This window comes from Actinoplanes sp. NPDC019969 (assembly GCF_055562375.1).
Genome location: NZ_JBVHFK010000025.1, coordinates 1 through 50,448, shown reverse-complemented (window position 1 = coordinate 50,448; position 50,448 = coordinate 1). Strand labels below are relative to the sequence as shown.

Genomic DNA, 50,448 nt, shown 5'->3' with positions numbered 1-50,448 from the left:
GTGGTGGCTGTCTCAGCGTCGTTGAGACAGCCACCACGACCAGCCGGGTCCGGCCCGCAAAACGGAGAACGCCGGTCCCCTCGCGGGGACCGGCGTATCCGGGTTTGCGTCAGACCGCTGAATCAGCGGGTCAGGTGACGACGACGGCCGGTGCCGGCGATCAGGGCCACACCGATCGCGGCGAAGGCGACCTGGAAGATGAACTCCCAGACGTCGAAGCCACGGGTGTCAGCGACACCAAGGGCCCGGGCGAGCACCGTGCCCAGCAGGGCGGCGACCACGCCGACCACCAGCGTCAGCCACAGCGGCATGTTCTGCTTGCCCGGAACGACCAGGCGGCCAAGAGCACCGATGATCAGGCCGACGACCAGGGCGGTCAGAATGCCGACAAGCGTGAACTCCATGGGATCCTCCTCGGGGGTGGAGCTTGTTGGTTGCGTCCGTCGAGACACTGGTTTCCCGACCCCCCGAGAAATCAAACCGCCCTATTTTTTAGTCGTCCCCTTGGTGTCAGTGCTATCGGATGTCGAGAGCGCGGCGATGAAGGCCTCCTGCGGAACCTCCACACGGCCGACCATCTTCATCCGCTTCTTGCCTTCCTTCTGCTTCTCCAGCAGCTTGCGCTTACGGCTGATGTCACCGCCGTAGCACTTCGCGAGCACGTCCTTGCGGATCGCGCGGATGGTCTCGCGGGCGATGATCCGGCTGCCGATGGCCGCCTGGATGGGCACCTCGAACTGCTGCCGCGGGATGAGTTTCTGCAGCTTGGCAGCGATCGTCGTGCCGTACGAGTAGGCGTTGTCCTTGTGCACGATGGCACTGAACGCGTCGACCGGCTCGCCGTGCAGCAGGATGTCCACCTTCACCAGGTCGGCGGCCTGCTCGCCGGAGGGCTCGTAGTCGAGGGACGCGTAACCCTTGGTCTTGCTCTTCAGCTGGTCGAAGAAGTCGAAGATGATCTCGGCGAGCGGGAGGGTGTAGCGCAGCTCCACCCGTTCGGAGGACAGGTACTCCATGCCGAGCAGGCTGCCCCGGCGGCTCTGGCACAGCTCCATGACGGCGCCGACGTACTCGTTCGGCACCAGGACTGTGGCCCTCACCACAGGCTCGTGGATCTCGGCGATCTTGCCGGCCGGGAACTCGCTCGGGTTGGTGACCGTCTGCTCCTTCCCGTCCTCGGTGACCACCTGGTAGACCACGTTCGGCGCGGTGGAGATCAGGTCGAGGTTGAACTCACGCTCCAGCCGCTCGCCGATGATCTCCAGGTGCAACAGGCCCAGGTAGCCGACGCGGAACCCGAAGCCGAGCGCCGCCGACGTCTCCGGCTCGTAGGTGAGCGCCGCGTCGTTCAGCTTCAGCTTGTCGAGCGCGTCACGCAGCGCCGGATAGTCCGAGCCGTCGATTGGGTAGAGGCCCGAGTAGACCATCGGCTTCGGGTCCTTGTAGCCGCCGAGCGCCTCCTTGGCCGGGCGGTTGTGACCGGTGACGGTGTCGCCGACCTTCGACTGGCGGACGTCCTTCACGCCGGTGATCAGGTAACCGACCTCGCCGACGCCGAGCGCTGTCGCCTTCTCCATCTCGGGCGAGACGACGCCGATCTCCAGCAGCTCGTGCACCGCGCCGGTGGACATCATCTTGATCTTGTCGCGGGCCTGGATCCGGCCGTCGATCACCCGGACGTAGGTCACCACGCCGCGATACACGTCGTACACCGAGTCGAAGATCATGGCGCGGGCCGGAGCGGCCGCGTCACCCACCGGCGCGACGAACTGCCGGACGATCTCGTCGAGCAGGTGATCCACGCCGACACCGGTCTTGCCCGACACCCGCAGCACGTCCGACGGCTCGCAGCCGATCAGCTTGGCGAGCTCCTCGGCGTACTTCTCCGGCTGCGCGGCCGGCAGGTCGATCTTGTTGAGCACCGGGATGATGTGGAGATCGTTCTCCATCGCCAGGTACAGGTTGGCGAGGGTCTGCGCCTCGATGCCCTGCGCGGCGTCGACCAGCAGCACCGCGCCCTCACACGCGGCCAGGCTGCGGGACACCTCGTACGTGAAGTCGACGTGGCCCGGGGTGTCGATCATGTTGAGGACGGCGGTCTCGCCCTGCTTGTCGCCCTCCCGGACGGTCCAGGGCATGCGCACGGCCTGCGACTTGATGGTGATGCCGCGCTCGCGTTCGATGTCCATCCGGTCGAGGTACTGAGCGCGCATCTGACGCGGGTCGACCACCCCGGTGATCTGCAGCATCCGGTCGGCCAGCGTCGACTTGCCGTGGTCGATGTGCGCGATGATGCAGAAGTTGCGGATGCGGCTGGGATCGGTCGATCCGATCACGTTCACGCCGGGGTCGAGCGGTCCGGGCACGGTCTTCCGTTCTTCTCGGGCTGATCTTCACGGGCTGGTGGTGAGCCGGCGGTCCCCACCGGCGACCCCTATCGTCCCACGCCCGGCCGGGCAGGTCCGATCACACCCGTTCGAGCGGTCCCCGGCCGCCCGCCCCGGAACCGGATCCCCGGCTCAGTCCGGCGGCTCCAGGAACAGGGCGGACAGTTTCGGCAGGCGGCGGCGCATCTCGTCCTCGTTGTCGAAATCCCACAGATCACCCGCGTCCGGCCGGGTGCGTGGCCGCTCACCGGACGGCAGCGGCTCGCCGGTGGCCTGCTCATAGGCCCGGGCCGCGATGTCCAGCACCTCACCCGCCTCGAACACCGCGCCGGTGTCGGCGGCCGATTTGATCGCCACCACGTTGGCCAGCACGTCCGGCGACTGCACGGCCGCGGCCACCGCCTTGCGGCCGTGGGCGACGAGCCAGCCCCGGAACGCGTCGAAGCCCTCGCCGTCGACCCCGCTGTTGATCAGATAGGCGGCGGCCCAGAGATCCTCCGTGCCCGAGGCGGCCATCACCTTGTCCAGGTGGCGGCCCCAGGCGACGATCTCCTCCGGATCGCGCGTGGCCAGCTCGGCGACGGCACGCTCGGCCACCTCGGCGGGCGAGGCCGGCCGGTCGGCGGTGGCGCGGTCGATGACCGCCCAGAAATCGTCGGTTCGCATGCCGTGATCCTGCCAGGGGGGTACGACACTTTCCGCGGCAGCACACGTCCCCGGCGCTTTCCGCGGCCGGTCACGTCCCCGGCAAGATGAGGGGATGCGGCCGATCATCCTGCCCGATGTCCCGTACGACGCCACCGCCGTACGCCCCGCCTGGGCCGATCTGCCGGAGACCGTGCGCGAAGCGATCACCGCACGCCTCGGCGCACCGGTGTCCGTCGCGCGCAGCGCCGGCGGCGGCTTCACCCGGGCCTTCGCCGCTGTGCTCAAGACCGAGAGCGGGACCAGCGGGTTCGTCAAAGCGGCGCCGCTGCACGATCCGGTCGCGCAGTGGTACGCCCGGGAGGCCGCCGTCACCGCCGCCCTCCCGCCCGAGGTGACCGCCGCCCGCCCGCTCTGGACCATGACCGCGGCCGGCTGGTTCGTGCTCTGCCTGGAGGCGGTCGACGGCCGTATCCCGGCGCTGCCCTGGACGCAGGCCGACCTGGACACCACCCTCCGCACGTGGTCGGCCGCCGCCACCGCGCTCGCCTACCCGTCGCCGGCGCTGCTGGAGATCGGGCTGCCCACCCTCCCGGACATCCTGCGCAACGAGATGTCCTGGTGGTCGCTGATCGCCAGACGCCGGGAGCCGATGCCCGAACCGGCCCGCACGACGATCGCACCGCAGCGCCTGGCCGACCTCGCCAAGCTGGAACGCGCCCTGCCCGAACTCGCCGCCGGCGACGGCATGGCGCACGGCGACCTCCGGGTCGACAACGTGCTGATCGACACCGGCGGCCGCTCCTGGCTCTGCGACTGGACCTGGCCGTGCCTGGGAGCGCCCTGGTTCGACACGGTCACCCTGCTGGTGAGCGCCTACGCCAGCGGATTGGACACGGACGCGGTGCTGCGGGCCTGGGGCGCTCCGGACGAAGGGGTGGACGGGGCGCTGGCGGCGCTCTCCGGCTATTGGCTGGTCCGGGCCGGGGACGGGCCGAGCAGCGCGTCCCCGCACAGCCGTCAGCACCAGCGGTTCAGCGGCGAGCAGGCCCTCGCGTGGCTGACCGAACGCCGCGGCTGGGACACCGCCCCGGCGAAACGCGGCTGGCTGCGCCGCTGACCGCCGTATCTCCGCCGGCCTCCGCCTCTGCGCAGCCCTCCGCCTCTCCGCACCGGAGCCATTTTGGCGGCTCGGAGGCATGCTGGTAACCTGGTTCCTCGCGTGTGGTGACACGCTGTCGACTCCTGTACCGGCCTCGCCGGGTGAGCCGATCGCGGTGACCATTCGTTGAGACCATTTTTCCGAACTAGTCAGGACAAGGCTGTCGCGTGGCGAACATCAAGTCCCAGATCAAGCGCAACCGGCAGAACGAGAAGGCCCGTCTGCGCAACAAGTCGGTCAAGTCTTCGCTGAAGACCGTGATCCGCAAGCTGCACGAGGCGAGCGACTCGGGCAACGTCGAGTCGGCCACCGCGCTGCTGCGTGACGCCTCGCGTCAGCTGGACAAGGCTGTCAGCAAGGGCGTCATCCACAAGAACCAGGCGGCCAACCGTAAGTCGGCCATCGCCAAGAAGATCGCCGCGCTGTCCGCCTGATCCAGACGGATCGATCAGATCGGCGGCCGCACGGACGCGGCCGGCGATCTGAGCCCACCTTTCAGGTGGGAAGGCCTGGACGACCCCGGGCACCGTTGGACCTCACGGTCCGCAGCGGTGCCCGGTCGCATTTCCCTTTCGGGTACGGGTGACGCGCTCTCCCCGCCCCCACAAGCCATTCCCCGCGGCCGGCCTGGGCCATTCCCGCACGGGCGCCGGCGCATTCGGTCCTGCCATCGTGGCTTCCCCAGCGCGGCCGTCCGGATCCGCGCCCGTGGTCACCTCACGCCGGTTGCGTCCCCTCACCGCGGCACGCCTGTCATCAGCCGCGCACGGCCCCGCCGGTCATCTGCCAGGCATCCACCTAGTCGTGGCGGCCAACCGTAAGTGATCACAGAAGCCGGTTCGGCTCTCGTGTGGTGATCCGCGGCGGGACGGCCGACCCCGGATCATCACGCACTGCCCGCCGGTCGCGACGTGTTGACTCGCGGTGGGACGGTCGGCCAGAAGTCACCACGCGCCGCTGTTGTGTGAACTTACGGCACGACGATCGACCACAAATCACCACGCAACACGCGCTGGTTGTTGCATGTCGACTTGCGGCAAGACGGTCAACCACAAACCACTACGCGGGGCGCCGCGCCGCCGGGCGGTGGACATCCGCAAGACCGGTGACACGTGGCCGATGACCGACCACGGTTTACTCGTAGCGCCGAGAGGCCGCCTGACGGGCCATCTGCTGACGCACGTCCAACTGATCGGCCCACGGCCGCCGGCTCGGGGCGCTGTTGTCGGCGGGACGTGACTCGTCCCCCGCTGCCGACGGGTTCCCGGACGAGGGGAGTCGCGTCACGTCGACATTCCTCGCCTGGTCCGTATAGAGGCCCGCCCCGAGCCGACCGTCAGCCGCCAGAGGACCCTCGGCCGGGCCGCGACCGGTCACATCGGTGTCGGCGTAGGTGTAGCGGTCCGCGTACGGATGACCGCCGTCCTCGGCGCCGGTGTAGGCGTGCTCGCTCGCCATGTTGCTCTCGGCGTAGAGCTGCGGGCTCGCCGCCGAGGAGCTGGAATACACCGTCGGATGTCCCGGCCCGAATCCGCCGGCCTCATAGCCGTTCGCGAGGTCGGGCTGGTAACCGTCCGGAAGGGCGCCTGGGGCGGCCATGTGCCCATAACCCAGGGCGGACGGCTCATGGGCCACGACCGGCGCGAACCCCTCGGACCCGGCGTCGCCCCGAAACGGGCCGCCGGGCTGACCGCTGAGCGGCGCGACATCCGGACCGAACCGCTGGTCTCGCGCAAAGGGCGCCATACCGGCCGGGGCGGGGGAGACGGCAACCCGGAATCCCGCGGCCAGGCCCGGGGAGACACCGGGCTGGAAGCCCTCAGCCGTGGAGACACCGGCCTGAGAGGTCGAGGACGGCACCGCATCCACCTCCAGCCCTGAGGTGTCGCTGGTGTGGGCACGATACGTGGACCCCGACATGGCGGCCGGGCGCAACACGGACGCCCGCTCGGCAGTGGTCTCCCGGGCCACCGGCCGCGGGCTGAGAGCACCGGCGACCAGATCGTTGAACTTGACCATCAGAGCGACCGTGACCGGCAGAACCAGCACCCCCCACCAGCTGACCAGCTCGGCGAGGGCGAGCAGCAGCCCGAGGACGACAGCGCCCTCCAGGAAGACGAAACAGAGCAGGCCGCTCGGTGCGAGGTGACGCAGGCGCAGCGCCCGGGAGTAGAGCGGCCGGTCGGACGGCTCGGCCCGGCGGGAACGGATCTCGCGGCTCATCGGGCGGCCCCGTCCCGGCGGGCGGTCGCGATGGCGAAGACGGTCTTCTCCAGGGCGTAGCCACGGTCCTCGGCGCCGCCCTTGACCGCGGCGTTGCAGTCGGCGGCGGCGCGCATCGCGTCGGCCAGGCCCTCCGGGGTCCAGCCGCGGCTGCGGCCCTGCGCCTTCTCGATCTTCCACGCGGGCATGCCGAGCGTGGAGGCCAGCTGATAGGGGTTGCCACGGCCGGCGGACGCGACCCGCGCCACCGTGCGGACACCGTCGGCGAGCGCGTCGGCGATCGGCACCGGGTCGACGCCGACGTGCAGGGCCCAGCGCAGCGCCTCGAGCGCGCCGGACACGTCGCCGACCATCGCGGCGTCGGCCACGGCGAAGCCGGTGACCTCGGCACGGCCCTTGTAGTAGCGGGCGACCACGGCCTCGGTGATCTTGCCGTCGGTGTCGGCGAGCAGCTGGGAGCAGGCCGCGGCGATCTCCCGCAGGTCGTTGCCGACCGCCTGGAGCAGCGCGGACGCGGCGGAGTCGTCACACCGGGCGCCGTTGCGGCGGAACTCGTTGCGGACGAACGCGATCCGCTCGGCGTCCTTCTTGAACTTCATCACCGGCACGACGGTGGCGCCTGCCGCCCGGAGCCCGTCGGCGAACGCCTTGCCCTTGGCCCCACCGACGTGGGTGACGATGAGCGTGACGTCGGGGTCGGGACTCTTCGCATAGACCAGCAGGGCGGTGGTGAGATCTTTCCGCGCGTCCTGACCGCTCCGGATCACCAGGACGCGGCGGCCGCCGAACAGCGACGGGCTCAGCATCTCGGCGACCTCGCCGGCGACCAGGGCGGCCGCCTCGTACTCCCGGACGTCCGCGCCGGGGTCGGCAGCCCGCGCCGCCGCGACCGCCTCGGCGACGGCACGGGCGGCGAGAAGCTCCTCGTCGCCTTGGACGAGCAGCAACGAGGGCGGTGGCACGGCATTCACGTGCAACATCGTCGCACGGGGGACCGACAGTTCCGTGAGCCTCACTCGTTAGCGCAGAACGCTGATCACCGAATGCGAAACCAGACATATCGGCCGCCAGTTATCCCGTCCCCGCCGTACAGTCGCTTGCTCAGGCCCGATGCACCGCACGGGTGATTAGACCGATTCACCTGACATAGAGCCCTATAGTCGGTAAAATCCGGTCGCCGCTCCGGCGTGTCGATTGCTCTATCGCGGTGGGTCGCCGCTCACGGCGACGGCGAGGCCACCCTTCACCGCCACCGCGGCGACATCACCCGATTCATCGGTACGCAGAATCCGCGCCCCACCCTGAGCGATCCATCCGAGCAGCACCGCGTTCGGATGCCCGTAATCGTTGTCCCGGCCGACCGACACCAGCGCCACCGCCGGATCCACCGCCTCCACCAGCGCCGGCGACTGCAGGGCGCTGCCGTGGTGCGCCACCTTCAGCACGTCCGCCCGCAGACCCGCCGCACCGATCCCGGCCACGAGATCCTCCTGCTCCTCGGTCTCCGCGTCACCGAGCAGCAGCACCGACCGCCCACCGACGACGGCCCGCAGGATCAGCGAGTTGTTGTTCGGATCCGAGTTGGTCCCGCGCATCGGCGCGAGCGGGCCGAGCACATCGAGACGCAAACCCCCTTCGGCGTACGCCCACCCCGCCCCGACCGTCTCCACCGCGATCCCGGCGCCGGCCGCCGCCTCCGCCACCGCGGCCCGGCCGCCCGCCGGTTCGGGCCAGTCCGGCCCGATCACCGCACCCACCTCCCGGCCCCGGAACACCCCGGCCACCCCGCCGATGTGGTCGGCGTGGAAGTGACTGACCACGAACACCGTCACGTGCCGGATCCCGAGCCGGCGCAGGCACTGGTCGACCGCGTTCGGCTCCGGCCCGGCGTCGACCACCACGGCCCGCCCCGACCCGGCGGGCAACACCACCGCGTCACCCTGTCCCACCGCGCACGCCACCACGAGCCAGCCCGGCGGCGGCCATCCGGAGGCGAGCAGCCGCACCGGCAGGGCACCGAGGACGGCGCCGAGGGCGACCACTGTCGCCAGCCGCCGTACCAGCTCCCGCCGGGCCGCCACCAGGAACGCCACGGTCAGCACGGCGAGCAGCACCCCGCCGAGCGCGCCGCCCGGCCACGGCAGCGCCCCGGTCGGCAGCCGCGCGCCCGCCCGGGCCACCAGCACCAGCCACTCCGTGGGCCAGTGCCCGATCCAGGCCGCGAACTCGGCGCCCGCCGGCCACACCGGGGACAGCACCGCCGCCGCGACACCGAACAGGGTGGCCGGGGCGATCGCGGGCACCGCCACCAGGTTGGCCGGCACCGCGACCAGGCTGACGGTCGCCGAGATGGCGGCGACCACCGGCCCGCAGGCGACCTGGGCGGCCGCCGGAACGGCGAGGGCCTCCGCCGCCCAACCCGGCCAGCCGCGCCGCCGCAGCCCGTCCCGCCAGACCGGCGCGAGCAGCAGCAGACCGGCCGTGGCCAGGACCGACAGCGCGAACCCGGCATCCGCGGCGAGTTCCGGATCGGTGATCAGCAGGACCGCCGCACCCGCCGCGAGGGCCGGAACTGCCGCCCGGGGCCGGCCGGCGGCGAGCCCGAGCAGGCCGATCGCGCCCATCGCGGCCGCCCGGATCACGCTGGGCGACGGCCGGGCCAGGACGACGAACCCGGCCAGCGCGATCGCGCACAGCACCGCGCAGAGCAGCGGTCCGGCCCGGGTCCGCCGTACCACGAACAGCACGACGCCGAGGACGATCGCGACATTGGTGCCGGACACCGCGGTCAGGTGCGTCATTCCGGTCGTACGGAAATCCGCCTCCAGCCCCGGGTCCAGCCGGCTCGTGTCGCCGACGACCAGGCCCGGCAGCAGCCCTCCGGAGTCGTCCGGCAGCGGCTCGCAGGCCCGCTGCAGTCCCGTCCGCAGCACTCCGGCCCAGCGCTGCACCCACGACGGCCGGCCTTCCAGCCGGGGTGGGGTACGGGCCGAGACCACGGCGGCCCGCAGGTCACCGGGCCGGGGCGGCATCAGGCGGCCGGTCGCGGTGACCCGCTGGCCCGGCAGCAGTTCCCGCCAGCCGGGGCCGGAGCCGAGCACCAGCGTCCGTGCGGTGAGCCGGATCGGCGCGGCGTCCTCCGCGGTCACCGCGTCCAGGTCGGCGGCGACCAGGTACGTCGGCGGGCCGGCGGAACGGGCCAGCAGTCGCGGGTCGTCCCGGATCACCAGCTCCACCCGTACCGTCGCACCGCTCTCCACCAGCGCGACCAGCGCCGGCGTCTCCCGCACCGACAACCTCGCCCCGGTGGCGATCGCCCCACACCCCACCCCGAGCCCGACCGCCACCACGATCCACCGGACCGCCCGGCCCCACCCGTCCGCACCGGTCCCGCCGCTCGATCCCCTCCCCGCCGGCCTGACGCCCCTGGCCGACGCTGCCCCCGCTGCCACGGCGAGCCCCGCGACACCGACCCCGACGCCCCAGGCCGCCGGCAGGTGGAGCGCGCCCAGAGCCGCCAGCCAGAGGCCGATGGCGAAGCCCGCGAGCCGCAGGTCCGGGATCCGGCGGTCCGCGCTCATCCGACCGTCACCAGGTCCTTGAGCTGCTCGTAGCGGGCATCCCCGATCCCGTCCACCTTGCGCAGGTCGCTGACCGCCCGGAAGCCGCCCTGAGCCTCCCGCGCGTCCAGGATCCGCTGGGCGAGCACCGGTCCCACCCCGGGCAGCCCGTCCAACTGGCCGAGGGTCGCCGTGTTGAGATCGACCAGCCCGGACCCACCGGTGGGAGCGGCGCCGCTGCCCGTGACGGCGCCGGGCGGCGGAGTCACCCCCACCATGATCAACTCACCGTCGGTGACCTTCCGCGCGAGGTTGAGCATCGCCACGTCCACCCCCGCCTCGGGCCCACCGGCCGCGACCAGCGCGTCGGCGACCCGTGCGCCGGGGCTGAGGCGTACCAGCCCAGGCCGCAACACCTTCCCGCCGACCGCGACCACCACCTCACCGGTCGCCGCCGCCCGGACCGGCCCGGATGTCTGCGCGGTGACCGTGCCGGCCGGCGTCAGCGTGACCTCGTCGAGCCGCGGCCGCGACTGCCAGGCGAAGTACGCCGCCCCGAGCACCACGACCACGGCCACCGCCGCCAGCGCCCGCACCCCGGGCCGCCCCGGATCGAACGCGGGCAGCCACTGCCGCCGTCCCCCGCCGAAGGCCCCTTCCCCACTGAGCCCCTGTTCCGTCTGCAGCGCGGACCGAGAACCCGATGGCGTGGACACAGAACCCGGCGGCACGGACCGCCGCAAGGACTCCGCCCCGTCCCACGGATAGGCCGGCACATCGTCGACAGGCCCACCCGCGCCCGGCTCATCCGGAGCCGAAGATCCGCCGGAACCGCCGCCCAGCGCCCCGCCCCCAGGCTCCCCCGACCGGGAAGCGCCCTCGAAAGGGGAGACATCATCCTCCTCCGACGACCACGCCGGAATGATGTCCGCCCAGCTGAGCGGCCCCTGCTCGGGAACCGCACGGGAGCCCGCCCCCGCATCGAGCACCGCCCGCAGCCGCGCTCCGACGGCATCACCGCTATCCTTCGCCTCTCGCACGGCCCGACCGTAGGAACTTCCGGGTTCCCCCGCCCGCGTCCCTGTGGACAACCCCGCGCTGTGGACAACCGATTCGTGCTAAGGACTGCGTGTGACTTCCACCGATACGCTCGCCCGGGCCACCGCCCGGCTGCGTGCCGCGGGATGCGTCTTCGCCGAGGAGGAGGCGGAGATTCTGGCCACTGCCGCCGCCTCCGGCGCCGAGCTGGACGCGATGGTCACCCGGCGTGCTTCCGGTGAGCCTCTGGAACAGGTGGTCGGCTTCGCCGATTTCTGCGGGGTACGCGTCCGCCTGCGCCGCCACGTCTTCGTCCCCCGGCTCCGCAGCGCGCTGCTGGTACGCCTCGCCGCCTCCGCGATCCCCCCGGACGCCCTCGTGGTCGACCTGTGCTGCGGCTCCGGCGCCCTGGGCCTGGCCGTCCGCCACCGCGTCCCCGGCATCACCCTGCACGCCGCCGACCTGGACCCGGCCGCCGTGGCCTGCGCCGCCGAGAACCTGGCCGCCGGGGCCCACGTCCACCAGGGTGACCTCTTCCACGCCCTGCCCACCGAGCTCCGCGGCCGCATCGACCTGCTCCTGGCCAACGTCCCCTACGTCGCCACCCGGCACATCCCGTTCCTGCCCGCCGAGGCCCGCGATCACGAGCCGCGGACCGCCCTGGACGGCGGCGACGACGGATTGGCGGTGTTCCGCGCGGTCGTCGCGGGTGCCGCCGCCTGGCTCGCCCCCGATGGCCTGCTGATCTCCGAGATCACCGAGGCGCAGACCGGGGCGGCCGTGGACGCCGTCCGCGGGAACGGATTGACGGCCACTGTCACCACCGACGATGATCTCGACGCCCGCGCGATCCTGGCGCGCCGTACCCCTATAAGCCCTGCCTGATGACCCTCTGACGAGAAGGACGCCGTGGGCCTGCTGCGTAGGATCGCCCGCGCCCGGCTGGCCGCCCGGGTGCTCCGCCGTCTGCGCCACGCCGGCATCTCCGGAGCGCGGTACCACTCCCGCGCCTTCGAGATCAGGTTCACGGTGCCCGGCGACGCCGAGCCCACCGTCGTGCCGCTGACCCCGCTGATCGGCCGCAAGGATCTCGCCGGGTTCGTCGCGGGCCTGCTGCGCGTGCCGCCGTCCTGGGCGGATGCGGCCCCGCTGCTCCGGCCGGTGCTGCGCGGCGCCGCGCCGGGCGCGCTGCTGCGGCGCCCGGCTCTGCCTTTCCTGTCCGAGTTCGCCGTGGTCGATCAACCCGACACCATGACGTACGTGACCCCGGCCCAGTCCGCCGCTTGGAAGACCGATTCCGATCAGATCTTCGCCAGGGCTCGCGCCAATCTCAGCGGGGCGGTCCTGCACGGCACGGCGACGGGCCCGGTGACCGTGCGGTTCGTCGACGACGGCAACGCGTACTGGACCTCCCACCTGCTCCTGCCCGGCTGGCTGACCCGGCTGACCGGGCAGGTCGGCGGCACACCGGTGGCGTTCGCCCCGGAACGGGGCACGCTGCTGGTGACCGCCGACGACAGCCCGCACCTGGTGGCCCTGTTCGCCGAGGCGGAGGCGATCTTCGTGACGTCACCGCACCCGCTGTCCCCGATGGCTTACGTCAGCGACCCGGACGGCTGCACCGTCCCCTACACCGCCCCACCGGGTCATCGCCTGCACCAGACGGTCCGGCGGGCCGAGCGCCTGCTGGCCATGCACGAGTACGACGTCCAGCCCGCCGACCCCGAGCACCCGTCGGCGCCACTGCAGCTGATCGGGTCCCGTGCCGAGGGCTGGCACACCCGCGCCCTGTGGCCGAAGGACTCCCCCACCCTGCTGCCCGAGGCCGACGAGGTTCAGTGCGGCGACCGCGTCATCCCGTGGCCCGACCTGCTCCCCCACCTGAAGCCGACCGACCACACCCCGCCCCGCTGGTTCGCCACTTCCTGGCCCGCGTAGGGCGAAACCCCGGCTGGTTCTCAGGCTGTCTCACGTGCCGTGAGACAGCCTGAGAACCAGCCGCACAAGATCCGACGCTCATCCCGTACGGGAGTGAACGACGATCCCGGCCAGCCCCGGCCCCGTGTGTGCCGCGACCACCGCGCCCACCTCGGTGAGATAGCAGTCCCGCAAGCGATCCCCGAGCCGCTCGCTCAACGCCTCCACCAGCAACTCCGCCCGTTCCGGCGTGCCGAGGTGATGGACCGCGACGTCCGCCTCCCCGGCCCCGGCCGCCTCGACGGCGAGATCGACGAGCCGGGCGAGGGCGCGCCCCGTCGTCCGGACCTTGTCACGGACCGTGACCGCCCCGTTGTCGACGTGCAGGATCGGCTTGACCGACAGGGCGGTGCCGAGCAGCGCCGACGCGGCCCCGATCCGGCCGCCGCGGCGCAGGAACTCGAGGGTGTCGACGTAGAACAGCGTGGTGACCCGGGCCGCGTGGTCGGCGGCGGCGGCGGTGACGGTGTCCAGGTCGTGGCCGGCCCGGGCAGCGGCGGCGGCGGCGAGCGCCGGGAAGCCGAGGCCCATCGCCGCGGTCCCGCTGTCGACCACCCGGACCCGGGGGCCGACCTCGGCGGCCGCGAGTTGCGCGGCCTCGTGGGTGCCGGACAGCTTGGCGGACAGGTGCACCGAGACGACACCGTCGGCGCCCGCGTCGAGGAGGCGCCGGTATTCCGTGACGAACTGGGCGGGCGCCGGCCGTGAGGTGCTGACGGCGGCCCGGCGCGCGGTGAGCGCCCGGGCCACCTCGGCCGGCGAGACCTCGGTGCCCTCCAGGCCGTCCCAGCCGTTGATCACGACGGTGAGCGGCACGATGGTCAGGTCATACGTGCCGTTCAGCTCGGCCGGCAGGTACGCGGTGGAGTCGGTGACGACCGCGATGGTCATGCAGGCAAGGTACTTGATTCAGATGTGCGCCACCTGCCGGCTACCGAACCGAGGAGACCTCGAACGGCACGCCCTGCATGCAGGTGGTCATGGTGCCCGGCGCGGACTTGCCGGTCACGGTGACCTCGGCGCCGACCTGGACCGAGGCGCGGGCCTGCTCGTCCTTGATGATCAGCAGATGGTCGCCGGTGCCGTCCTTGAGGAGCAGGCAGTTCGGCTCGACCCCGGCGGTGACGGTGCCGGTGAGGACGGTCTCGCCCGGAGCCACGGAGGGCGCCGCAGCCGAGGTGACGGCGGACTCGGGCGAGCCGGGCTGGACGGGATCGTTGTTCGCGCAACCGGTGGCGAGCGCCAGGAGGAGCGCGGCGGGGATGAGGATACGCATGGTGTTCAGACGCTACCGACTCCGGACGGGTTCCCTCACACCGGCGGCGGGACCGGGCGCTCGGCCATGACACCGACGTTGTACGCCGCCATCTGCCAGCCCCGGGCCTCGTCGCGGGTGAGCTCCACCCAGTGGCAGTTCTGCAGGGCGCGCAGCGTGCGCAGCTGCTCACGCGGCCAGCCGAGCAGGTGACCGACGCCCTGCCGGGCGGCCGCGCCGTGGGTGGCGACCACGACGGTGCCGTCCGCCGGGACCAGGCGGGCCGCGTCCTGCAGTGCCTCGGAGACCCGCTTGCCGAGGTCGTCGAGGGTCTCCACCTCGCCTCCGATGACGTCCTCGCCGGCGGTCCAGCGGGCGTGCTCCTCGGGGCGCTCGGCGGCGACCTCGGCCATGGTCATGCCCTGCCACTCGCCGAAGTAGCGCTCGCGCAGCCGCTCGTCGGGGCGGATGGCGAGGCCGGTCAGGGCGGCGAGGGCGGCGGCGGTGTCGGCGGCCCGGCTCAGGTCGCTGGCGACGATCGCGGCCGGGCGCAGACGGACGAGCAGCTCGGCCGCGTCGACGGCCTGCCGGCGGCCCAGCTCGTTGAGCGGGACGTCGGTCTGCCCCTGCACGCGGGAGCCGGCGTTCCAGTCGGTGTTGCCGTGCCGCCAGACGATGAGGCGGGTCACGGGGCCTCAGCGCCGGCGTCGGCCAGGTCACGGTCGACGAACGGAATCAGCGGGCAGTCCTTCCAGAGCTGGTCGAGGGCGTAGAACTCGCGCTCCTCGACGTGCTGCACGTGCACCACGATGTCGATGTAGTCGAGCAGCACCCAGCGGCCCTGCTGCAGGCCCTCACGCCGCTCGGGCTTCGCCTTCTCCGGCAGGTTGAGCAGCGCTTCCTCGATGGCGTCGACGACCGCCTGCACCTGACGCTCGTTGGCCGCCGAGGCGATGACGAACGCGTCGGTGATGTAGATCTGCTCGGCGACGTTGATGACGGAGATGTCCTGCGCCTTCTTGTCCGCGGCGGCCTGGGCGGCCGTCAGGGCGAGTTCAAGAGCGCGTTCGGTGACGGGCAAAAGGGGTCTCCTCGGTCGGGTATCAGGACGTCAAGCGTCTCACACCGGCCCGGTAATCCCCGCGTCCCGATACAGGCCCCGCTTGTTGATGTATTGCACGACACCGTCCGGCACCAGGTACCACACCGGGAGGCCGGTGGCGACCCGGTGGCGGCAGTCGCTGGAGGAGATGGCCATCGCCGGGACCTCGACCAGGGTGACGCTGTCGGCGGGCAGGTGCGCGCCGGACAGCTCGAACCCGGGCCGGGTGACGCCGATGAAGTGCGCCAGCTCCAGCATGGTGAGCGCGTCCTTCCACGACATGATCCGGCCGAGCGCGTCGGCGCCGGTGATGAAGTACAGCTCGGCGGACTGCCCGTACACGGCCCGCATGTCCCGCAGCGTGTCGACGGTGTAGGTGGGGCCGTCCCGGTCGATGTCGGCGCGGCTGACGTGGAAGCGCGGGTTGGAGGCGGTCGCGACGACGGTCATCAGGTAACGGTCCTCGGCGGGCGAGACCTTGCCCTTCTCGTACGGCTGACCGGTCGGCACGAACATCACCTCGTCCAGGTCGAACCGCGCCTGGACCTCGCTGGCGGCGACCAGGTGCCCGTGGTGGATGGGATCGAAGGTCCCACCCATGATGCCGATCCGCCGCCTGGACATCAGAGAAGGATACGGGGCGGGCGGCCGGAGACTTCCGGGCCGCCCGCCCACGGGAGTCCGTCAGCCTCGCGCGATCAGGGCCCGGCGCAGGTCGTCGTCGGAGTCCTCCACCACACGGCGCAGGATCTGGTGCAGGCCCGGGTCGGCCAGCAGGTTCGCGGCGAGGTCCCGGGTGCGTGCGGAGACCACCACCGAGGGGTACGCCACCGAGGCGATGTGCTCGGCGCTCATCCCGCCCCGGTTGCGCATCATCTCCGGCATGTCGGTGAAGTACCGCTCGGCGTACGGCTCCAGCAGTTCCAGCTGTTCCGGCTGCCAGAAGCCGCTCGCGGTCAGCTCGGCGAGCCGGTTGGACAGCGCGGTGTCCCGGATGATCGCGGTCCAGGCCGTCTCCTTGGCCTCCGGGTCCGGCCGGGCGGCCCGGCAGCGGGCGGCCCACTGCTCGCCGGAGGCGCTGCGGTCGCGGGCCAGCTCGTCGTCGATCACGTCGGCGCCGGCCACGCCGAGCACCGCGAGCCGGTAGATGATCAGCCAGCGTAGGTCGGCGTCGACGGCCAGGCCGTCCGGCACGTCCTCCCCGGCCAGCCAGCCGCGCAGCCGGGCGGTGTCGACGGTGGCGCCGATCAGGCCGCGGGCGGCGGCCAGTTGCCGGGAGTCACCGGCCGGCGCGGCGGCGAGCAGCCGGTCGGCGGCCTGGGCGAGCATCTCCAGGGCGGCCGGGCGGGTCTCCGGTGAGGCGTACCGGTCGACCAGGCCGCGGGTGGCCCGCAGCACGTCCTCGACGACGGCCACCTCGCTCTCCACCGGCAGGGCGGCCAGCACCAGGGCGACCAGTTCGGCGACCGGGCGTTCCCCGTCGACCACCGCGTCCAGGGTGGCGGCCCAGATCACGGCGCGGGCCAGCGAGTCGTCCAGCCGGGGCAGCAGCAGCGGCACGGCGGCCGCCGAATCGTCGTCCAGGCGGATCTTCGCGTACGTCAGGTCACCGTCGTTGAGCAGCAGCAGGTCCGCCGCGGGCTGTCCGGCGAGGTCGGCCAGCACGGTCCGCCCGGACGCGTCCAGCTCCACCTCGAGGCGCCGCCGCAGCGCCACGCTGCCGTCGGCCCGCCTGTCGTAGAGGCCCACGCCGATCCGGTGCGGCCGCAGCGTCGGGTGGTCCGCCGGCGCGGTCTGCACCACGGCGACCTCGGCGTAGTCCGTCCCGTCCCGGGTGACCTCGGCGCGCAGCGTGTTGACCTGGGCCCGGCGCAGCCACACCTCGGCCCAGCCGGACAGGTCCCGGCCGCTGGCCCCGGACAGGGCGCGGAGCAGGTCGGCCAGGGTGGCGTTGCCGTAGGCGTGGGCCTGGAAGTGCTCGTTGAGCCCGGCCAGGAACGCCTTGTCGCCGAGCCAGGCGACCAGCTGCTTGAGGACGGCGGCGCCCTTGGCGTACGAGATCCCGTCGAAGTTGAGCAGCGCCTGCTCGGTGTCGCCGACCTCGGACGGGGCGACCGGATGGGTGGACGGCCGCTGGTCGGCGCGCAGACCCCAGGCCTTGCGGTGCATCGCGAAGGTGGTCCACGCGTCGCTGAACCGGGTCGCCTCAGCGGTGACCCGGGAGCCCAGGTACTCCGCGAACGACTCGTTCAGCCACAGGTCGTCCCACCAGGCCATGGTGACCAGGTCACCGAACCACATGTGGGCCATCTCGTGGGCGATCACGTTGGCCCGGCGTTCCCGGTCGCTGTCGGTGACGGCCGAGCGGGGGATCATCTCGTCCCGGAAGACGACGAGGCCGGGGTACTCCATGGCGCCGAAGTTGAACTCGGGCGCGAACGCCTGCTGGTAGTGCCCGAACGGGTAGCGGATGTCGAACATCTCGTGGAACCGGTCCAGCGACGCCTTCGTCAGCTCGAAGATCTCCGGCGCCTGCGCGTCCAGGTGCTCGGCCAGGGCGGACCGCACGTACAGCGCGAGGGGGATGCCGTCGTGCTCGCTGGTGACCTGGTGGTACGGCCCGGCGATGAGGGTGGCCAGGTAGGTGGAGATGCGCTTGGTCGGCGCGAACCGCCAGCGGCCGCCGTCCCGGGACACGAGGGCGCCGTTGGTGGCGACCAGCCACTGCTCCGGCGCGGTGACGCCGACCGTGAAGACGGCCTTGAGGTCCGGCTGGTCGAACGCGGGCAGCACCCGCCCGGCGTTGTTGATGAACAGATGCTGGTAGAGGTACGTGTTCCCGTCGGCGGGATCGGTGTACCGGTGCAGCCCCTCCCCGTCGTTGGAGTACCGCATCAGAGCGTCGACGACCAGCTCGTTCTCCTCGGCGAGGCCGGTCAGCTCGAGGCGGGCCCCGGTCGAGGCCTCCGGCGGCACGGCGGCGCCGTTGAGCGTCATCGAGAGGACCTCGGCGGGCTCGAACTCCAGGAACGTCGCGGCGCCGGCCCGGGCACGGAATCGCACCGTCACACGGGACCGGAAGGTGTCGCCGGGGCCGGTCAGGTCCAGGTCGATGTGGTATTCCTCGACGTCGACGAGGGATGCTCGCTCGACGGCCTCGGCACGGGTCAGGGTGGGCATGCCGACAATCATGCCCGTTTGGGGCCGCCGTCCCTACGGTGGGCGCGCTACGCTTGATCCATGCGCGTCTGCCGTCCCGACTTCTGCGGCAATGACTGGTGGCTGCCCTGACGGGGCGGCTCACCCACACGCGCGATTCCACTTCCGCGGCCGCCCGATCCGGGCGGCCGTTTCTCGTCGAGCACGCGATCTCCCGGAGCAGGCGGTCACCCGTACCCCGCAAGGAGATCCGACATGTCGCCCACCCGCCGCCTGACCGGCTTCAAGCCCACCGGCCACCTGCATCTCGGCAATCTGCTGGGCGCTCTGCGCCCACTGATCGCGGCGCAGGACGGCACCGACTCGATCGCGCTGATCGCGGACCTGCACGCGCTCACCCTGGAGCACGATCCCGAGCGGGTCCGGGCGCTCACCCTCGAACAGGCCACGGTCATGCTGGCCGCCGGCGTCGACCCGGAGCGCACGCCGATCGTGGTCCAGTCGCACGTTCCGGAGATCACCGAGCTGCACTATCTGCTGGAGTGCGTGACCGGGTTCGGCGAGGCGGCCCGCATGATCCAGTTCAAGGAGAAGTCGTCCGGCGGCGGTCACGTGCGGCTCAGCCTGCTGACCTACCCGGTGCTGATGGCCGCCGACATCCTGGCGCACGACATCGTGCAGGTGCCGGTCGGCGAGGACCAGAACCAGCATCTGGAGCTCGCCCGCACACTCGCGACCAGGTTCAACGCCCGCTACGGCCCGACTCTCACGGTGCCCGAGGGGGTGCGCCCGGAGGCGGCCGCGCGGGTCATGGACCTCGCCGATCCCACCACCAAGATGGGCAAGAGCACCGGAACCGGGCGGATCGCGTTGCTCGACCCGCCGGAGGTGGTGCGGCGGACCGTGGCGCGGGCGGTCACCGACGAGGTGGGGGTGGTGCGCCGCGATCCGGAACGGCAGCCGGGTGTCACCAACCTGATCGACATCCTGGCGGCCTGCACGGGCCGGGCGCCGGCCGATCCGCACTCCTACGGAGAGCTGAAGCGGGAGGTCACGGACGCGGTGGAGGCGGTGCTCGCGCCGATCCGGGCGCGGCACGCCGAGCTGACCGCCGACCCCGGGCACGTCCGGGAGATCCTGGCGGAGGGCGCGCGGTCGGTCCGGCCCAGGGCTTTCGCGACGGTACGCCGGACGCGTACCGCCCTCGGCCTACTGGACCAGTGCGGGTAGCCGCTTCTCGAACCGGACCAGTCCGGGACGGTCCGGCAGTGCCGGCAGGTAGCCGGACGACTGGTAGAGGGCGATCACCGCGGACAGCCGGGACTCCAGCTCCAGCCGGATCACCGGGCGGCCCACGGCGAGCGCCTCCTCCTCGATCGCCACGATCATCTGGCGGGCCAGGCCGCGGCCGCGGAAGGCGGGGCGCACGTACAGCCGCCGCATCCCGGCCGTGCCCGGGGCCAGCGCCTGCCAGCCCCCGCAGGCCACCGCCCGGCCGTTGACGACACCTACCAGATACTCGATGTCATCGTCGGGCTCGAATGCCCGGCCCCCGCCGAACCCGCCGGAACCGGCCAGTTCTCGCTGCTCAGCGGTGAGAAGGATGGCCAGTTCCGGGTCCAGGGAGGGTCGGATCTCGATCAGCACCCAGGTGACTCTAGGTGACGACCGTTTCCGGCGGGTTGCGGTGATCTGGACGACTGCCTATTCGTCGGTGTCGCCCTCGATGTCATCCTCGTCACTCACCAGCACCGGGAGCTGGGAGTTGGCGACGGTGCTGACCGTGCCGTCGGCCGACATGTGGGTCAGCTCGTCGTCGTTGCGGATGCGGCGGGCCTTGCGGGCGGCGAGACGCTGCGCCGCGGACGGCCGGGTGTCCAGCTCCTCCAGGCGGGAGTCGGTGCCGCGCGGGCCGGAGATGTACTCGCCGGCGTTCGGCGCCCAGTCGAACTCGCGCTGGCCGATCCGCACCGGCGACCCGGCCACCGCGCCCTTCTTCGCCAGCTCGGCCTCGACGCCGAGCCGTTCCAGGCGGTCACCCAGGTAACCGATGGCCTCGTCGTTGTCGAAGTTGGTCTGCCGCACCCAGCGCTCCACCTGGGCGCCGCGGATCACGAAGACGCCGTCCTCGTCCTGCTCGATGGTGAAGCCGGTGTCGTCGACCGCCCGCGGCCGGATCACGATCCGGGTCGCCTCCTCGACCGGCTTGGCCGCGCGGTACTCCGCGACCAGCTTGGCCAGGGCGAACCCGAACTCCCGGAGGCCTTCCCGGGTCATCGCGCTGACCTCGAACACCTGGTAGCCGCGGGCCTCCAGGTCGGGCCGGACCATCTCGGCCAGGTCGCGCCCGTCCGGAATGTCGATCTTGTTGAGCACCACGATCCGCGGCCTGTCCTCGAGACCGCCGTACGCCGCCAGCTCCGCCTCGATCGCGTCCAGGTCGGCCAGCGGGTCCCGCTCGATCTCCGGCGCCGCCGCGTCCAGCACGTGCACCAGCACCGAGGTCCGCTCGATGTGCCGCAGGAACTGCATGCCCAGACCCTTGCCGGTGGCCGCGCCGGGGATCAGCCCGGGCACGTCGGCGATGGTGTAGGTGTGCTCGCCGGCCTGCACCACACCCAGGTTGGGCACCAGCGTGGTGAACGGATAGTCGGCGATCTTCGGCTTGGCCGCGGACATCACCGCGATCAGCGACGACTTGCCCGCCGACGGGAAACCGACCAGGCCCACGTCGGCGACGCTCTTCAGCTCCAGCACCACGTCCAGCTGGTCGCCCGGCTCGCCCAGCTCGGCGAAGCCCGGCACCTTGCGGCGGGCATTGGCCAGCGACGCGTTGCCCCGGCCGCCGCGGCCGCCCCGGGCCACGGTGAACTCGGTGCCGGCGCCGACCATGTCGGCCAGCACCTCGCCGTCCTCGGTCTGCACGACGGTGCCGTCCGGCACTTTGAGGATCAGGTCCTTGCCGGTCGCGCCGTCCCGGTTCGACCCGGCGCCACCGCCGCCGTTGCTGGCCTTGATGTGCGGGTGGAAGTGGAAGTCCAGCAGGGTGTGCTGCTGCGGGTCCACCACCAGGGTGATGCTGCCGCCGTGCCCGCCGTTGCCGCCGTCCGGCCCGCCGAGCGGTTTGAACTTCTCCCGGTGCACGGAGGAGCACCCGTGGCCCCCGTCACCCGCCTGCAGGTGCAGCACTACCCGGTCGACGAACGTGGTCACTTGCGACTCCTACTGCCGAGGTCCAGCGTGTTGAGTTCGGGCGTCATGGACGGCCGAACTCCACACACGGCGACTGCGAAAACGACAGCGGGCCGCGGACCCGAGGGTCCACGGCCCGCTGAAGAAAAACTACTACGCGACCGGCACGATGCTGACGGTCTTGCGACCGCGCGATGTGCCGAACAGGACGTTGCCGGCGGCAAGCGCGAACAGCGTGTCGTCGCCGCCGCGGCCGACCAGGTCGCCCGGGTGGAACTTGGTGCCACGCTGGCGGATCAGGATCTCGCCGGCGTTGACGAGCTGGCCGCCGAACCGCTTGACGCCCAGCCGCTGGGCGGCGGACTCACGGCCGTTACGAGAGCTGGATGCACCCTTTTTATGAGCCATTGCGCGCCTACTTCCCGCTCTTGATGCCGGTCACCTTGACGCGGGTCAGCGGCTGACGGTGCCCCTGGCGCTTGTGGTATCCGGTCTTGTTCTTGAACTTGTGGATCCGGATCTTCGGACCCTTGGTGTGCTCGGCGATCTCGCCGGACACCGTAACGTTGGCAAGCTTGGCCGCTTCGGTCACCAGGTTGTCACCGTCGACGAGGAGGACCGCGGCGAGGGTCAGAGCGTCGCCGGGCTCACCCGCGAGCTTCTCGACCTCGATCACGTCGCCCTCGGCAACCTTGTACTGCTTGCCGCCGGTCTTGACGATCGCGTACATGAGACGCGGACTCCCTGAGACTTACGCAGCCGCGTGGCTGCTGGCGGATGTTGCTAAAGATTCCGGCTTGCGCTGCAGTGTGATCCGAGCGCGCACGGAGCTAGCGCCGAAAAGGCGCCGTCGGAAAGACTACTTCATCGCAGGCCCGAGGCCCAAACCGGGTTGTCAGCCCCGGCCGCACGCCTTGTCCAGCGTTCCGTGCAGCTCGACGAGCTTCTTGTCGTCGAACCTGCCGATGTCGCCCTTCACCGCGGTGACCTGTGCGCCCAGCGCGGCGAGGGCCTTCTTGACCTCGGCGTCGGCGACCAGCTTCGACATGTCGAGCAGGGCGTAGGAGAAGTTCTGCACGTCACGTGTGACCTTCTCCTGGGCCTTGGCCTTGGCCTCCTTGCTCTCCGCTCCGGCCTGGGCCAGCAGCGCCCGGTTCTCCACGACGGTCTTGCCGAAGGCGGTGCTGGTCCGGCTCGCCTGGTCGCAGATGGCCTCGGTGTCCGCGGAGAGCGCGGCGTCGGTGGGTTTCTCGGCCTGCTGAGCCGCGGCCGCGGTGGTCGCCGCGGGCTTCGGCTCGTCGCCGCCGCCGGAGCAGCCGGCGGTCAGGAGCGCGGCGGAGATCGCCACCGCGGCGAGGGCATGGATACGCATGGGAACTCGGTCTCCTCGGGGGAAAGGGATCGATCCCAGCGAGGGTAACGGAAAACCCGCCCCCGCAGTTAACTTTCTTTCTAGTTAACTGCGGGGGCGGGTTCACACTGCTCAGGGCCGGGTACGCCGCCTCGCGCCGCCCCGCCTCGACCGGCGGCGGGTGCCCGTGCCGGCGCCCACCGCGTCCTCGTCGTCGTCCTCGTCGTCCTCGGCCGCGTCCGGGTCGTCCGCACCGACGAGACGCATCGGCTCGGCGTCCACGGCGCCGTTCACGGGCGCTGCGGGCTCCTCCGCCGTCTCGTACCGGGACAGGTCGTAACCGCTGATGTCGTAGTCGTCGTCATCGTTCGCGGTGGTCACCGCCGGCTGAGCCGGCCGGACGATCCCCGAACCCGCCACCGGGGCCTGCCGCACCGGCGCCGGCTGCACCGGCGCCTGCTCCACCGGGGCCTCCTGCACCGGCGCCTGCTCCACCGCGACCGGAGGAACCTCCGCGATCTCCGCGACCGGGCCGGCATCCTCGACGACCGCCGGCTCCGCGATCACCACGGTCTCCACCGGCGCCTGCTCCACCGGGGCGCTGTCGCTGCCGCCACGGCGGCGCCGCTGGCGCGACGACGACTGCTGCGGAGGCTGCTGCTGCACGGGCGCTTCGGTGCGCACCGCCGCCGCGACCGCCTTCACCTGGTTGCTCGCGCCACCACCGTTGCCGCCGCCACCGTTGCCGTTCGACCGCTTCTCCGGCACCGGCTCCTGGTGGATGACCAGGCCGCGGCCCTTGCAGTGGTCGCAGTTCTCGCTGAACGCCTCCAGCAGGCCCGCGCCGATCCGCTTCCGGGTCATCTGCACCAGACCCAGCGAGGTGATCTCGGTGACCTGGTGCTTCGTCCGGTCCCGGCCCAGGCACTCGGTGAGCCGCCGCAGCACCAGCTCGCGGTTGCTCTCCAGCACCATGTCGATGAAGTCGATCACCACGATGCCACCGAGGTCGCGCAGCCGCAGCTGGCGCACGATCTCCTCGGCCGCCTCCAGGTTGTTGCGGGTGACCGTCTCCTCCAGGTTGCCGCCCGCGCCGGTGTACTTACCGGTGTTGACGTCGACCACCGTCATCGCCTCGGTCCGGTCGATCACCAGGTGACCGCCGGACGGGAGGAAGACCTTGCGGTCCAGCGCCTTGAGGATCTGCTCGTCGATGCGCCACTCGGCGAAGGCGTCCGTGACACCGGTGTGCCGCCGCAGCCGCTCCACCAGGTCCGGGGAGACCGAGTCGAGGTAGTTCTCGACCTCGGCGTACGCCTGCTCGCCCTGCACCACCAGCTCGCGGAAGTCCTCGTTGAAGAGGTCCCGGACGACCCGGATGACCAGGTCCGGCTCCTCGGACAGGGCCCGCGGGGCGTTGCCCTCGGCGGCCCGCGCCTGGATGTCCTCCCACTGCGCCTGGAGCCGCTTGACGTCGCGGGCCAGCTCGTCCTCGGTGGCGCCCTCGGCCGCGGTGCGCACGATCACGCCCGCGCCGTCCGGCACCATCTTCTTCAGGATGTCGCGCAGCCGCTTGCGCTCGTTGTCCGGCAGCTTGCGGCTGATCCCGGACGCGTTGCCGTTGGGCACGTAGACCAGGTGCCGGCCGGAGAGCGCGATGTGGCTGGTCAGGCGGGCGCCCTTGTGGCCGATCGGGTCCTTGGTGACCTGCACCAGCACCGAGTCGCCGGAGCGCAGCGCCTGCTCGATCGAGCGGGCCCGGCCCTCCAGCCCGGTGGCGTCCCAGTTGACCTCACCGGCGTAGAGCACGGCGTTGCGGCCGCGGCCCACGTCGACGAACGCCGCCTCCATGCTCGGCAGCACGTTCTGCACCTTGCCGAGGTAGACGTTGCCGACCATGGTGCCGGAGGTGGCCCGGGCGACGTAGTGCTCGACCAGGATGCCGTCCTCGAGCACGGCGATCTGGGTACGGTCCTGCTTCTGCCGGACGACCATCACCCGGTCCACCGCCTCGCGGCGGGCCAGGAACTCCGACTCGCTCAGGATCGGCGGGCGGGTCCGGCGCTGCTCCCGGCCGTCCCGGCGGCGCTGGCGCTTGGCCTCCAGCCGGGTCGAGCCGGAGACACCCTGCACCTCGTCGGAGGTCCGCCGGGGCTCGCGCACCCGGACCACGGTGTGCACGCCGTCCTCGATACCGCCGGTCTCGCCGTCACCGGTGGAGCCCTTGCGGCGCCGGCGGCGGCGACGCCGGGTGACGCCGTCACCCTCGCCCTCGCCCTCCTCCGGCTCCTCGTCCTCGTCCTCGCCGTCCTCGGCGGACGCCTCGGCGCCGTCCTCGGCGCCCTCTTCGGCATCGTCGTCGGCGTCGTCGGACGGGCCCTTGCCCCGGCCCCGGCCACGACGGCCACGGCGGCGGCGACGGCGGCCGGCGGCGCTGTCGTCATCGTCGTCGTTCTCGTCGTCGGCGCCGTCCTCGACGTCGTCGGCGCTCTCGTCGGTCTCGTCCACGACCGGCTCGGCCTCGGTGACCGCCACCTCGGCGGGCTCCTCGGCAGCGCCCCGGCGGCGGCGACGGCTGCGGCGGGTGCCCTCGGCCGGTTCCTCGGCGGGCTCCTCGGCCACGACCTCGGCCGGGGCGGTCGCGGTCTCGGCGACGGCCACGACCTCGGCCACCGGCTCGGCGACCGGCGCGGCGGCCGGACGGCGGCGACGGCTCACCGGCGCGGGCTCGGCCTCGACGGCCTCCGGGGGCATGAACAGCACGGCGGGCGGAAGGGCGCCGCGGCGGGTCTTGGCGGGACCGGCCGGCTGCTCCTCCACGAAGTCGTCGTCGAGCGGGAGGATGCCGACCACCGGGACGCCGGCGGCGCGGGCGGCCGAGGCGGCCTCCACGGCGGCTTCCTCGATGAGAGCGGCCTCGTCCTCCTCGGAGAGTTCCACGGCGGGCTCGGCGGGCTCGGCGGGCGCCGCGGGTGTGGCGGGCGCCGCCACCTCGACCGGGACGTCGGCCGGGGTCGGGTCCTCCACGAGAGCGGGCTGCTCGACCTTCTTGCGGCGGGCCCGGGTCGCCTTCTTCACCGGCGGCGGGGGAACCTCGGCGGCCTCCTCGGCCGGGCCGGTCGCGGCCGGAGTGGCGGCAGCCGGCTCAGCGGCAGCGGGGACGGCCTGCTCGGTGGCGTCCTCGGCAGCGGGAGCCGCCGGCTCGGCCTTCTTGCGCCGGGCGCGGGTCGCCTTCTTCACCGGGGCGGGCGGCGCCTCGGCGGCGTCGGCCTCGGTCCCGGTGCCGGGATCGGCGGCCGGGGCGGCGTCGCTCGCCGGTGCGTCGGCCTCCGGCGGAGGCGCGGCCGCCTTGCGGCGCGGAGCCCGCGTCCGGCGTGCCGGGGTCGTGCTGGCGGCGGCTTCCGCGGGCGGCGTGACTGCTCCGTCCCGTTCACCGCCCTGATCTCCCAGGTTGACTGGGGGCTCGTTATCGAGCATGGGGCGCTCTCCAGTTCTCGGCGACCCCGGGCGCGGGTGAGCGCTGCCACGCAGGGTCGCTGCAAAAGTTTTTCGGGCCCAGCCCTGTGCGGGCCGGGCTTGCCGAAGTCTGCCAGTGAACCTTTGCCAACCTGGCATCGACCGAAACCACCGGTTCGCCACGCTGACACAGGTTCGGCGAACGCAGGCCGGACTCCCGGCTAGCGTTCTCCGATGCCGACGCCCCCGCGATCCGCGTCCAACGGATCGACGATCTCCCCCTGCGCGGTGAGTGTGCCCTGGGCCAGCCGGGTCACCCGTGGGGGCACCGGCGGCTCCAGGCCGGCCACCACGCGCAGGCCGGAGAGGACGTCATCGGGCCGCACGGCGGGTGTCACCTGCCGTACGACAAGGTCGATTATCGCACACGGTACCGCAACCGCCCCGGAAGGTAGGTCCGGCTGAGCAGTCACCGTGCACCGGGACACCGCCGCCCGCGCGTCGAAACTGCGCTTGCCCTGCTTGGTCATGCGTTCCACCAGGACTTCCGCCGAGTCGAGGAACGCGGTGACCGCCTTCTCCGCGTCGGCGGGCTCGACCTGCGGCAGCTCCAGCCGCCACTGCGAGGCGTCGATCCGGTCGGCGAGGCTGCCCTCGCCGGCGATCACCGCCTCCAGGATGTCCAGGCCCGGCGAGAGCGCGGCGTCCAGCGCGACCTTCAGCTGCTCCGGGTCGACCGGGGCCTGCAGGCCGATCTCCAGGTACTCCGCCTCGCTGCCGACACCGGTCGGGGCGGCGCTGGCGTACGAGATTTTCGGGTGCGGGGTGAAACCTTGCGAGAAGGCGATCGGTACGGCGGCCCGGCGCAGCGCCCGCTCGAACGCGCGGGCGAAGTCCCGGTGCGAGGTGAAGCGGAGCGGGCCGCGCTTGGCGTACCGCAGACGGATCCGCTGGACGACCGGGGCCTGGCCGCCGACGGGCTGGTTCTTCGGGGGAATCGGAAACTCCTAAACGGGGACCCGCAGGTTGTTCACGGGTGTCAGAGGAAGCAGCTTCTTGCCGGTCGGGCCGATCTGGATCTCGGTGTCCATCGACGGGCACACGCCGCAGTCGAAACACGGGGTCCAGCGGCAGTCGTCCTGCTCGAACTCGCTCATCGAGTCCTGCCAGTCCTGCCACAGCCAGTCCTTGTCGAGGCCGGAGTCCAGGTGGTCCCAGGGCAGGACCTCCAGTTCCTCGCGCTCGCGGGTGGTGAACCAGTCCAGGTCCACGCCCATCCCGGGCAGCACCTCGTCGCAGGCCTCGACCCAGCGGGCGTACGAGAAGTGCTCGGACCAGCCGTCGAACCGGCCGCCCTTCTCCCAGACCCGGCGGATGACCTTGCCGACCCGGCGGTCGCCGCGGGACAGCAGGCCCTCGATCAGGGACGGCTCGCCGTCGTGGTAGCGGAAGCCGATCGCCCGGCCGAGCGACCGGTCGCTGTTGATCGCGTTCTTGAGCATCTTGAGCCGGCCGTCGATCACCTCCGGCCGGTCCATCTTCGCCCACTGGAACGGGGTGTGCGGCTTCGGCACGAACCCGCCGATCGACACCGTGCACCGGATGTCCTTGGTGCCGGCCGCGGCACGGCCGGCCCGGATCACCTCGTGCGCCATCTCGGCGATCTCCAGGACGTCCTCGTCGGTCTCGCTGGGCAGGCCGCACATGAAGTACAGCTTGACCTGCCGCCAGCCGTTCGAGTACGCCGTGACGACCGTACGGATCAGGTCCTCCTTGGTCACCATCTTGTTGATGACCTTGCGGATCCGCTCCGAACCGCCCTCGGGCGCGAAGGTGAGACCGGTCCGCCGCCCGTTGCGGGACAGCTCCTGCGCCAGGTCGATGTTGAACGCGTCGACCCGGGTGGACGGCAGCGACAGCGAGACGTTGGTGTCCGCGTACTGCTCGGCGAGGCCGGAGCACATGTCGCCGATCTCGGAGTGGTCGGCGCTGGACAGCGACAGCAGGCCGACCTCGTTGAAGCCGGAGAACTCCAGGCCCTGCTGGACCATCTGGCCGACGGTGGTGATCGACCGCTCCCGCACCGGGCGGGTGATCATGCCGGCCTGGCAGAACCGGCAACCCCGGGTGCAACCCCGGAAGATCTCCACCGCGTACCGCTCGTGGACGGTCTCGGCGAGAGGGACCAGAGGCTTCTTGGGGTACGGCCACGCGTCGAGATCCATGGTGGTCCGCTTGGCGACCCGGAACGGCACGTCCGGCCGGTTCGGCACGACCCGCTGGATCCGGCCGTCGGGCAGGTAGTCGACGTCGTAGAACCGCGGCACGTAGATGCTCTCGGTCCGGGCCAGGCGCAGCAGCACCTCGTCGCGCCCGCCGGGGCAGCCCTCGGCCTTCCACTCCCGGATGATCCCGGTGATCTCCAGGACCGCCTCCTCGCCGTCACCGAGCACGGCGGCGTCGATGAAGTCGGCGATCGGCTCCGGGTTGAAGCTGGCGTGGCCACCGGCCAGCACGATCGGGTGCGACTCGTCCCGGTCGGCGCTGTCCAGCGGGATGCCGGCCAGTTCGAGCGCGCTGAGCATGTTGGTGTAGCCCAGCTCGGTGGCGAACGAGATCCCGAAGACGTCGAACGCCTTCACCGGGCGGTGCGCGTCGACGGTGAACTGCGGGACGCCGTTCTCCTTCATCAGCGCCTCGAGGTCCGGCCAGACCGCGTAGGTGCGCTCGGCGAGCACGTCCTCCTGCTCGTTGAGCACCTCGTACAGAATCTGCACGCCCTGGTTGGGCAGGCCGACCTCGTAGGCGTCGGGGTACATCAGCGCCCACCGGACGGTGGTGGCGTCCCAGTCCTTGACGACGGCGCCGAGCTCGCCGCCCACGTACTGGATCGGTTTGCTGACCCGGGGCAGCAACTGCTCGAGCTGCGGGAAGACGGAACTCACGCTCATGGGTGTCCAGGGTACGCGAGGCCGTTCGGCCCTACCGCTCCAGTTCCGCCGCGGCCCTGTCCAGGTCGATCGCCAGCAGGTCGGCACGGAACGCGCAGAGCTGCAGCGTCATCCGGGCGGCCCCGCGTTCCCCGACGACCAGCCGGATCGGCTTCCCCCGGTCGTCCAGATCTCCCACGATGAAGTCGAGCAGCCGCACCCCGGCGCTGTCCAGGAACGAGACCGCGGTCAGATCGATCAGCACGGCGTCCGCCTCGGTGGTCCGGGCCACGATGGCCCGGCCGATGTCGTTGGCGTTCGCGAGGTCTATCTCACCCTTCAGATGGACCAGCTCGGCCGTCCCCCGCCGCGAGAAGCTCACCCACTCGTCCGTCATCGCGGTGTTCCCCTATGCCTGCGCATCATCACCGTCGTCCCCTCGCCGCCGCGGTCGAACGTCACCTCGTCCATCGACTCGTAGATGAGCTGCAGGCCCCGGCCCCGGGTGAAGTCGCCGGCCGGCTCCGCGTCGCCGAGCCAGCCACCCCGGTCGGTGACCCGGACCTCCACCGTCTCCGCGCTGATCGTGGCGGACACGTCGACCACCCCGAACGGGTCGTCGGCGTACCCGTGTTCGATCGAGTTGGCCACCGCCTCGGAACACGCCAGCAGCACCGCGTTGAGACAGTCGACGTCCACGCCGTGCCCGGCGAGCCAGCCGCGCATGTCCGCCCGCAGCAGGGCGATCTGCAGCGGGTCGGCGCCGATCGAGCGTTCCAGCCGCTCCTCGGTGCCCAGGGTGAGGCAGAGCAGGCACACGTCGTCGCCGTGGTCCCGGCCGACCAGGGTGTCGGCCAGGCCCGCGGTCAGGCCCTTGAGCGGGGCGTCCCGCAGTCGCGCGTACTCGCGGGCGAGGATCTCGAAACCGCGGTCGAGTCCGCGGTTCCGGCGCTCGATGAGGCCGTCGGTGTAGAGCAGCAGGCGACTCCCGGCGGCCAGGCGCATCCGGTGCTCGACCCGGCGGCGGTCGCCGGCCCGGGACCCGATCGGCGCCGACCGGCCCTGCAGCAGATATTGCGGGGAGCCGGCGGGCTCGTGCAGCAGGGGCGGCAGATGACCCGCGCAGGCGTACGACACCTCGCTGCTGAGCAGGTCGACCTCGGCGTACACCAGGGTGGCCATCCGGGCCGAGTCGACCCGGTCGCAGAACCGGTCCAGGTCCTCCAGCAGCCGGGCCGGGCCGTTCTCCGCCGAGGCCAGCGCCCGGATCGCGCTGCGCAGCTGGCCCATCGTGGTGGCCGCCTCGATACCCCGCCCGACCACGTCGCCGACCACCACGGCCAGCTTGTTCGCGGTGATCAGGAAGGCGTCGTACCAGTCTCCGCCGACCTCCATGTCCTGGGCCGCGGCCTGGTAGTGGGTCTCCAGCGCGAACCTCGGGTCGGCGCCCGGCACGTCCGCGGCCAGCAGGCTGCGCTGCAACGTCCGCGCGATGGCCCGCTCCTGCTCGTAGAGGCGGGCGTTCTCGCAGGCCAGGGCGGTACGGTCGGCCAGGTCGACGAGGAACAGCCGCTCGGCCTCGGTGCCGCGCCGGTCCGGGGCCATCCGGACGGCCAGGGTGCCGAGCACCCGGCCGCGGACGATCAGCGGCAGCACGGTGCAGCCCAGTCCGTCCCCCTCGGTGGCGAACACCGGCGCCGCCGTCTCCACCGCCTCGGCCGTCCGCTCCTCGATCCGCGCCGGGTCGGGCGCCGGGCCGCCGTGGTACTCGACCAGGCCGGCCGGGCCGACCTGCAACCGGATCAGGGCCCAGTCGGCGATCTCCGGGACCACCCGCTCGACCAGCTTGCGGGCCCGCTGCATCAGCCGGTGCTCCTCGTCGAGCGCCCGCGTGGTGCGGGCCAGGAACGACGAGCGCTCCTCGCGGCGCCGGGCGTCGTCGTAGAGCCGGGCCCGGTCCAGCGCCTGCCCGGCCTGCTGCCCGAGCAGCCGGATGACCCGCAGCTCACCGTCGGTGAGGACGCGCTCCTCGCGGAAACTGAACGCCAGGACGCCGAGCACGTTCACCCCGGCCTGCTCGTCGGACGGGCCGGTGGTCAGCGGGAGCAGCACCACACTGCGCCGCTCGGACCGGCGCATCGACTCGGCCAGGTCCGGGAAGTGCTCCTCGGCCTCGGCCAGGGTGCCGACCACGTGCAGGTCGCCGCGCCGGGCCACCTCGGCGACCGCCCGGGTCGACGAGCGGGGCATGTCGTCCCAGTTGCCGGTGGTCGGATCGGTCGAGGCGACCGCGATCAGCCGGTCCGAGTCGGTGTCGGTCAGGTAGATGCTGCTGCTGGTGGCCTGGAAGGCGGGCTCCGGCGCGCGCACCACGGCCTCCGCCACCTCCGCCTCGGTCGGGGCCGCCGCCAGGTCGGCCACTATCCGCTGCAGGACCCGGACCCGCTGCTCGGAGGACTCGGCGGCCCGGCGGGCGGCCAGCAGCTCCCGCTCGTAGCTGCGCCGCTCGGTGGCGTTGAAGATCATCGTGCGGATGATCCGGGGCGTCCCGGTCGGCCCGCGTTCCAGCACCGAGTTGACCAGGGTGGGCACCGGCCGCCGATCCGACCGGACCACCTCGAGCGCGATCTCGTGCACCTCGCCCTGCATGTTCAGCAGCGGCGCGTAGTGCGTCTCGTGGTAGATCTGGTCGCTCTTGGTCAGCAGGTCACGGAACCGTTTGAGGCCGATCAGGTCGGCCCGGGAATAGCCGGTCCAGTTCAGGAACGTCTCGTTGACCCGGACGATGGTGCCGTCCGGGAGCGTCGTCAGGTATCCGCAGGGAGCGTGCTCGTACAGGTCCTCGGGATCGTCGTCCCAGGGCAGTCGTAACTCCTGTGTCACGTCCGGCCCACCAGATTCACTCACGCCAATGCTCCGCCGATCATGCCCGCTGTCTACAACCAGGACTTGATCGCGTCAACCGTTTCCTCCGGGGCACTCAGGTTCGGGCAGTGCCCGGTCGCGTTGAGAGTCGTGAACGTGCTGTCCGGCGTGTGCTTGTGCACATACTCGCCGACCACGGCCGGGGCGATGACGTCGTCGGTGCACTGCAGGATCAGCGAGGGGACCCGCAGCCGGGGCAGGTCGGCGCGGTTGTCGGAGAGGAACGTGACCCGGGCGAACTTCTTGGCGATCTCCGGGTCGGTCATGCAGAAGCTGTTCGTCAGCTCCTCGCCCAGCTCGGGCCGGTCCGGGTTGCCCATGATCACCGGGGCCATCGCGCTCGACCAGCCCAGGTAGTTGCTGTCCAGCGACTCCAGCATCTGCTCGATGTCGGCGCGCTGGAACCCGCCGACGTAGCCGTCGGTCTCGTCGTCGATGTACCGCGGGGACGGGCCGACCATCACGATCCCGGCGAACCGGTCCGGCTCCCGCACCGCGGCCAGGACACCGATCATCGCGCTCACCGAGTGCCCCACGAAGATCACGTCACGCAGGTCGTGCTCCCGGACGATCTCCAGGATGTCCTCGGCGTAGCCGCTGAGCGCGCCGTGCCGGGAGTCCCGGTAGGCCGACAGGTCCGACCGGCCACTGCCGACGTGATCGAAGAGGACGATCCGATGGGTGTCCTGGAAGGCCGGAGTGACGTGACGCCACATGTTCTGGTCGCAGCCGTACCCGTGAGCGAACAGCATCGGCCGGTGTGACTCGGCTCCCGAGATCGTGACGGCGTTTCTCTGTGTCGTACTCATGCGATGGCGGCGCACACCCGGGCCGGGGGCGCCCCTCCCTCCCCAACTGCACGCGAATGATGTGTCGCACTCCGGATCGTGACTCCGGGCACTCTCCGGCCCCATGGGGGCCGCTCGATGCGGGTCCGGGTAACCATACGACTCCGGAGCGTTTCGCACATCGCCCTCGTTGTCCGCCATTGGTGGCCCGCGCCCGTAAGCCGCCCTCGCGTCCGGGTGGCGAACCGGTCCTAACCTGGGCTGGAGGCTCGTGTCCGGGCACGCGGGAGGAGATCCGATAAATGGTCGACCAGCAGCCGGGAGACACCACCCCGGCGGCCGGAATGCCCGACCCCACCCGGTTCGCCGGAACCGACGGGGCCGAGCCGCCGACCGCGGCGGTCCCCGGGCGGTGGAGCGGCGCGGCCATGGTGCCGGAGCCGTCGCCACGGCGATCCCGATGGTCGCGCATTCGCGACAGATTCACCGGTTCGGCTGACAGCGAAGACGACGACCGCACCGCCGTTCCGGCCGTCGACCCGTGGGCCGATCAGGACACCCCGGTGTGGGCGGAGGCGTATTCGACGTCGCCCGCCGGCCTGGCCCCCACCCCCGCGTCACCACCCACCCGGCTCGACAACCCCACCACCGTCGACGACCCGGCCCGGCGGGACAGCCCGGCTTCAGCGACCCGCGTCGAGCCGCCGACCCGCACCGACCCCTCTCCCGCCGCTCCGTCGTCAGCCGCGCCCCGAACCGCCGCTCCGTCGTCAGCCGCGCCCGCACCCACCGGTGCCACGCCGGGCGAGACGCCGGCGGGTACGGTTCCCGCCCAGCGGCCGGTCGACCGGAATGCCGGGCGCAGCGGGATTCCCGCGCCGGGCACCCTCACACCCTCGCCGGCCGGCTCCGGCCTGCCACCGAAACTCCGCGAATGGGGCGAACGCGCCGCGACGGAGGCGCCCGAGAAGCTCCGGACCTGGAGCCGGCAGGCAGCGGCCAAGGGCCAGGAGGTGGCCGCGACCGCACCGGGCAAGCTGCGTTCCTGGCGGCAGAAGGCCGCGACGATCGCGCCGCGGCGACAGCCGGCAGCGCGACCGGCGCCCCAGCCGGCGGCCCGCGGCCCGGTCCAGCCGCACGTCCCGCTGGGCCGGTCCCGGCCGCCGGTGACCCCGCCGTGGGCCGCTCCCCCGGCCCCGCCGCGGCCCCGGCGCCGGATGCGCAAGCTGCGGCGGCTCGTCCTGCTGCTGGTCGTCCTGGCCGCGCTGGTCACGGGCCGGCCGTACATTCAGGAGCACGTCCCGGGCCTGAACCAGTACCCGGTGACGGCCGTCCTGCCGGACTCGTTCGCCGATCTCAGCCTGCGCGACACCGCCGCCGGGGAGAAGGCCGCCCGCCGCCTCGCCGAGCAGCTGCAGGAGGCCGGGGCGGACGGGGAGGGGTTCGCCGGCCTCTACACCGACGCCCGGGGCAAGCGGGTCACCGTCTTCGGCGTCACCGGCCTGCGCCTGACCCCCGCCTCCGACCTGGACGGCCAGCTCAGCCGGCTGTCGGAGTCACTCGGGCTGAAGGACGTGCAGACGTACGACGCCGGCGAGTTCGGCCTGTACCAGCGGTGCGGGACCGGCCGCTTGGACGGCACGTCGGTGGTCGCCTGCGGCTGGGCCGATCACGGCAGCCTGGCCACGGTCCTGCTGACCCGCCGTTCCCTGGACGACAGCGCCGACCTGGTCATCCGTCTCCGCGAATCGGTCCTGGCGCCGGCCTGAACCGCACACCCCGGGCCGGAACCCGGCGCGGGCGTCGCGAAGCCACCGGTGGCCGCGATGCGGCCCGGGCCGGGCAGCCACGTCGCGCAGGGGGTCACGGGACGGGGTGGTCCGGCGCGGGGCGGCTCACGGCGTACCAGAAAGGGGTTATTCTCCGCGTTTGGGGGCGTAGCGGGGGATGTATTCCTGGCCGGTGAGCTTCTGGATCTCGGCCATCACCTGGTCGGTGAGTTCACGCAGCGCGGTCCGGTCGTCGGACCGTCCCACCGTCTCGATCGGTTTGCCGAATTTGACCGAGATGACGCCGCGCTGCAGCTTCGGGAAGAGGCGGCCGATGGGCTGGACCTTGTCGGTGCCGAGGACGCCGACCGGGATGATCGGGACGCCGGCGGCGACGGCCAGCCGGGCGACGCCGGTGCGGCCACGGTAGAGCCTGCCGTCGGGCGAGCGGGTCCCCTCGGGGTAGACGGCGACCAGGTCACCGCCGCTCAGCGCGGGGATCGCTGCGTCGAAGGCGGTGAGGGCGGCGCGGCCACCGGCCCGCTCGACCCGGATCGCGCCGACGCCGGCCATCAGCTGCCGGTTGAACCAGCCCTTGACGCCGGTGCCGGTGAAGTAGTCCGATTTCGCCCAGAACGCGAGATGACGCGGAACCACGGCGCCGAGGAGGAGTTCGTCGGCGACGGAGAGGTGGTTACCCGCGAAGATCGCTCCGCCGGTCTGCGGAATGTGCTCGATGCCTTCGACGTGCGGCCGCCAGCCGGTCATCAGCAACTTGCCGAGGGTGACCTTGCCGATTGAGTAGAGCAGCGGCAACTCGTCCTCCGGGACGCGTGGGGGGTGTGGTGCTGTGAGGTTAGCCGACAGTCGGCGCGATGTGCCCAGTGGCGTGGGCCCAGCCCGGATGTTCGCCCACACCAGGCGAACATCCGGGCCAATCGGTTGAATCACACGGCCGAGACGGCCACCCTGACCTGGTCTCCGTCGCCGACCTCGCCGGCGAAGCCGTCGGTCAGGTCGCCGAACGTCACCGACGTGGCGAGCGTCTCACCGGCGACGAACTCCCGGTACGCCTCGACCGCCGCCCGCACCGGCCCGGACGCCGACAGGGTCAGCGCGATCCGGTCGCTGACGTCCAGGTCCGCGTCCCGGCGGGCCTGCTGCACGACCCGGATCACGTCCCGGGCCAGACCTTCCGCGGCCAGTTCCGGGGTGACCACGGTGTCCAGCACGACAACGCCGCCACCGGCCGGCAGCGGAGCGGAGTTCGCCACGTCGGCGGCGACGAGCTTCAGCTCGTACTCCCCCTCGGCCAGGGTGACCCCGGCCGCGACCGGGGCGCCGTCGACGAGCTGCCAGTCGCCGCTCTTCACCGCCTTGATGACCTGCTGGACCTGCTTGCCGACCCGGGGGCCGAGCGCCCGCGGGACGACGGTGAGGACCTGCTGGCAGTACGCGGCGACATCGTCGGTGAAGACCACGTCCTTGACGTTGATCTCGTCCTTGAGCAGGTCACCGAGGCCGGCCAGCGCCGTTCCCGACGTGGTGGCCACGGTCGCCGACGCCAGCGGCAGCCGGACCCGCAGGCCCTTCGCCTTGCGCAGCGACAGGGCCGCCGAGGCGACGTCCCGGATCGCGTCCATCGCGGCGACCAGCTCGTGGTCGGCCGGGAACGTGTCCGCCGAGGGCCAGTCGGTCAGGTGCACCGAACGGCCACCGGTGAGGCCGCGCCAGATCTCCTCGGCGGTCAGCGGGGCGAGCGGGGCGACCACCCGGGTGAGGGTCTCCAGCACGGTGGCGAGGGTGTCGAAGGCGTCCTCGTCGCCGGCCCAGAAGCGGTCCCGGGAGCGGCGCACGTACCAGTTGGTCAGCGCGTCGAGGTAGTTCCGGACACTTGCCGCCGCACCCGAGATGTCGTAGTCATCCAGCTGTTTCTCGGCCTGGCGAACCAGCTCGTTCGTCTTGGCGAGGATGTAGCGATCGAGCAGGTGCGTGGAGTCGGTCCGGAATTTCGCCTCGTACGCCGAAGCATTGGCATAAAGGCTGAAGAAGTACCAGACGTTCCAGAGCGGCAGGAGCACCTGACGCACCGAATCGCGGATCGCCACCTCGGTCACCGGCATGTCGCCACCGCGGAGCACCGGAGACGACATCAGCATCCAGCGCATGGCGTCCGAGCCGTACGTGTCGAACACCCGGTACACGTCCGGGTAGTTCCGCAGAGACTTGGACATCTTGCGACCGTCCTCGCCCAGCAGGATGCCGTGGCTCAGGCAGTTGCGGAACGCCGGCCGGTCGAACAGCGCCGTGGCCAGCACATGCATGGTGTAGAACCAGCCTCGGGTCTGCCCGATGTACTCGACGATGAAGTCGCCCGGGTAGTGGTGCTCGAACCAGTCCTTGTTCTCGAACGGGTAGTGCACCTGCGCGAACGGCATCGACCCCGACTCGAACCAGCAGTCCAGCACCTCGGGGACGCGGCGCATGACCGACTTCCCGGTCGGGTCGTCCGGGTTGGGCCGGGTGAGCTCGTCCACGTAGGGGCGGTGCAGGTCGGTGACCCGTACCCCGAAGTCGCGTTCGATCTCGTCGTAGGAGCCGTAGACGTCCACCCGGGGGTACGACGGGTCGTCCGACTTCCACACCGGGATCGGCGAGCCCCAGAACCGGTTCCGGGAGATCGACCAGTCCCGGGCGTTCGCCAGCCACTTCCCGAACGAACCGTCCTTGATGTGCGACGGCGTCCAACTGATCTGCTGGTTCAGCTCGACCATCCGGTCCCGGAACGTCGACACCGCGACGAACCAGGACGACACCGCCTTGTAGACGAGCGGGGTGTCACAGCGCCAGCAGTGCGGGTACGAGTGCAGGTAGCCGTCGTGCCGCAGCACCACACCGCGCTCCTTGAGCGTGGCGATCACCGGCTTGTTCGCGTCGAAGACCTGCAGGCCCTGGTAGTCGGGGACCAGCGAGGTGAACCGGGTGTGGTCGTCCACGGTCACGACGGTCGGGATGCCGGCGGCGTTGCAGGCGTTCTGGTCGTCCTCACCGAACGCCGGCGCCATGTGGACGACGCCGGTGCCGTCCTCGGTGGTCACGAAGTCGGCGCCGAGGACCTGGAAGGCGTTCTCCCCGCCCTTCTCCACGAGGAAGTCGAAGAGTGAAGTGTAACGGCGCCCGACCAGCTCACTGCCCAGCACCGTGCCGACCTTTTCGAAACCTTCGAGCTCCTTGGCGTACGCGGCCAAGCGCCCCGCACCCACGATGAGCTTCTGCCCGTCCTCGTCCGCCAGAACGGCGTACTCGATGTCCGGGCCGACCGCCAGCGCCAGGTTGGACGGCAACGTCCACGGCGTGGTCGTCCAGACCGCGATGTCTTCGCCGGTCTCAAGTCGGAATTTTACGGTTAGAGCGGGATCGGTCCGGTCCCGGTAGACGTCGTCCATCCGGGTCTCGGTGTTGGACAGCGGCGTCTCGCACCGGAAGCAGTACGCCAGAACCCGGAACCCCTCGTACACCAGGCCCTTGTCATGCAGCGTCTTGAACGCCCACATGACCGATTCCATGTACTCCGGGTCGAGGGTCTTGTAGTCGTTCTCGAAGTCCACCCACCGGGCCTGGCGCGTGACGTACCGCTCCCAGTCCTTGGTGTAGGTCAGCACCGACGTGCGACAGGCCTCGTTGAACTTGTCGATGCCCAGGTCGACGATCTGCGCCTTGCTGGTGATGCCGAGCTGCTTCTCCGCCTCCACCTCGGCGGGCAGGCCGTGGGTGTCCCAGCCGAATCGGCGCTCGACCCGCCTGCCCCGCATCGTCTGGTAGCGCGGGACCAGGTCCTTCACGTACCCGGTGAAGAGGTGCCCGTAGTGCGGCAGGCCGTTGGCGAACGGCGGGCCGTCGTAGAAGACGTACTCGTTCGCGCCGTCCTCGCCGGCCGGGCGCTGCTCGACGGACGCCTCGAACGTCTTGTCGGCGGCCCAGTGTTCGAGGACCTCGCGCTCGACGGCCGGCAGGTCCGGGCTGGCCGGCACGCCGGTGGCGTCAGTGTGCTTCGGATAGGCCATCTGGTGTTTCCCCTCAAGCAGTTCACTTCTCGTGACTGCGAGGACGAGCCTGTCGCAGGCCCGCGGTACCACCTCGCTTGGCGGTCCTGGGAAACCGCCCGCTCATTTCGCCGGCGCACGCGCGTGCCGGTCCGCCCGGTTCTACTAGGGGGTGAGCCCGTTCTTCCGAAGGCTCCCCGGTGATGGCCGGTTCAAAGCCCGCGTGCCGACCACGATACCGGCCCGAGCCGGTCTCCTGAAATCCGTTTCCGGGCGGCGGCCGACCGGCGCGAATGATCGGTCTCGGACAATACCTGCCGATCACCGACGCGGCGGAGAACTGCCCGGCCCTTCGGCGCCGGGCACGGCCGCCGCACCGCCGGGACTCCTCGCGGCGGAGTCCCGGCGCCCGGCCGGCCCGGAACAGTTGAAGATCCGACAGTTCCTCAGAGCTTGGGGAACCAGAGGGCCAGCTCGCGCTCCGCGCTCTCCGGGGAGTCCGAGGCGTGCACCAGGTTCTCCCGGTTCGAGAGCGCCAGATCGCCACGGATCGTGCCGGCGGCCGCCTTACGGCCGTCGGTCGCGCCGATCATCGCGCGGACCACCTCGATGACCGAGTCGCCGGAGAGGACCAAGGCGGCCAGCGGGCCACTCGTCATGAAGTCCTTCAGCGGCGGGTAGAAGGCCTTGTCCACATGCTCGGCATAGTGGGCGTCGGCCAGCGACGCGTCCATCGTGCGCAACTCCAGCGCTTCGACGACCAGGCCCTTACGCTCGAAACGGGACAGAATCTCACCGAGGAGCCCGCGGCGGACCGCGTCGGGCTTGATGAGGACGAGCGAACGCTCGGTGGTGCTGGACACGCAGTTCCTCCGTTGCAAGGGCAGGCCGACACGCGGGAGTTCAGCCTATCGGTACCGCGAACGGGGCGAGCGGCGATGTCCGGACCGGCGCACTTTCGCGGACGCGCCGCCGGGTCATAACCTGACGGGAACTACCGGGAGGTCCACAGTGGCGAACCAGACCGGCCGGCCCATCGCCCCGGCGCGCAGACTGGTGGCGGCGATCATCGCCACGCTGGCGATCTTTGTGATCGTTTTCGGTCTCGGCATGGGGAGTCCGCCGGTCGCCGTGTTCGGCGTCGCGGTGCTCGCCGTGGCCGTCGTCGTCGCGTTCATGAAGGTGTCCCGCCGCGGCCGCGCCACCGTGGCCGGCACCGCCGAGGTCAAGTCGATCACCCCGGCCCCGGTCGCCGGGGCGTACGGCCGCGCCACCCTCGAACTCATCGTGGTCGCGCCCGGCCTCGGCGCCTTCGACACGATCGTCCGCGAGTCCCGGGTCCCGGTGGAGAAATGGCCGCTGCCCGGCACCACCGTGCCGATCACCGTCGACGTCGACGACACCCGGCGGGTGCGGGTCAACTGGCGCGACGCCCCGGCCCGCCTCGAGGGCGAGGACCCGCCGCCGCCACCGCAGCCGCAAGCCGCCTCGCGCCCGGACAACGAACTCGACGACGAACTGTTCGGCGCCGTCGACCCCGCCCCGTGGGAGGGCCGCCGCGACGACTGGGACGTCGACTCCGGCGATCCGCCGCCCCCGCCGCCGCCCGGGTCCGGTCCGCGGGCGGCTGCCACCACGTACGCCCGCCGCACCGCCACACCCGTCGTGGTCCGCGACACCCCGGCCGGCACCATCGTCGAGGGCCAGGTGGTCGGCGCCGACGAGGAGCCCCCGCCGCTGCCCCGCCGGGCGGGCAACGCCCGCCGTTTCGGGTCGCGGCCCGCCGCCGCCACCCCGGTCGGCCCGGACGACCCCGACGACCAGCCACCCCCGTCCTGGACCGACCCGGACCTGAACGCGGACCTCGACCTCGACGACGATCTCACCGCCGACACGAGCCCGCGCCCCACTTCCGAGCGGCGGTCCGACCCCGCCTCTCCGGGCGAACCGAATCCCTCGGACAATCCAGACTTTCACCCCAAGCCGGCTGATCCTGATGTTTCGGGTGGGCCGGGCGATCCTGGCTTTTCGACCACACCAGCCGATCCCGATGGCCCGCCCTCACCGGCCGACCACGACGAGTCCCGCCCGGCACGGTCCACCGCCGGCATCGACCCGGAACCCACTCGCCCGGCCGCCTTCTCCGAAACGGGTCCGACCCTCATCACATCCCCCGCTCCGGACGAGGGTCGGCAACCACCCGGCGGCAGCGCGTACACCGGTTTCGCCTCCCGCACCCCTTCGGGCGCGGCCTCCGGCCGACCGCCCGGCGCCCCACCGAGCCCCCGCCCGCGTGCGGCTTCCAGCGCCACGGCGTTCCACCAAACCCCTTCCGCCGGTACGCCCACCACGCTCAACCGCCCCACCAGCGCGGACACGCATGCCGAACACGAGGCCGGCTCCGCCACCACGACCACCACCACCGCCGTGCCGCAGACCGCCACGGGCGTCCCACCCCAGGCCGCGCCGACGGCCCCACCGGCCCAGCGAACCTCCACCGAGTCACGCACCAGCACTCCGGCCGAACCCGACCCCCTGATCGACCTGGACCTGGACGGCCCACCCACGCAGCCCCTGCCGACCAGCGCTCCCACAGCCGCCGGCCCGGCCGCGGAACGCACCACCACAGACTCCACCGCCCCAGCTGACCGAACCGGCACCTCCACGGACCCCGCCACCCCCGGCGCCTCCACGGACCGGGTCACCGCCGGCACCTTCGCGGATCCGGCCACAAGCAGTTCCGCGGACCGGGAGACCATCGGCAGCTCAGCTGACCCCGCCGCCGACGCCACGAACCGGACGGCCACGGCCAGCGAGGCCACGGACCGGGCCGGCACCACAGATCCCGCCGCCGGCACGACCGACGCACGGACCACCGCCGCGGGCGCAGCGGCCGCAGGTGTTGCCGCCGCGGGCGCCACCGCTGCCGCCGCTCGTTCGGCGGCTCCCGCACAACCGACCGCCGAAACCCGGACGAACCCACCCCGGCCTCGGGCCGAATCCGCAACCACCCGTTCCTCCAGCGGAGACATCCCGGCGCAGCCCACCAAGCCGTCTCGGAGCGGACCCGTCACTTCCGGCCGTCCTTCCGGGACGTCCGACTACGGGCGCAGTCCCGAGACATCCGGCTCCGGGCGCGCCCCCGAGACGTCCGGACGCAGCCGTTCCACCGGCCCCGTCGACCCGGTCTCACCTGCGACGCGCGTCCCGCGCCGCCCCGGGGAAACGCCGCCACCCCCGCCGGCTCCCCGCCCGGCCGACGCTCCGGCACCCCCGCCACCGCCGGTTCCCCGCCCGGGCCACGCCGCCCCACCGCCTCCGGCACACCGTTCCCGCCCTGCCACCTCCGACCGCGAGCAGGGCAGAGGGCCCACCGCACCAGCCAGGGAGCAAAGCGCCCGCCCTTCCCCCGAACAGAACGTTCGGTCTACCCCCTCGTCCCGTGGTCAGACCGTGCCGGCCCCGGAGGAGAACCCACGCCCCGCCCGCGAACAGGACACCCGCTCCGCCGCCCAGTCCCGCGAGCAGGAGGCCTGGGCCCGTCCTTCCCACACCACCCCACCACCGGCACCACCGATCCCCCCGGCGCAGAGCCCGGTCTCCCGGCGCCCTCAACCGGACGAACGCTGGGCCGCCCCCGCCCGCCCTGCCTCCGCTGCTGATACACAGCCGCCGTCCGCCCAGCCGATCTCCCCAGCCGCGAAACGCCCGGCCCAGGAACCCGGCATCCCCTGGGCTCCACCCGCCCGCCCGGCATCGGAACACTCCACCGCGGAAAGCAGCACCGCACAGCCGGACAGCGACCCGACTGACACCGAGCCACCGACCAGCGCAGCCCGAGTCAGCGAGCCCGCCGGCGACGACACCGGGAACCGGCCGGATACTTCGACCACCGGTGACCCCCAGTCGACGGCGCGAGCCACCGAGTACGACAACCCGTGGGCGCCACCACCCTCCACCGGACAGGCAGCCACTCCGATCCCGCCGAACGTCGACGCCCGGCCGCTCGGCAGCCGTACCCGGTTCTTCATGCAGCCGGGCGACGACGCCGACGTCCCTTCGACGACCGCAGCCCCGGAAGGCACCTCGCCGCCGGCGCGCACCGCCCGCCCGGAGGCAGCCGTACCGACGCGGGCCGACGAGGTCGCGACGCCGGCCGGAACAGCATGGCCCGACGAAGCCGCGCCCCCCGCCCGGCCGATCCCGCGCCCGGAGGAGGGCGACGACCGGCCCTCCGCAACGCCGGTCACACGGCCGGAGGAAGACAGGACGCCCCCGGTGGCGCGACCGGTCCGGCCGGAGCCTGCCGCAACCGCCTACCCGGCACAGCCGCGACCGGAGCCGACCCCCTCGTCCGCGCCGCACGCGCCGGCGCCGGTCTCGTCGGCGCCGCATGCCCCGTCCCCGGTGACGCCGCCGCCGGCAGCTCCGGTCCCGGATCGCCTGTTCCCGAGCGCGCCCCGGCCGACCATCGCCCACGACGACGGGTCGCTTCCCGGTATCGACCAGATCGACATCCCGCTCGACCCGGATTTCCCGATCGGCGCCGACCTGCCGATCCACGACAACCCCGAGCCGACCCCGGAGAACCGGCCGCAGGCTTCCGGCGCCCGATCCGACGGCATCATCACGCCCCCGCCCACCGAGCCGTCCCCGCAGGACCGCGCACACCCGCCGTCCGCCACGCAGCCGTCTCCGGGGGATCCCACCGTTCCAGCCCCGATGCCGGGCCGGTCCGGCCAGCAGGCCGCCGGCCAGCGGCTCGTCAGCGGAACCGGACCGCAGCCCGCCGGCGCCACGTCACCGGGAACGGCAGGTCAGCGGCTCGTCAGCGGAACCGGGCCCCAGCCGGCGCAACCACGCGAGCCCCGAAGTCAGGCGCCGATGCCCCACCCGTCCGCCCTCCGGGACGGGATCATCGGTGTGGCGGTGGGCCGGGCTGCCGTCTCGCCGGACGCGTTCCCGACGGCGCACTCCGACGACGTCACGGACGACGACGAGCAGCGCCAGGGCAGCCCGTGGGGTGATTTCAGCGGCCGCCGCCAGCCCGACGAGCGCGCCGGTGACGTGATCACCGCCTACCCGAGCGCCCGCCCCGGCCCGGCCGGTGCGATTCACGGTGTCGGCATCACCATTCTCGTCACCGATCTGGAACGGTCGATGCGGTTCTACCGGGACACGCTCGGCTTCTTCGAGATCGACAACGGGGACGGCAGCGCCGTGCTGGCTTCGGGCGACACGCGGCTGGTGTTGCGTACCGTGCACAATCTGACGTCCGACGCGGGCCGCCTGATCTATCTGAATCTGGAGGTCGGCGACATCGAAGCGATTCACGCCGAGCTTCGTGACAAGGGCGTCAAGTTCGTCCACTCGCCCCGCGCGGTGAACCGTGGCGACAAGCTGGAACTGTGGTCGGCCACTTTCCGTGACCCGGACAACCACAACATCGCCATCACCCAGTGGCGCGCCGTCGGCTGACTTACGAAAGAGCCGCGACCAGCGGTTTTCCGCTGGTCGCGGCTCAATTCACGATCAACCCAGGATGGTACGGCGTACGTGCAGCGCGTACGCCCACGCCAGCCCGAAGATCACGCCGACCGCCGCGAGCGTCCAGTGCAGGAAACCGCCCGCGATCAGCAGCACCTGAACGGCGGTCCCGGCACCCCACGCCCAGCTTCGTCTCATGCAGCCGGCCACCACGACCGCGGCCGCCGCCAGCACGAGGACCACCGCGATCGCCGGGCCGCTGCGGTCCCCGGCGATCACCGTCAGTGGCGCGATCATGAGAAGCATCACGATCACTTCGAGGGACAGGGTTCCGGCGCCGAGGCCACGTACCGCGGCCTGGGGGTTGCGAAGCCCGGACGGCCGTGGCCCCGCGGCAGCCGGAGTCGTCTCGGCAGACATCGCGTCCTCCTCCGGACCGGTCACCGTTTGAGCAGTTTCCGCGCGTCGGCGACGGTCACCACCGAACCGGTGATCAGCACGCCGACCCCGCTCAGCTCCCCGGACGCGTCCTCTTCGGCGAGAACCACCGCTTCCTCGATGGCGTCCGGCATGTCCGAGGCGACCGTCACGCGATCCTCCCCGAAGACCTCGATCGCCAGCCGGCCGAGCTCGACGGCGGGCAGAGCGCGCGGAGAGCTGTTCTGGGTGACGACGATCCGCGCGACCACCGGCTCGAGGAGTTCGAGCAGGCCGGTCACGTCCTTGTCGCCGAGCACCGACAGCACCGCCACCAGGTGCCGGAAGGTGAACTCCTCCTCCAGCGCGGCGACCGTGGCGGTCATCCCGTGCGGGTTGTGCGCGCCGTCGAGCAGAATGGTCGGCGCGCTGCGGACCCGTTCGAGCCGGCCGGGCGAGTCGACCCGAGCGAAACCCTCCCGGACCAGGTCGGCTTCGAGCTGCTTGCCGGGCCCGGCGCCGAGGAACGCTTCGACCGCGGCGAGCGCGATGGCGGCGTTCTGCGCCTGGTGGGCGCCGAAGAGGGGCAGGAAGATCTCGTGGTACGCGCCACCGAGCCCTTGCAGGCTCAGCAGCTGCCCACCGACCGCCTGATGCCGCTCGATGACGCCGAACTCGCTGCCCTCGCGGGCCAGGGTCGCGCCCATGTCCGCACAGCGTTCGAGGATCGGCCGCATGGCCTCCTCGGTCTGCAGCGCCGTGACGACGGTGGCGCCGTGGTGGATGATGCCGACCTTGTGCCAGGCGATGTCCTCGATCGTGTCACCGAGCCACTCGGTGTGGTCGAGCCCGATCGGGGTGAGCACGCACACGCCCGCCTCGATGACGTTGGTGGCGTCCTCCTCGCCGCCGAGCCCGACCTCGACGACCGCGATGTCGACGGGAGCGTCAGCGAACGCCGCGTACGCCATGGCCGTCGTCATGTCGAAGTAGGTCAGCGGCTCGGGGTTACGGGCGTCGATCAGCTCAGCCAGCGGCGCCACGTCGTTGTAGGTGGCGACGAAGCGCTCCTCGGAGACCGGCTCGCCGTCCAGGCTGATCCGCTCGCGGACCGTCTCCAGGTGCGGGCTGGTGTAGCGGCCGGTGTGCAGCCCGTGCGCCTGGAGCAGCGAGTCGATCATCCGGGCCGTGCTGGTCTTGCCGTTGGTGCCGGTCAGGTGGATCGCCGGGTAGGCCCGCTGCGGGCTGCCCAGCACGTCCATCAGGTCCCGGATCTTCTGCATGTCGAAGACCATGCGGGTGAAGCCGCGCTCGTTCAGCGCGGCCTCGGCCTCGTTGTAGTCGCTCATGATGCGGGCAGCGCCTGGAGAGCGGCAGCGATCCGGACCAGATCGGCCTCGGCCGCCGCGAGCCGGTCCTTGATCTTCGCGACCACCTGTTCCGGGGCCTTCCCGATGAACGACTCGTTGCCGAGCTTGGCCCGGCACTGGGTCGCCTCCTTCTCGGCGGCGGCCCGGTCCTTCTCCAGGCGGGCCCGCTCGGCGGCCACGTCGATGGCGCCGCGGGTGTCCAGGTCGACGGTCACCCCACCGGTCACCGCGAGGGTGGCGGTGGTGGCGAAGTCGGCGCCGGGCGCGTCGAGCCGGGCCAGCGAACGGATCAGCGGCTCGTGCGCGCCGATGCCGACGTTGCCCAGGCCGGTGAGCGCGGCGGTGACCCGCTGGCTCGGCTTGAGCCCCTGGTCGGAACGGAACCGGCGGACCTCGGTGACCACCTTCTGCAGGGCGGCCAGCTCCTCCTCGGCGGCGTCGTCGATGAGCGCCTGGTCGACCGTCGGCCAGGCCGCCTTCATCAGGGTCTCGCCGCCGGTGAGGGCGATCCACAGCTCCTCGGTGACGAACGGGATGACCGGGTGCAGCAGCCGCAGCAGCTGGTCCAGCACGTGCCCGAGGACCCGCCGGCTGCGCTGCGCCTCGACGGTGTCCGAGGCCAGGACCGGCTTGCTCAGCTCCAGGTACCAGTCGCAGACGTCGTCCCACGCGAAGTGGTAGAGGGCGTCACAGACCTTCGCGTACTCGTACGCCGCGAAGTAGCCGTCCACCTCGGCGGTGACGTGCTGCAGCCGGGACAGGACCCACCGGTCGATGGCGGACAGCTCGCTCGGCGCCGGCAGGTCACCGCTGACCGTGGCGCCGTTCATCATGGCGAACCGGGTCGCGTTCCACAGCTTGTTGCAGAAGTTGCGGGAGCCCTGGCACCACTCCTCGCTGATCGGGACGTCGGAGCCGGGGTTGGCGCCGCGGGCCAGCGTGAAGCGGGTGGCGTCGGCGCCGTACCGGTCGATCCAGTCAAGCGGGTCGACGACGTTGCCGAACGACTTCGACATCTTCTTGCCGAACTGGTCGCGGACCATGCCGTGCAGGTTCACCACGTCGAACGGCTGCTTGCCGTCCATCGCGTAGAGCCCGAACATCATCATCCGGGCGACCCAGAAGAACAGGATGTCGTAGCCGGTGACCAGGACACTGGTCGGGTAGAACTTCTCCAGGTCGGCGGTCTGCTCCGGCCAGCCCAGCGTGGAGAACGGCCACAGACCCGAGGAGAACCAGGTGTCGAGGACGTCCTCGTCCTGGTGCCAGCCCTCGCCGGTGGGAGGCTGCTCGTCCGGCCCGACGCAGACGATCTGGCCCTCCGGGCCGTACCACACCGGGATCCGGTGGCCCCACCACAGCTGCCGGGAGATGCACCAGTCGTGCATGTTGTCGACCCAGGCGAAGTACCGCTTGGACAGCTCCACCGGCTCGATCTTGACCCGGCCGTCCCGGACCGCGTCACCGGCGGCCTGCGCGAGCGGCTTGGTGTTGACGAACCACTGCAGCGACAGCCGCGGCTCGACGGTCGTCTTGCACCGCGAGCAGTGGCCGACCGAGTGCAGGTAAGGCCGCTTCTCCGCGACGATCCGGCCCTGCTCACGCAGCGCGGCCACGATGGCGGGGCGGGCCTCATAACGATCAAGACCTTCGAACGGCCCGGGTACGGTGATGACCGCGCGCTCGTTCATGATGGCGGGGCTCGGCAGCCCGTGCCGTTGGCCGATCTCGAAGTCGTTCGGGTCGTGGGCCGGGGTCACCTTCACCGCGCCGGTCCCGAACGACGGGTCGACGTGCTCGTCCGCCACGATCGGGATGCGCCGGCCGGTCAGCGGCAGCTCCACCTCGGTGCCGATCAGGTGCTTGTACCGCTCGTCGTCGGGGTGCACGGCCACCGCGGTGTCACCGAGCATCGTCTCGGCCCGGGTGGTGGCGACGACGATCGAGTTCTCCCCCTCGCCGTAGCGGATCGAGACCAGCTCGCCCTCGTCGTCGGTGTGTTCCACCTCGATGTCGCTGAGCGCGGTCAGGCAGCGCGGGCACCAGTTGATGATCCGGTTGGCCCGGTAGATCAACCCGTCGTCGAACATCTTCTTGAAGATCGTCTGCACGGCCCGGGAGAGGCCCTCGTCCATCGTGAAACGCTCACGCGACCAGTCGACGGAGTCACCCAGCCGCCGCATCTGGCCGAGGATCTTGCCGCCGGACTCGGCCTTCCACTCCCAGACCCGCTCCACGAACTTCTCGCGGCCCAGGTCGTGCCGGGACATCTGCTGGGCGGCGAGCTGCCGCTCCACCACGTTCTGCGTGGCGATGCCGGCGTGGTCCATGCCGGGCAGCCACAGCACCTCGAAGCCCTGCATCCGCTTGAGGCGGACCAGGGTGTCCTGGATCGTGTGGTCGAGGGCGTGCCCCACGTGCAGCGAGCCGGTCACGTTCGGCGGCGGGATCACGATCGTGAACGGCGGCTTGTCACTTTTCGGGTCCGCCGTGAAGTAGCCCTCCGATACCCACCGCTCGTACCGCCGCTGCTCTACCTCGCCCGGCTGGTACTGGGCGGAGAGGCCACCGGTGGGCCGGCTGTCGGGGGTACGGGGTTCGGTCGCATCGGTCACCCGACAAGTCTACGGATCCCCACCGGCCGCCCCCATTCGCACCTCCTCCGGACGACGCGCACGCCCCGAATCGCGGTCCAACCACTCCCGCTCCCCTTGGTCACCCGCGATAGGCTCGCCTGATGTCGGACCGCGGCCAGCCCACCCAAGCCTCCCCCGATCCCATCCAGGATCCCGCCGAGGCCCCCGCCGTCGCGGCCCAGCCCTCCCCCGACACCGTTCCCAGCGCCCAGGTCCCCGCTCCTAGCGCCCCGGTCACGGCTCCTAGCGCCCCGGTCCCTGATCCCAGCGCCTCGGCTCCTGATCTCAGCGTCCCGGTCCCCGCTCCCGGCGCTCAGGACCCCGATCCCAGCGCTCAGGACCCGGATCCCAGCGTCCCGGACCCCCATCCCGGCGCCCCGGACCCCCATCCCGGCGCCCCGGTCGCCGTTCCCGGCGCCTCGGTCCTCGCACCGGCCGAGGCGAGCGCCCACACTTCCGAACGGCATGTCGAGCTGAGCGCCGGCGACCACGGCGAGGACACTCCGTTCCGCCTGACCGCCCCCGACGACGACGAGCCCACTCCCGCCGCCACCCCCCGCAGCCGCCGGACCCGCACCATCGTCCTGTCGACCCTGCTCGTCGTGGCCCTGGCGGGCGCCGTCACCATCGGCTGGTTCGGCTGGCAGGTGAACACCCAGCGCCAGACCAACCTCTCCACCCCCACCAAGATCGGCACCCTGGCCCTCGACGACAGCGAGGAGGCCACCGCAACCGCCGACTATCTGCAGAGCGCCCTCTCCGCCGAGATCTCCATGACCAAGGCCGTCGGCGCCGTCTACACGGACACCGCGGAGAAGACCGTCCTCTTCTTCGGCGGAACCACCCTCCTGTGGTCCCCCGAAAGCGACCTGGACTCCGCCTTCTCCCTCGTCAGCGACGACCAGGGCGCCGTCACCAACCTCCACGAGGTCGACGCCGGCCCTCTCGGCGGAACCATGAAGTGCGGCCTCACCACTTCCTCCGACGGCGACATCACCGTCTGCGGCTGGGCCGACCACGGCAGCCTCGCCCTCGCCATGTTCCCCAACCGCACCGAGCCCGAGGCCGCCCCTCTGATGCGCACCCTCCGCTCCGCCATCCAAACCCGCAACTAACCAGCCCTACTCTCTTTCCTGCCCCACCACCTCTCGAGCCGTCCCTCAGCCCGCCTACCACCACTCACAAACGAGCCTGAGCGACGGCCGGACTCCTCAGCCGTCGCCCGGGCCGCTCGTCGGTGCTTGCATAGGGCACCTCAGCGACGGCTCGAGGGGTCGGCCGTCGCTGAGGTGCCCTATGGAACCTGGGTAGCGGGTCTCGGCGACGGCTGGCGACCGGAGGGCGCTGCGGGCCGGGGGTGGCCGGAGACCCTTCGCGGGCCTGGCGTTCGGCTGGGGGCCTTGCTGTCAGTAGCGACGTCCGCATTTCTATCCGCGGCCAGCGCACCTGCCGCAGCCACGGTCCGGGCCTCTGGGGGGGGTTCGGGATTGGCGTGGGCCGCCAGCCACGCCCGGGTGGTTGTGGCCTAGGTTTTGCCGGCGGTGGTGCCCACGAAGGGATCAAGCCTGACCGCCCT

Annotated in this window: 37 protein-coding genes and 1 pseudogene; 8 read left to right on the top strand and 30 right to left on the bottom strand. The window is 71.8% G+C overall.

The window, feature by feature from the left end; genetic code table 11:
* Positions 1 to 122 precede the first annotated feature (122 nt).
* The 3 genes from ACZ3II_RS41895 to ACZ3II_RS41885 all read right to left on the bottom strand — a co-directional run bounded on the left by ACZ3II_RS41895 (position 123) and on the right by ACZ3II_RS41885 (position 3,053).
* Entirely contained in the window at positions 123 to 404 is a 282-nt protein-coding gene (locus ACZ3II_RS41895) for a GlsB/YeaQ/YmgE family stress response membrane protein (RefSeq protein ID WP_465526158.1), read from the bottom strand.
* A gap of 81 nt (positions 405 to 485) precedes the next feature.
* Positions 486 to 2,366: a translation elongation factor 4 gene (lepA, locus tag ACZ3II_RS41890; protein WP_465526156.1), complete on the bottom strand. Its 1,881-nt coding sequence runs from the start codon at positions 2,364 to 2,366 to the stop codon at positions 486 to 488.
* 153 nt (positions 2,367 to 2,519) lie between these two features.
* Entirely contained in the window at positions 2,520 to 3,053 is a 534-nt protein-coding gene (locus ACZ3II_RS41885; RefSeq protein WP_465526154.1) for a DUF4240 domain-containing protein, read from the bottom strand.
* 94 nt (positions 3,054 to 3,147) lie between these two features.
* Between ACZ3II_RS41885 and ACZ3II_RS41880 the strand changes: the two genes are divergently transcribed.
* Both ACZ3II_RS41880 and rpsT read left to right on the top strand, forming a co-directional pair.
* Positions 3,148 to 4,152: a phosphotransferase family protein gene (locus ACZ3II_RS41880; protein ID WP_465526152.1), complete on the top strand. Its 1,005-nt coding sequence runs from the start codon at positions 3,148 to 3,150 to the stop codon at positions 4,150 to 4,152.
* Positions 4,153 to 4,361: 209 nt separating this feature from the next.
* A complete protein-coding gene (gene rpsT / locus ACZ3II_RS41875; RefSeq protein WP_183226191.1) occupies positions 4,362 to 4,628 on the top strand; it encodes a 30S ribosomal protein S20 in 267 nt (88 codons plus the stop codon).
* Between the two features lie 1,558 nt (positions 4,629 to 6,186).
* Here rpsT and ACZ3II_RS41870 read toward each other — a convergent pair.
* From ACZ3II_RS41870 to ACZ3II_RS41855, 4 genes and pseudogenes are all read right to left on the bottom strand, one after another.
* Positions 6,187 to 6,417, bottom strand: a pseudogene (locus ACZ3II_RS41870) (hypothetical protein); the annotation flags it as partial.
* A complete protein-coding gene (gene holA / locus ACZ3II_RS41865; RefSeq protein WP_465526150.1) occupies positions 6,414 to 7,397 on the bottom strand; it encodes a DNA polymerase III subunit delta in 984 nt (327 codons plus the stop codon). The gene holA and the pseudogene ACZ3II_RS41870, both read right to left, overlap by 4 nt.
* 219 nt (positions 7,398 to 7,616) lie before the next feature.
* Positions 7,617 to 9,998, bottom strand: coding sequence for a ComEC/Rec2 family competence protein (locus tag ACZ3II_RS41860; protein ID WP_465526148.1), 2,382 nt, complete (start codon positions 9,996 to 9,998; stop codon positions 7,617 to 7,619).
* The gene (locus ACZ3II_RS41855; protein WP_465526146.1) at positions 9,995 to 10,753 is read right to left on the bottom strand and encodes a ComEA family DNA-binding protein; all 759 of its coding nucleotides are present in this window, start codon (positions 10,751 to 10,753) and stop codon (positions 9,995 to 9,997) included. The genes ACZ3II_RS41860 and ACZ3II_RS41855 overlap by 4 nt, the downstream gene beginning before the upstream one ends.
* Positions 10,754 to 11,108: 355 nt before the next feature.
* Here ACZ3II_RS41855 and ACZ3II_RS41850 point away from each other — a divergent pair, with 355 nt between their 5' ends.
* Both ACZ3II_RS41850 and ACZ3II_RS41845 read left to right on the top strand, forming a co-directional pair.
* On the top strand, positions 11,109 to 11,900 hold the full coding sequence (locus tag ACZ3II_RS41850) for a putative protein N(5)-glutamine methyltransferase (RefSeq protein WP_465526144.1): 792 nt from the start codon (positions 11,109 to 11,111) through the stop codon (positions 11,898 to 11,900).
* Between the two features lie 24 nt (positions 11,901 to 11,924).
* Complete coding sequence (locus ACZ3II_RS41845; protein ID WP_465526142.1) at positions 11,925 to 12,953, top strand: hypothetical protein; 1,029 nt, start codon at positions 11,925 to 11,927, stop codon at positions 12,951 to 12,953.
* Between the two features lie 78 nt (positions 12,954 to 13,031).
* Here the strand turns inward: ACZ3II_RS41845 and ACZ3II_RS41840 are convergent, their stop codons facing one another.
* From ACZ3II_RS41840 to pepN, 6 genes are read right to left on the bottom strand one after another with little or no spacing between them, the layout of a single operon-like run.
* Complete coding sequence (locus ACZ3II_RS41840; RefSeq protein ID WP_465526140.1) at positions 13,032 to 13,883, bottom strand: DegV family protein; 852 nt, start codon at positions 13,881 to 13,883, stop codon at positions 13,032 to 13,034.
* A 40-nt stretch (positions 13,884 to 13,923) separates the two neighbouring features.
* Positions 13,924 to 14,268 (bottom strand): hypothetical protein, encoded by a 345-nt coding sequence (locus tag ACZ3II_RS41835; RefSeq protein WP_465526138.1) that lies wholly within the window; start codon positions 14,266 to 14,268, stop codon positions 13,924 to 13,926.
* A 35-nt stretch (positions 14,269 to 14,303) separates the two neighbouring features.
* Positions 14,304 to 14,936 carry a histidine phosphatase family protein gene (locus ACZ3II_RS41830; protein WP_465526136.1) on the bottom strand — a complete coding sequence of 211 codons (633 nt, stop codon included), beginning with the start codon at positions 14,934 to 14,936 and terminating at the stop codon, positions 14,304 to 14,306.
* Positions 14,933 to 15,328: a ribosome silencing factor gene (gene rsfS / locus ACZ3II_RS41825; RefSeq protein ID WP_465526134.1), complete on the bottom strand. Its 396-nt coding sequence runs from the start codon at positions 15,326 to 15,328 to the stop codon at positions 14,933 to 14,935. The genes ACZ3II_RS41830 and rsfS overlap by 4 nt, the downstream gene beginning before the upstream one ends.
* A 39-nt stretch (positions 15,329 to 15,367) precedes the next feature.
* Positions 15,368 to 15,973: a nicotinate-nucleotide adenylyltransferase gene (gene nadD, locus ACZ3II_RS41820; RefSeq protein ID WP_465526132.1), complete on the bottom strand. Its 606-nt coding sequence runs from the start codon at positions 15,971 to 15,973 to the stop codon at positions 15,368 to 15,370.
* A 60-nt stretch (positions 15,974 to 16,033) separates the two neighbouring features.
* A complete protein-coding gene (gene pepN, locus ACZ3II_RS41815; protein WP_465526130.1) occupies positions 16,034 to 18,529 on the bottom strand; it encodes an aminopeptidase N in 2,496 nt (831 codons plus the stop codon).
* Between the two features lie 234 nt (positions 18,530 to 18,763).
* Here pepN and trpS point away from each other — a divergent pair, with 234 nt between their 5' ends.
* Positions 18,764 to 19,738, top strand: coding sequence for a tryptophan--tRNA ligase (gene trpS / locus ACZ3II_RS41810; RefSeq protein WP_465526128.1), 975 nt, complete (start codon positions 18,764 to 18,766; stop codon positions 19,736 to 19,738).
* Here trpS and ACZ3II_RS41805 read toward each other — a convergent pair.
* The 11 genes from ACZ3II_RS41805 to ACZ3II_RS41755 all read right to left on the bottom strand — a co-directional run bounded on the left by ACZ3II_RS41805 (position 19,718) and on the right by ACZ3II_RS41755 (position 33,171).
* Positions 19,718 to 20,155 (bottom strand): GNAT family N-acetyltransferase, encoded by a 438-nt coding sequence (locus tag ACZ3II_RS41805; RefSeq protein WP_465526126.1) that lies wholly within the window; start codon positions 20,153 to 20,155, stop codon positions 19,718 to 19,720. The genes trpS and ACZ3II_RS41805 overlap by 21 nt on opposite strands.
* A 57-nt stretch (positions 20,156 to 20,212) precedes the next feature.
* Positions 20,213 to 21,721, bottom strand: a complete 1,509-nt coding sequence (gene obgE, locus ACZ3II_RS41800) for a GTPase ObgE (protein WP_465526124.1) — start codon at positions 21,719 to 21,721, stop codon at positions 20,213 to 20,215.
* A 132-nt stretch (positions 21,722 to 21,853) separates the two neighbouring features.
* Positions 21,854 to 22,108 (bottom strand): 50S ribosomal protein L27, encoded by a 255-nt coding sequence (gene rpmA / locus ACZ3II_RS41795; protein WP_465526120.1) that lies wholly within the window; start codon positions 22,106 to 22,108, stop codon positions 21,854 to 21,856.
* A 7-nt stretch (positions 22,109 to 22,115) separates the two neighbouring features.
* Positions 22,116 to 22,430 carry a 50S ribosomal protein L21 gene (gene rplU / locus ACZ3II_RS41790; protein ID WP_043526292.1) on the bottom strand — a complete coding sequence of 105 codons (315 nt, stop codon included), beginning with the start codon at positions 22,428 to 22,430 and terminating at the stop codon, positions 22,116 to 22,118.
* Positions 22,431 to 22,595: 165 nt separating this feature from the next.
* On the bottom strand, positions 22,596 to 23,072 hold the full coding sequence (locus tag ACZ3II_RS41785; protein ID WP_465526118.1) for a hypothetical protein: 477 nt from the start codon (positions 23,070 to 23,072) through the stop codon (positions 22,596 to 22,598).
* A 111-nt stretch (positions 23,073 to 23,183) separates the two neighbouring features.
* Positions 23,184 to 26,528: an Rne/Rng family ribonuclease gene (locus tag ACZ3II_RS41780; RefSeq protein ID WP_465526116.1), complete on the bottom strand. Its 3,345-nt coding sequence runs from the start codon at positions 26,526 to 26,528 to the stop codon at positions 23,184 to 23,186.
* Positions 26,529 to 26,728: 200 nt separating this feature from the next.
* On the bottom strand, positions 26,729 to 27,448 hold the full coding sequence (locus ACZ3II_RS41775; RefSeq protein WP_465526200.1) for a TIGR03936 family radical SAM-associated protein: 720 nt from the start codon (positions 27,446 to 27,448) through the stop codon (positions 26,729 to 26,731).
* A gap of 66 nt (positions 27,449 to 27,514) precedes the next feature.
* Complete coding sequence (locus ACZ3II_RS41770) at positions 27,515 to 29,458, bottom strand: TIGR03960 family B12-binding radical SAM protein (RefSeq protein WP_465526114.1); 1,944 nt, start codon at positions 29,456 to 29,458, stop codon at positions 27,515 to 27,517.
* 31 nt (positions 29,459 to 29,489) lie between these two features.
* Positions 29,490 to 29,834, bottom strand: a complete 345-nt coding sequence (locus tag ACZ3II_RS41765; RefSeq protein WP_465526112.1) for an STAS domain-containing protein — start codon at positions 29,832 to 29,834, stop codon at positions 29,490 to 29,492.
* Entirely contained in the window at positions 29,831 to 32,344 is a 2,514-nt protein-coding gene (locus ACZ3II_RS41760; protein WP_465526110.1) for a SpoIIE family protein phosphatase, read from the bottom strand. Before ACZ3II_RS41760 ends, ACZ3II_RS41765 begins: the two co-directional genes overlap by 4 nt.
* Positions 32,345 to 32,373: 29 nt before the next feature.
* Positions 32,374 to 33,171, bottom strand: a complete 798-nt coding sequence (locus ACZ3II_RS41755; protein WP_465526108.1) for an alpha/beta fold hydrolase — start codon at positions 33,169 to 33,171, stop codon at positions 32,374 to 32,376.
* A gap of 281 nt (positions 33,172 to 33,452) precedes the next feature.
* Here ACZ3II_RS41755 and ACZ3II_RS41750 point away from each other — a divergent pair, with 281 nt between their 5' ends.
* Positions 33,453 to 34,919 carry a hypothetical protein gene (locus tag ACZ3II_RS41750; RefSeq protein ID WP_465526106.1) on the top strand — a complete coding sequence of 489 codons (1,467 nt, stop codon included), beginning with the start codon at positions 33,453 to 33,455 and terminating at the stop codon, positions 34,917 to 34,919.
* A gap of 147 nt (positions 34,920 to 35,066) precedes the next feature.
* Here ACZ3II_RS41750 and ACZ3II_RS41745 read toward each other — a convergent pair whose 3' ends face one another.
* From ACZ3II_RS41745 to ndk, 3 genes are all read right to left on the bottom strand, one after another.
* Positions 35,067 to 35,735 carry a lysophospholipid acyltransferase family protein gene (locus tag ACZ3II_RS41745; protein WP_465526104.1) on the bottom strand — a complete coding sequence of 223 codons (669 nt, stop codon included), beginning with the start codon at positions 35,733 to 35,735 and terminating at the stop codon, positions 35,067 to 35,069.
* 131 nt (positions 35,736 to 35,866) lie between these two features.
* Positions 35,867 to 38,983 (bottom strand): isoleucine--tRNA ligase, encoded by a 3,117-nt coding sequence (gene ileS / locus ACZ3II_RS41740; protein WP_465526102.1) that lies wholly within the window; start codon positions 38,981 to 38,983, stop codon positions 35,867 to 35,869.
* Positions 38,984 to 39,408: 425 nt separating this feature from the next.
* On the bottom strand, positions 39,409 to 39,825 hold the full coding sequence (gene ndk / locus ACZ3II_RS41735; protein ID WP_043526307.1) for a nucleoside-diphosphate kinase: 417 nt from the start codon (positions 39,823 to 39,825) through the stop codon (positions 39,409 to 39,411).
* 148 nt (positions 39,826 to 39,973) lie between these two features.
* Here ndk and ACZ3II_RS41730 point away from each other — a divergent pair, with 148 nt between their 5' ends.
* Positions 39,974 to 44,440 (top strand): VOC family protein, encoded by a 4,467-nt coding sequence (locus ACZ3II_RS41730; RefSeq protein WP_465526100.1) that lies wholly within the window; start codon positions 39,974 to 39,976, stop codon positions 44,438 to 44,440.
* Between the two features lie 54 nt (positions 44,441 to 44,494).
* Here the strand turns inward: ACZ3II_RS41730 and ACZ3II_RS41725 are convergent, their stop codons facing one another.
* The 3 genes from ACZ3II_RS41725 to ACZ3II_RS41715 are packed head-to-tail and all read right to left on the bottom strand — an operon-like array spanning position 44,495 to position 48,851.
* A complete protein-coding gene (locus ACZ3II_RS41725; protein WP_465526098.1) occupies positions 44,495 to 44,869 on the bottom strand; it encodes a DUF4233 domain-containing protein in 375 nt (124 codons plus the stop codon).
* A 20-nt stretch (positions 44,870 to 44,889) separates the two neighbouring features.
* Complete coding sequence (locus ACZ3II_RS41720; protein WP_465526096.1) at positions 44,890 to 46,215, bottom strand: bifunctional folylpolyglutamate synthase/dihydrofolate synthase; 1,326 nt, start codon at positions 46,213 to 46,215, stop codon at positions 44,890 to 44,892.
* Positions 46,212 to 48,851, bottom strand: a complete 2,640-nt coding sequence (locus ACZ3II_RS41715; protein ID WP_465526094.1) for a valine--tRNA ligase — start codon at positions 48,849 to 48,851, stop codon at positions 46,212 to 46,214. The genes ACZ3II_RS41720 and ACZ3II_RS41715 overlap by 4 nt, the downstream gene beginning before the upstream one ends.
* A gap of 122 nt (positions 48,852 to 48,973) precedes the next feature.
* Between ACZ3II_RS41715 and ACZ3II_RS41710 the strand changes: the two genes are divergently transcribed.
* Positions 48,974 to 49,987, top strand: coding sequence for a hypothetical protein (locus ACZ3II_RS41710; protein WP_465526092.1), 1,014 nt, complete (start codon positions 48,974 to 48,976; stop codon positions 49,985 to 49,987).
* The last annotated feature ends 461 nt before the right edge of the window (positions 49,988 to 50,448 follow it).

Bases quoted from the DNA above. Each gene is read 5' to 3' on its own strand.
- ACZ3II_RS41895 (WP_465526158.1), bottom strand. From the start codon at position 404: ATGGAGTTCACGCTTGTCGGCATTCTGACCGCCCTGGTCGTCGGCCTG.
- ACZ3II_RS41885 (WP_465526154.1), bottom strand. From the start codon at position 3,053: ATGCGAACCGACGATTTCTGGGCGGTCATCGACCGCGCCACCGCCGAC.
- ACZ3II_RS41880 (WP_465526152.1), top strand. From the start codon at position 3,148: ATGCGGCCGATCATCCTGCCCGATGTCCCGTACGACGCCACCGCCGTA.
- holA (WP_465526150.1), bottom strand. From the start codon at position 7,397: ATGTTGCACGTGAATGCCGTGCCACCGCCCTCGTTGCTGCTCGTCCAA.
- ACZ3II_RS41860 (WP_465526148.1), bottom strand. From the start codon at position 9,998: ATGAGCGCGGACCGCCGGATCCCGGACCTGCGGCTCGCGGGCTTCGCC.
- ACZ3II_RS41840 (WP_465526140.1), bottom strand. From the start codon at position 13,883: ATGACCATCGCGGTCGTCACCGACTCCACCGCGTACCTGCCGGCCGAG.
- ACZ3II_RS41835 (WP_465526138.1), bottom strand. From the start codon at position 14,268: ATGCGTATCCTCATCCCCGCCGCGCTCCTCCTGGCGCTCGCCACCGGT.
- nadD (WP_465526132.1), bottom strand. From the start codon at position 15,973: ATGTCCAGGCGGCGGATCGGCATCATGGGTGGGACCTTCGATCCCATC.
- pepN (WP_465526130.1), bottom strand. From the start codon at position 18,529: ATGCCCACCCTGACCCGTGCCGAGGCCGTCGAGCGAGCATCCCTCGTC.
- trpS (WP_465526128.1), top strand. From the start codon at position 18,764: ATGTCGCCCACCCGCCGCCTGACCGGCTTCAAGCCCACCGGCCACCTG.
- rpmA (WP_465526120.1), bottom strand. From the start codon at position 22,108: ATGGCTCATAAAAAGGGTGCATCCAGCTCTCGTAACGGCCGTGAGTCC.
- rplU (WP_043526292.1), bottom strand. From the start codon at position 22,430: ATGTACGCGATCGTCAAGACCGGCGGCAAGCAGTACAAGGTTGCCGAG.
- ACZ3II_RS41785 (WP_465526118.1), bottom strand. From the start codon at position 23,072: ATGCGTATCCATGCCCTCGCCGCGGTGGCGATCTCCGCCGCGCTCCTG.
- ACZ3II_RS41780 (WP_465526116.1), bottom strand. From the start codon at position 26,528: ATGCTCGATAACGAGCCCCCAGTCAACCTGGGAGATCAGGGCGGTGAA.
- ACZ3II_RS41770 (WP_465526114.1), bottom strand. From the start codon at position 29,458: ATGAGCGTGAGTTCCGTCTTCCCGCAGCTCGAGCAGTTGCTGCCCCGG.
- ACZ3II_RS41765 (WP_465526112.1), bottom strand. From the start codon at position 29,834: ATGACGGACGAGTGGGTGAGCTTCTCGCGGCGGGGGACGGCCGAGCTG.
- ACZ3II_RS41755 (WP_465526108.1), bottom strand. From the start codon at position 33,171: ATGAGTACGACACAGAGAAACGCCGTCACGATCTCGGGAGCCGAGTCA.
- ACZ3II_RS41750 (WP_465526106.1), top strand. From the start codon at position 33,453: ATGGTCGACCAGCAGCCGGGAGACACCACCCCGGCGGCCGGAATGCCC.
- ileS (WP_465526102.1), bottom strand. From the start codon at position 38,983: ATGGCCTATCCGAAGCACACTGACGCCACCGGCGTGCCGGCCAGCCCG.
- ACZ3II_RS41725 (WP_465526098.1), bottom strand. From the start codon at position 44,869: ATGTCTGCCGAGACGACTCCGGCTGCCGCGGGGCCACGGCCGTCCGGG.
- ACZ3II_RS41720 (WP_465526096.1), bottom strand. From the start codon at position 46,215: ATGAGCGACTACAACGAGGCCGAGGCCGCGCTGAACGAGCGCGGCTTC.
- ACZ3II_RS41710 (WP_465526092.1), top strand. From the start codon at position 48,974: ATGTCGGACCGCGGCCAGCCCACCCAAGCCTCCCCCGATCCCATCCAG.